Raw genomic sequence first — 57,671 nt, 5'->3', positions numbered from 1 at the left:
ATTAATCATGAACTAGGAATTCAACCAACGGGTTTTGCAGTAGTTACCCAAGCGATGGCTAATATGGGAAAGGCTAAACCAGCTACAAAATTAGTGTTCTTAGAAGATACTGTTGCAACGCTTGGCGGTTTACTAGCAATGATTGCGGTAATCATTGCTTACTTTACACCATTTCATCAAGCTGAAGGTATTGCTTCCGTGATCATCGGTCTTTTAATGTTCATAGTAGTTGGAAAGGTATTTCTTGATAATGCTGCTGGTGTAATTGGAGAATCCGACGAAGAAATGGAAGACAAAATCGGCGAAATGGTAATGAACGATCCAGACGTAAAAGATATTCAAGCTCTAACAGTTGTAAAGGAAGGCGAAGATTTACATGTTGAATTGGAAATTGAACTTGACCCTAGTTTAACAGTTGCACAAGCCGATGACATAAAAGACAGATTAGAAGAAAAAATTATGCAAGAAAATGGGGTAACTGACGTAATTATTGAATTAGATGAGGACGACGGGATTCAGAATTGGGCTGAAGAACATAAGAAGTCAGATTTAATTGAGAAATAGAATACGTTGAAAGGGGCAATTTACTTTTTAGCTGGATAGTCAATATGATTATCCAGTTTTTTTTATTTTAAATCATCATATTATAAAGAAATTATCTCAATATCCTGAAATAGAAGTTCAGTTTTGTTGAATAAAAAGAGGATTTTTAGCCTCTATATAGAATCAATTACTAAATTTTTAATTTAGTTGGGGTGAGACGATGATTTATAGTAAAACAGATAGAATGATCGAGACAGAAAGATTACGTTTACGCTTATTTAAAAAATCAGATGCAAAAGAAATAGCATTGATGTGCAATAATTACAATGTTTATAAGAGTACATTAAGTCTACCAAATCCATACACTATAGAATGTGCTTTATCTTGGATCGAAAGCCACGAGGAAAATTTTAAAGAAAACAGTAAGTATGAATTCGCAATTACAGACAAAGTGACTGGACAATTATACGGAGCAATCGGTATTTCAAATCAAAAGCAATTTAAGCATGGTGAAATGGGCTATTGGATTGCCGAGGCAAATTGGGGAAACGGATATGCATCCGAAGCAGCTAAAGCAGTCATTGAATTTGTCTTTAAGGAAAAAGATTTTCATAGAGTTTATGCACGTCATTTCGCATCAAATCCAGCATCCGGAAAAGTAATGAAAAATTGTAGAATGCTCTACGAAGGTACAATGAAAGATCATATAGTTAAGAATGGAAGATTCGAAGATATTGTTCTTTATGGCATTATTAATTCGAGGAAATAAGTTGTTTAGTAAAAAAGCTTGTTTAACTACCTTGCGAACGAGCTCTTTGTTGATAAATAAATTCTGGGAACGGAAAAGTATAAATCTAGGAGTTAATTCAGAAATCACTGCCTTACTATTAGCTAATGATACAGAGCCTCAAGGAATTGAGGCTATTCATGGTAGAGTGGATTTTTTATAACTAGTGGGGATTTCGCAACAAAAATTGGAAGTGTTGAAAGGAGAGCGTACGAAAGCAGAACTTCTTTTAGAAAATATGAAGAAGAATAATCTTTATTTGATTACTGATATGAAGAGAACGAAATCATATTTGTAGAGTTTTTAGAGGGAAAAGAGCTTGGTTATTTTAAATCCTTTTTATATGAAATGATATGAAATTAGCTTTCTATTTGATTATTTAATTCTGTCACTTCATCATTTACTTCTAACTCTTTTTTTTCTTCTTCTGTACTTATATTTTTAGGTATACCACGTTTGAATCTCTTCGTCTTAGTTTCCTGAGTAAATCTGCCTTTGTATGCTCCTCTTATTCCGTATAGCTTTGACTCTATATCTAAGACATCTTTATCATCTACCAAAAAAGCGACCATATTCTGTCCAGCTTTAGAATTGGGAACTCCATCTATAGATACTTGAAGTTTTTCTTGTAATTCGGAATTAGATATATTATCGAACTTTTTATCTAGATCGAAATCTTTTTTTGAAATTATTCCTCCATACTCTAAAATCGATATTGTTTTACCTTTTAGCTTTTTGTCTCCCGATATAACATGTTTGATTTTAAAAGTTAATTTAGTATATGGTCTTAAAATTCCTTCATTATTTTTTTTAACATACGGTTCTGTAGCTTTGACAGTACCTTTTACGACTAAATCGGAATCTTTCATCAAGTCTTGAACTCTATCAAAGTTTCCAAAGAGTGATGCACTAGTAACTACAGTTTCTATTTTATTTTTAGACAGGTCATTGTTATTAACATTATTAATTATTGAATTAGCATTTTTATCATCTAAATCTTTTTTTAGCTCTTTATTATCCTCTAAGACGATTGAGGCATTATTTTGTTTATTTGGTTTCGGAAAAGTATAAAAGTAAAATAGGGAACAAATAGATAATGTAACTATAAAACTAAAAATAATTATATTTTTTTCAATGCAATGCCTCCTTATTTATACATAAAATTTATACCGTTAAATTGATCATTTAAAGGAATATTGGTAGTTGAATTGTTCCCATTTGGATTCATTAAATTACCATAAATATTTGTGTGGTTTAAACCGAATGCATGTCCTATCTCATGCGCATGAACCAATCTTTTTTGCCAATCTGTTAATTTACTATAAGTATCAGATTGTAAATCTATATATGCCCAGTACCAATCAGTTTTGGAGGCATCAACATTTTTCTTTCCATACATAAAATATGTGATACCAGCTACTCCTTCGTCCTTTGTATTAAATTTATATACATCAAGAACAGAAGATGATTTGGTTGTAGTTTCTCTAAAAGAAATAGGGGTTGTAATAGTACCATAAATCCATTTTTCCATTGCATCCCTAAATTTTTGTTTTTCTGAACCAATTGATTTATCTAGAAAATAATATTGTCTGTTTTGTCCATAATGACCTACACCATTAACCAGTTTGTGGCCGAAGGTATTATAGGCATACGACTTTTTGATCTGGATAGAGAAACTCGTAAAGAAGCAAACTAAAACAATTAAACTTGTAAAAATTTTTTTCATACTCTCTCTCTCCTTTAGCAACATATTTTGTAAATAAATATAGACGTAATTTCCTATATACCTATATTTTACTAACATGTAGCTTTATTTGAGAGATGAAGTATGTATAATTTGTGAATCATATCACATAATCATTTTTGATTTCTTTGATTAAGCGCTCTATTCATAGAGGATTTCACTTAAAAAGAAAAGAATTATATAATTTGTACGTATCTTTTGATTGATGTTTTATTACGAAGATGAGAGAGATATTACATTAAGATGTTAAAATACATGATTTAGTTAAAGGTATATTAAGGAAAAATTATCAAAAAGATAACAAGTAGTTTTCTAGTATAGTAGGGTTAGGGGAATTAGGACAATTCTATGTCTAGAAGCGAATTGTTTAATTCTAAACTACTAAAGCATAATACAGTACATAAAAAGATAAATCTTAGAATGAAAATAAATGGTTCTTTGAAAAACGTGAAATTATGTGATCGGAATGACGAGGAGGAATGATCATGTTTGAATTTGATGGTATAGAACAGTTTGCAAGGATAAAAGTTATTGGAGTTGGCGGCGGTGGGAACAATGCCGTTAACCGCATGATTGAAGACGGAGTAGAGGGTGTTGAATTTATTGCCTTTAACACAGACGCACAAGCATTAAAGCAATCAAAAGCGGAAATTACGATGCAAATCGGCGCAGCGTTGACGCGTGGTTTAGGAGCGGGTGCAAATCCTGAAATTGGAAGAAGAGCTGTAGAAGAGAGTAAGTCGCAAATAGAGGATGTATTAAAAGGTGCGGACATGGTTTTCGTTACAGCCGGAATGGGCGGCGGAACAGGTACAGGGGCAGCACCTGAAGTTGCGAAAATTGCTCGTAAGCTTGGCGCATTAACAATTGGAGTAGTAACGCGTCCATTCAAATTTGAAGGGAAAAAGCGTGCAACAAATGCTGAAGGTGGAATTAAAGAGCTTAGGGAAGCAGTTGATACATTAATCATTATTCCAAATGATCGATTATTAGAGCTTGTTGATAAAAAAACACCGATGCTAGAAGCATTCCGAGAAGCGGATAATGTACTTCGACAAGGTGTTCAAGGTATTTCTGACTTAATCGCAGTACCAGGATTAATCAATCTTGACTTTGCTGATGTAAAAACAGTTATGTCTCATAAAGGGACAGCCCTTATGGGAATTGGGATTGCAAAAGGTAAGGACCGTGCTACGATCGCTGCTCAGAAGGCATTAAATTCTCCTTTACTAGAAACTTCAATTAATGGAGCTCACGGTGTAATCATGAATATCACTGGTGGACGTAATTTAAGTCTATTTGAAGTACAAGAAGCTGCAGATATCGTTGCTTCTGCGTCCCATGAAGAATTAAATATGATTTTCGGTTCGGTAATCGATGAAAGCTTAAAAGATGAAATTATTGTAACTGTTATTGCTACGGGATTTGCGGATAAAGAAGATAAAATGGTAAGAACGCCTTCTAGACCAATAGAAGAAGCACCTAGCTTATACAATAGAGAGCAAAGATTCCAACAAGAACAAAGATATCGTGTAGATCAACCGCAAGATTATGGAAGATACACAGATCAGCAAGACTACGGTAGATACTCAGAACAACAAGATTATGGACAATACAATGAACAAAAAGACTTTAATCGTAATAATGAGCAACGAGAATATAATCGATTGAACGAACAACAAGACTACGGTCGATATTCTGAACCGCAAGATTTCAACCGTTATTCTGAACGTCAAGACAATAATCGTTATACGGAGCAACAAGACTATAATCGCTATAACGAGCAACAAGAATATGGCCGATACAAAGAGAAGGAAGACTCAACTTCATATATTCCGGCTTTCTTACGCAATCGAAAAAACAGATCTAGATAGATTAATAGATTGAGAAAAAGACATGAGTATAATGCTCATGTCTTTTTTATTTGAATGTTTTTAAGTTGAAGATCTGCATTTAAAATTGGAAAATCTTCAACTCAAACACCCGCAACAAATAAGTTGTGGGTGTTTTCTTTAATTCAGAATGAATTACATACATAGGTAGAAAGTAACGCTCAATAAAAAGGTGAAGTATGTATAATTACAAGATATGTTGATTTTTTTTAAGGAATTTTAATTTTTATAAAAAAATTAAAACTTTTTTAGCTCTCAGGAGTCTAATGTATAGAACAGCGAGATGGAGGGATTGAAATTGCAGGATTATAGTCTAGTGAAAAGGGCTATCAAAGGCGATAAAGAGGCATTTTTATCAATTATGCATGAGCATAAATTGTCATTATATAAAACTGCGCTTGCTTATTTGAAAAATAAAGATGAGGCGATTGAAGCAATTCAAGAAGTAACGTTCCGCGCCTATCAAAATATTAAAACATTGAGAGAACCAAGTTATGTAAAAACATGGCTTATTCGAATTATGATTAATTATTGTCAGGATTATATTAAGAAAAATAAAAGAGTAACTTTCGACGATGAATATATTATGCAGCAAGGAACGAACGAAGATTATCAATCTATTGAGATTGAAGAAGCAATGTCCAGGCTCGATGAAACACAGCGACAGCTATTACATTTAAAATATTTTCACGATGTAAAAATCAAAGATATTGCAATTATGTGGAATCGCCCAGAAGGTACAGTGAAGACCTGGTTAAATAAAGCATTGAGTTCATTACGTGGAATCCTTGAAGAGAAAGGAGAAAATGGCCGTGTTTGAAAAAGAAGAAAATGAACTAAAAGATTGGAAACAGAAATACGAAAACATTGATCTACCAATTGATGAAATTGATGAGGCAATACAAATTGGTTTTCAAAGAGGAAAAGATAGCAATAAAATACATAAACAGAAGCGAATGACTAAGATTTTGTATACTCTTGCTGCTTCGATATTTATATTTGGGATTCTCGCTGGTATTCGTGTATCTCCAACTTTTGCTGATTATATTACGAAAGTTCCAGGTATGGAGAAAATCGTTGAGATGATTCGTGAGAGAGATGATAAAGGATTACTAGCAGCTGTCGAAAATAAATATGCTCAAAAGATTAATGTATCTCAAGAAAAGAACGGTGTTAAAGTTACAATTGATTCAGTTATTGCTGATGAACAACAAATTGTGGTGTTTTATACGATTAACGATAAATCAAAAAAGCAAAATTTTGAAATAAATGTAGCGAACCTTATATCGGCAGATGGAAAAGAATTACCTGTAAACGGTGTATCGTTTGAAGGTCCTAATGAATATAAAGGCTCACATACTAGCACAGTTGAATGCGAATTTAATCAGCCTTATGAGCAAAAAGATTTTAAATTAGTTTTAAAAGTTAAGAGTGAAGAGGAAATAGAACAGTTTTCAATTCCATTTTCAATAAAAAAACTTAAAGAAAATAATCAGGTTTATGAACTAAATAAAACCGTCGCAATTAAAGGGCAAAAAATAAAAATAAAGAAAGTTACAATCTTTCCACTTCGAATAGCACTAAACGTTGAAATGGATCCAACAAATACTAAAGAAATATTAGACTTCCCAGACATTCGACTTGTCGACCAAAATGGTGAAGTGTGGTCTAGAAATGGAATGAGTGAAGGAGGAGCTAGTGATTCAGAAAAAACGTACTATCTTCAAAGTAATTATTTTAAAGATCCAAAAAAAATATATTTGGTCATAAATGGGCTTCAGGCTATTGATAAGGAAGATGAATATCTTGTAGTTGATACTGAGAAACAAAAAATACTGAAACAGCCAAAAGGTAATTATTTAACTGACTTTAAAAAAGAAGGAGAAGTATTAAAGTTCACTTTAATCCCCAAAAAAGAATTTAATAACTTATTGTTTGGTTCAATAATTGATGCAAATGGAAAAGAATTGCAAAGAAGTTCAGAATCTGGAGAATATCATGATGATGGTAGGCAAGTTTATAACATTACTGTTTCTCCAAAAAACTACACAAATCCATTAAAAATTAGGCTAGAATCTTATCCTTCATACATTGAAGGAGAAACTAAGATAAGAGTTAAATGAATTAAATAAGAAAAGAAAAAGCGTAATCCTTTCTATGAATATCTAGAAAGGATTACGTTGTTTAGATATTAAAAACTATTCACTTTATTACAAATGGGCTCAGAAGGATAATTGTGTTTAAACTTTTCAAAATCCCAAGTCGTAAGAAATTTTTTAGCTGACTGGTATCCATTTGTGAAAAGTGCTTCTTTTTCTTTTTTAGTTAAATAAAAATCAGTGCTTGAGATGTCACCTGTAGGGATTTTTATTGTTCGTTCGTTTACTTCTGCTGTTAGATGTCGTAGATCATGTGCTTGTCTCATCGTTATAAAGATAGATTTGTAAAAAGAGATAGGGGTATGGCCTTCTAGCGGTTTACCGATAATTTCATCATCTATTAAACGAAAACCAAATGTTGGCCAATCTTGATGGTCGTCAAAAATCCAAATTGGAAAATTACTTAGTATACCACCATCGACGAGTAAAATTGGGTAATTAAAGTAAGGAGTTTTTAATTTAATTGGTTGAAAGAAAAAGGGGATTGTACCACTCATTCTAACTGCTTGAGCGATTGTAATATCTTTCGTAGTTAAGCCATATTCAGGTAGATCATCAGGTAAAACTACCATTTTGCCATTACTAATATCAGAGATAATGATTTTTAGTTTTCCTTCTTCTAGATCATCGAAAAAGCGAATACCTTTTCTAGATAATAAAGAATCCAACCATTCTTCTTCAAAGTCATTTTTATATAATCCATTTTTAAATAAGACATTTAAAGCTAATCCTATTAAGGGTAAATAGTGTAACCATGTTTTTGTAATAAATTTCTTATAATTTAGACTTTCCATAATTACTTTTAATTCTTTTCCAGTATAACCACTTGCTAGAAGAGCAGCTACAATTGCGCCTGCAGAAGTGCCAGCTAAACGTGCCCATTCATATCCTGTTTCTTCTAAGGCACAAATAGCGCCAACATGTCCAATACCTCGAACTCCTCCGCCTTCAAAGATGCCATCTAATTTCATTTTGTTACACCTGCCTTTCAGAATTTTAAAAATATCTTAATATAATATATGGAAAGTTTTATTTAATGTGATAAATCATAGATTCGATGACAATTAACAATCATTTTATTTTTGGGGAAATAAACTGACAATCTTTGCAATGTAATTTAATATCTTAAGTGTTAGATGGATGCTTAATTTAGGTTGAAACATTCAAAAAGTTATAGAAATAAGTATTTGATGAATATTTTAAATTCAATATGAAATACTAACAGCAATCTGATAGTTTTTATATCAGAAAATATTAATTAAAGGGGCTACATATCATGGCAAACAGATCTTCAAATCAATACGTTTCATCAAATGCTGAATCTGCAATTGAGCAAATGAAATATGAAATTGCAACAGAATTTGGAGTACATTTAGGTCCAGATTCAACGTCTCGTGCAAATGGTTCAGTAGGTGGAGAGATTACAAAACGTTTAGTTCAAATGGCTGAACAAAGTCTCGGTGGCTATTCAAGATAATAGTATTAAATTAAGGAAGAGTTGATTAGGGGTAATTCATTGCTCATTGATTAACTCTTTTTTTATGTGATTTAATGAGTTAATTCTAAAGTTTTTTCCATAATTTGTTAATAACAAAAGAGTTTGACAGAATTATTAAAAAATCAATGAAATATTTTCTATTTTGTATTAATATTAAAAAAAATGAGTCGATATAAGTAGAGAGAAAATTAAAATAATTTGGTATTATTATACTAAACTCAATAATTATATTGAGCATATAAAAATAGAGAGAGAAATAAATGGGGAGTTGCAAGTATGAAATCAACTGGAATTATTAGAAAGCTAGATGATCTAGGTAGAATCGTTCTACCAAAAGAACTGAGAATTACAATGAATTTAGGGAATAACGCTCCATTTGAAATTCATTTTGAAGACGGGATGATTATTCTTACGAAGTATGATGAAACGTCAGGGCTAAGTGGTATCGTCAGAAGACTTGACGACTTAGGAAGAATTGTCCTACCAAAAGAATTAAGAAATATGTTAAACCTAAATAAATATGAACCCTTTGAGGTGTTCGTTGATGAAGATAAAATTATCCTTAAACAATTTGTTGCATCTAATGCTTGTATGGTAACTGGTGTTGTTGATGAAAATAATTTTTCGTTTGATAGCGGCAAGATTATAGTTAGTAAAAATGGTGCAGAAATACTTATTAAAGAATTACAAGAATTCATAGCTAAATAAAAAACGTTAAAAGTGCTCTTTATTCAAATATGAAGAGCACTTTTTTAATTGATTCTGTTTAGGCAGTAATATTCAAACTTAATTGTCGTTAGATTTCCTTTCTTCGTTCTCATCGATTTACTACAAATTTGTTAAAACCTTCTAAAATGCACCAAGATAATAAGACACTACATAAAATGATAATTTCCATTTGTCACATCTCCTTTTGTTCGATTTTTGTTCTGCTTTTCCATCGAGATTGTATGTTCTGTTTTGTTTGGATGTTTTTATTATACACGAACATCTATTCTATTAAAAGTAGTTTTTTTTGAAAATTTATGAATTTTATTTAAAAATATACAGCGTATAGGTCGTTTGTTCGCATCAGTGCTAATTTAGCGAGTAGAAAAGAACTTGAATTATCGATTTTAAAAAGCTATTAAATTCATTAAATGTTGTGAACTCTACTTAAAGTTAAAACTGGCTTACTTCAAAATCTATCAATCCCTCTTATGTCTCACATAAAATAATCTCAAATCCAAAAATAATTCGATGAAACATGGCTGCAACTTAAGATAAAACAAAAAAACCGCTAGAAAGTTTAACAATCTAGCGAGTTCTTATCTATTTTTTAAGACAATCATAGATACTGTTCAATATTTAAAATAGTGACCATTTTCAAGATCATCTAGTAAACTTGGATGAATTGGCTGCCAATCTAAAAGTTCTTGAGTTTGTACGCTTGATCTAGGGATGTCGACAGAAGCGATCGTACCTAGAAATCCAAAGTGCTCAATTGCTTTTTCTGGTGAAATGCTGACAACTGGTAGAATTAGTTTATTACCGATGACTGTTGCTATGTCACGAAATGGCACTGCTTCATCTGCCACTCCATCTAGAAGTGTACCAGCAGGAGCTTTTTCTAATGCAAGGCGGTACAGACGTGCGGCATCAAGTCGGTGAATAGCTGTCCAGTGATTTGATCCCTCATCGATATAGGCAGAAAAACCTTTTTCACGTGCTATATTGATTAAACTAGGAACAAAGCCCTTGTCACCAATACCATGTACGGAAGGAGCAAGTGACACGACTGAAGATCTTACACCTCTATTTCCTAGAGCAATCACTGCATTATCTGATGCCGTTCCGTTGAAGTGAGCAGTGGTCACAAATGGCTTTCCAGTTCCTTCTAATGCTTTTCCGATTGTCTCGATGACGCTTAAATCAGTTTTTAGCGAGTTAGCAAAATCTGAGAAATCATTATTAAACGCTAAATGGATTACACCGTCAGCAGCGACGGCACCACTATAAATGCTTTCAAGATCGTTAAGTTCACCTCCATGCACCTCAGCACCGGCTTCTTTTAGTTTCGCCGCACCATTTTCAGATCGAGTTAGCCCGACAATTTTATGACCTGCACTAATTAGTTCTTGTACAACAGCAGTACCGACGTATCCTGTTGCTCCAGTTACAAATATTTTCATAAGATAATCCTCCTTAAAATGTTGAGTTGTAGTATTGATTGAACAAATGTAGTATAAACTATAGAGTTGACTCTAAGGCAAGACGTTTAGGAGGAAATAAATTGAGGATTAATGAGTTAGCTAATAAAATGGATTTAACAGTCCACACTATTCGCTTTTATGAAAAGGAAGGCTTGTTGGATAGTCGTCACGTACAAAGAGAAAAAAATAACTATCGTAATTATTCAGACGAAGCGATTGAACGCCTGAAACTCATAAAAAAATTTCAAAATGTGGGCTGTTCTTTAATTGAATTAAAAGAAATCTTACAGGATAAGGATGAAAATACTCGTACTAATCAAGAAAGAATTGAATGGATTTCTCAAAAAATAGCTGAGGTCGAACAGATGCGAAATGAATATGATCAAATGCTTGTTACACTAAATATAATGCTTGAATATAGAAAGTCATTGGATAATAAGCCTAAATAGACTTAATATTTCTTGGCTAATTAGTTAAAATTATAAATTAAATATGGTCAATCTGATTAAAAATGAGTTGTATCGCTATTTTCCACAATAAAAAAATCGACCAAATAGTCGATTATGTATCTAAAGTATGTATTAGCTTATAAAGGATTAAAATAATAGAAAAATAATCCTCTTCTAAGTTAATAGTTTTAAAATAGTAACAAGTTAATTCTAAAGTATTATTGAACTTCTACATCATTTTTAAATTTCATTTGTATCCACCTTTCTTATCAAATGTTTTTAAATTAAAGTTATCTTTCCAACTAAGTAACTATGCATTTCCTGATACAAAAATACTGTATACTCTAATGTTTATGGGCCACATCTAAGGAATATTATCTATTAGCCCAACGTCATGGTCAACCGGGTTATTTTGCACCAATAAAATCAATGATTTCATTGTTCATAGACTTTAATCGACAAAATAATACAAAAAACTACATTGTTTTCACGCGTAATTTGGGCGGATTATGGCTTTGGCTTTTTAACAGAGAATTAAATTGAAAAAGTATGTTTCTGTCATAAATATGGTAGGATATGGTTATGCATTGTTAGAAGGAGAAAATGAATGGGCCTAATAGATAATCAAAAACATTTCTTTGAAAAATATAAAATAGATGAACAAGATTTTGAACATTATTGCTTGGATTGGTCTACATATACTGAAATATACAAAGAATACATATCAGAAATACCGAATCTTGAGACTGTGGCTACATTTATTTCAGAAATACTTCGTAAAAATCCTGAAATACATACAGTCAAATCGAGAATTAAATATCCTGACCATTTAATTGAGAAAATTATTCGAAAGACGATAAAAGGTAAGAAATCCGATCCTGCATATGAAATAAATGTTTCGAATTATAAATCTGAAATTACGGATTTGATTGGAATAAGAGCATTACATTTATATAAATATCAAGCAGCGGATATAGATAAAACAATTAGGCAAAATTGGAATTTACATGAAAAAGCGACCATTTATCACCGCTTGGGTGATATGACGAGTGAACAGCATATTGAAGAAGAAAAGTTCCAGTTTCTAGTTCACGATGCTGGATACCGCTCGTGGCATTACGTAATTAAATCTCAAATGACAAAAGTAAACTATTTAGCCGAAATTCAAGTAAGAACAATTTTTGAAGAAGGCTGGAGCGAAATTGATCATCAACTAAGGTATCCATATGACTTGGATAATGAAATATTAAATGAACAGCTATTAATCTTAAATAGGCTTTCGGGTGGAGCAGATGAATTAGTCAATTCAATCCTTCACACTAAGATGACAATTTATCAGCAAAACGAAGAAAAAGAATATCGTGATGAAAGAATTCAAGAATTATTAGATGAAATTTCTAGTTTGTCTGGGGATGGAAAATTAACCGAGGCGGATAAACTCTCATTAGAAGAAAAAGTTAAACAGTTAGAAGTTAAGAAGATTAAAGTAAATTATAGTAATCTGTTCAATAATCGCTCGGTTGAATATCATTTTAAACGAAGAATATTTCCTAGCGACTTTTAAAATAATCGTACCAGAGGCCATGGCTGAATGCTTTGGCTTTTTTTGTATTTTTTACCAAAAAAATTTCTAGCGTTAATAGTTGCCATTTCTTTTTTTCGAACATTAAATGTAATAACAGATCTAGTTTAGATTTAAAAAAATATGAGACTAGGTGGAAATATGGTTAAAAGGCCGATTTATAAGCAGGAATTTTTAAATACGTTTAATTATGCTGATAAGAATTTCGATATTGCTTCGCTTAAAAATCTGATTGAACAATCATTTGGAGAAAATAATGCATTAGACTTTAAAGAAACATTCGTTAGAGAGGATCAAATCGCTAAATTAATTATCGCAATGGCGAACTCTGGTGGAGGGTCAATCATTTTTGGCGTAAATGATGATAATCATCCAGTAGGAATTCTCAAAGAAGAGATAAAGGATCCAACTGATTTTCAAAGAAAATTAAATGGCTATTTACCTTCCATTTTAACTTATCACCTTCAACAAATTGATTACGACGAAAATGAAATGTACGGATACTTTAGTGGCAAAACCTTTTTCATTATTTACATCCCCGAACAAAATCGTTATATTCCTTTTATTGCAAAAAGAGGTTCAGATAAATTATTTACAGATAAAATCTATATTAGAAAAAATACTTCAAATGAAACTGCTACAAGTGATGACTTAGAAATAATTTTTAGAAAAAGGTTAATTGAGCAGTATGAGGACTTATCAAATATGAGTCTAAATGAGCATATGGAACAATTGAAGATTCTTTATCGAATCGCTGCAATTAGTGGAGAAACAAGAAAAAACGAAAAGAATAATAAAGAGGATTTTAGTGATTTTATTTCTAAAATGATTGAAAAAAAGAAGCGAAAGATTGAGATTGTGTTGGAGGTTAGTAATATTGAGTGATGGAGAATAAGAATAGAATACTAAAATTATAGGAATGAAGATGACAGGGAAGTATTAGTTTATCTTCATTCCTTTTTTACTATTCTATGAGCTTATTTTGAAACTATTTTCTACTAGTATTTTCTATGTAGTCATCTTTCCTTAAATACTTTTCTACCAGCTTTATTTCTTTATCCGTATTTAAATAGCGTATATAAGTTGAATCCTTTGTTTTTTTGTAAAAGCAATCAATTTGATCCGGTTTATTTAAATCATAAATTAGATTTATATATTTTCCATTTTTATAGACTACAATAGCAATTTCTGATCTCTTTATTTTTTCTGTATCATTTAATTCCCTTTTATTATGTTGATAAATGTTTTCAAGTTTAATAACATAATCGATCTGGGCATCATATTTCTTTTGATTATTACAAGCTTAGACATCAATAATGAGCTCAGAACTCTGTGAAAAATGAGCCGTGTTTTGTATTCCATTTCTACTTTTCTAAATCTCAACTATGTTTATATTTTATGATAGTCGAATTATTAGAGCATAATTTTTATGTTTGTTATATTTTTGTGAAAGAATTATGTTATAAAGGTACAACCGCGGTTTTAACTATTTTTATTTTTCACATTAAGTTCATAGTTTAATTAACTTCTGGAATATATTTCATTTTATGATTAAGTAAAAGAAGTCGCAAATTTGGAGGTAATGTGGCATTGACTTTATTTTTATTAATAGGTTTAATTTGCGTGGTCATAATTCTATTTAAGAAAGATCAACTATCAGTTATGATTGACGATAATCATAAACTGATCATAAAATTGAAAAATTCTAGTTGGTTTCAAAACTATTGGAAGGCAGGATTTTTCTTATTTGTTATGAATGCAGCATTGTTTTTCATTACACTTCTTATTCTCTTCATTTTAGGGTTTCACATAATTCCTTTTATGCATTTGCTAGTTATGGTTTTGGCTATTGTTGGAAGTTTTCTTTTATGGATGATCGTGAACAAAGTATATCAGGGTACAAATGGAAACCGTTTCAAAATGAGTATTATAGGAAGTAGTTTTTATGCAATATTGTCATTTTTGTTTATGTATTGGTTGGAAACTCTAAAACCTTCATATGAAGGTGAAGATTTGATTATGAGTTCAATAGGTTTATTGATTGGGATAATAGTTTCGGTAGTTGCATTTATTACGTGCTTAATAACTACGGGATTTGCTTTTAAAAGGAAGTTGTAATAGGTAGTCTAATTTCTAAATGCCAGGGAGAACCTTGGCTTTTTAATTTGTAGTAATATTTGCTAACGCTTTTTTTTAGATACTTACTTGTGGATTTGGTATTTTAGAGACTTTCTATTTTTCTTTGAAAATGGTCGTATGTATATCCTTTTTTAGTATTCTTAGTGATTTGTTATAGGTATATTTAACTAAATAAGAATTTGAAAAGTTAATTTCTATCAAATTTTTTTGAGAAAAAAATTGGGTTAATTACATTTGAAAATGATTAAAAATGTTAGAGTGTTTTAATGAAATGTTGATAAATCGGGACGCTAATAACCCAATTGACCAATAATTGAATATTCTTTATATTTTGATAATGTAGAGTGCTTTTTTGAGAGTGGTTTAAATATGAACATTAAAATCGATTTTAATAGATTCATATTAGAAGTCGCTTTTTTTATTTTATCAGAATAGGAGAGTGTAAGATGACAGGAAAGCCTAGGTTAAATAAGTATGTTACTGCGATGATGACAACAGCTCTTATTGCTGTTCCAACTTTTCAAGCGCTAGCTGCTGGGACAAGCAATGTGAGTTTAAATTCAGCAAATAGTAGTTCTGTTGAAACGAATGTTCAAGGGATTAACGCAAAAGCAAGTACGGGGAAACATGTGATTACGCTTATTACTGGTGATGTTGTAACTGTAACTGAGTTTGCGGATGGAAAAAGTGTAATTAGTGTTGAGCCAGCAGATAAAGCTAGTGGTGGTTCGCACATCATGACGGTTAACAAGGATACATATGTAATTCCTCAACAAGTAATGCCTTATTTAGCTTCTGGTGCATTGGATCGAAATTTATTCAATATTACTGAATTAATTGCGGAAGGTTTTGACGATGCTTCTCAAAAGACTTTACCTGTTATTGTACAATACTCAGAGTCAAAAGCTCGTTCTGCAGTGAAGCCAACATTAAAAGCTTCAAAGAAAACTCATGAACTTGAAAGTATTAATGGAGCAGCACTATCTGCTGATAAGAAGGATTCGAAAGAGTTCTGGCAAGATGTTAAGAAAAATATACCGTCTGCTAGCACTACGAAATCTACAAAATCATTAGTTACACCGGGAATTGAAAAAATTTGGTTAGATGGACGTGTTAAGGCTACTCTTGAGCAAAGTGTTCCACAAATTGGCGCACCAACTGCTTGGAATGCTGGATACAATGGAGCAGGTGTAAAAGTAGCAGTTCTTGACACAGGGATCGATGCTCAGCATCCTGATGTAGCAGGTCAAATAAAAGAAACGAAAAGTTTTGTTCCAGATGAAGATGTACGCGACTTTCATGCACACGGAACTCACGTTGCATCGACTGTACTAGGTACAGGTGCGGCATCAGGCGGAAAATATAAAGGTGTAGCTCCAGGAGCAAGCTTACTAGTAGGAAAAGTGTTAAGTAATGATGGCTATGGTCTTGATTCATGGATTATTGATGGAATGGAATGGGCTGCACATAATGCCAAAGTTGTAAGTATGAGTTTAGGTAGTGATCAGTCGAGTGATGGCACTGATCCGATGTCTCAAGCTGTTAATAATTTAAGTGCTGAGACAGGCTCACTGTTTGTTATTGCGGCTGGTAATACAGGTCGTGAAGGAATAGGGGCACCAGGAGCAGCGGATGCGGCACTTACGGTTGGAGCAGTTGATAAGTCTGATAATCTTGCTTATTTCTCATCACAAGGTCCACGTTTTGGAAGTGAAGGGTTAAAGCCTGATTTAACAGCACCGGGTGTAGACATAACTGCTGCACGTTCTCAGTATTCAAGTCAAGGTAGTGGATCTTATCTTACAATGAGTGGTACGTCAATGGCTACGCCACATGTGGCAGGGGCAGCTGCAATTCTTTCACAACGTCATCCTGATTGGTCGGGATCTCAATTGAAAGATGCTTTAATGAGTACAACTAAAAAACTAGATTATATTAAGCCGTTTGAAGGTGGTACTGGCCGACTTGATGTGGCAGCAGCAACTTTAGGTGATTTACGTGCGACAGGCTCTCTTGATTTTGGTTTCTATGCTTGGCCTCATGATAATGATGCATCAAAAGAGAAAACAATTACGTACACAAATGATAGCGATAAGCCAGTAACGTTAGATCTTTCAGCGAAGATTACCGATAGTAACGATGCAGATGCTCCTGCTGGCTTGTTTAAACTTTCAACAAATAAGGTAACTGTTCCAGCAAAAGGTAGTGCAAAAGTGACAGTAACACTTGATCCGAATGCTGGTGCTAGTGGTTCTCGTTACCAAGGTCAAATTTCTGCAAATGTTGATGGTAAAACAGTTGTGCATACACAAACGGCTATGATTAAAGAAGAGGAAAGATATCCACTTACTTTAAAAGCAATTGGTCGCGACGGGAACCCTACGTTAGCGTATATCAATCTACTTGGCCCTGATGGTGTACCAGATTTTATTGCGATTGATGGCACAACAGAATTACGTTTAAAACCAGGAACTTATTCTGCAATGTCGATGATGGATGTTGATACTGAAACAGACCATGCTGGCGTTGCTCTAGTAGGAAATCCAGAAATTAACTTGAATGGTCCTCAAACTGTTACTTTGGATGCACGTAAAGCGAATGAAATTACAGCAAACGTACCAAATAAAACAGAAGCAAGCTTTAGAAAAATGGAATATTACCGTGAAGTAGATGGTAATAGTGTTGGTGATATTTATGTGATGCCAGTTACAGTTGATAAGATGTATGCTGAGCCAACTAAGAAAGTTAAAAATGGAAAATTTGCATTTAACACTCGCTGGAGATTGATTGAACCTTACATGACAATTAATTTCAAAGGCAATGAATTAGACGATATTCCACAAGCTGGAAGTACGTTACTAGATGGAAAATACAACTTAGACGCTGTTTATGTAGGGAAAGGGGCGCAAGCAAACTATAAAGGACTAAATGTTAAAGGGAAAGCAGTTATCGTTGATCGAAGTGATGAAGTAACTGGTTCAGAGCGTTCTGCAGCAGCATATGCAGCAGGTGCAAAATTAGTTATTACAGTAAATGATGGGCCGAAAGAAATTAGTGAATATGTCGGTATTGAAAATGAAGATTACTCACTTTCAGATTCGCCGATTTCAGTTGTAGCAATTAGCCAAACAGAAGGTAAAAAACTGATTGAAGCTGCGAAATCTAAAAAAGCGAAAATAGACGTAAAAGGTACTCCTAATACGAAATACGTTTATGATCTTGTTGATAACCATGACAATGCAATTCCAAATGTTTTAACTTATTCGCCTAAAGCAAATGAACTTGCAAAAATTAATGCGAAATATAAATCAGATCGTCCGACAGCAGGCGGGGAATTCCGTTGGGATATTCCGTCATACAGAACAAATGGTGTTGGTTACCAATTTAAATTAGACTTACCATCAGTTCGAACAGAATGGGTTTCTGCTCAAAAAGGTACTTCTTGGTACCATCAAGCTAGCGTATTAGATGCTGCTTGGGAAGTACGTCAACCACTAGCAACATACAAACCAGGACAAACACTTGATGAAGAGTGGTTCTCACCAGTTGCTCGTCCTCGTTTAGGTGAAGGTTTCTGGAAGCCGTATCGTACAGGAAACAACTTAGTCATCAACATTCCTGCATGGGCTGATTCTGGAGTAGGAACTACAGGTTCAGAAACAAATTATCCAGGTTCACAAACTCTAAAATTTTATCAAGGTTCTAAACTGATTAAGGCAGCGGATGGACAAGCAATTTACGCATTTACTGAATTCCCAACTGCAAATACTCAGTATAAAGTAGTTAGTGATGCTTGGCGGGACCCAGCACGTTTCGATAAATCTGTTAAAACGCATACAGAGTGGACATTCTGGTCTAAGCAACAAGAAGAATATAAAACAGATCTTCCATTAATCTCATTAGATTATAATGTAGATACTGACATGAATGGAGATGCAAAATCAGGCCGTTGGATCGATTTAGACTTGAAAGCAATCCCTGTAGCAGGTGCACCTGGAAACGGTAAAATCAAAGGTGCAACGCTAGAAGTTTCATATGACGAAGGCAAGACTTGGGAAATTGTTGATCTAAATCGTGAAAAAGACGGATGGAAAGCAAGAATCGAAAATCGTAAAAAGGCAACATCTGTATCTTTAAGAGCTAGTGCATGGGATGATGCAGGCAATAGTATAAATCAAGATGTAATTAAGGCATTTGGTTTGAAATAAGTAGAATGTGAGAGGGCACCTTCCTATTTTAGGGGGGTGCTTTTCTTTTACGTTGAATAAAAAATACGAACACTATTTGAACAATATTGATATAGTTGTGAACTTCGTTGATATAACACTAAAGCTCGTTGATATAATACTACTCTTCGTTGATATATTGCTAATAGCCGTTGATAAATTACTTTGACGGAGTTTATTAATGGATAAAACCACAAATAGTATGTAAACATGGCATGAAAAACAGTCGATGTGGCTTAATTATCAATGAATGCTGCACAATTAACGAGTGAAACGTTTTAATTATGAACAAAGTGCCCCATCAAACCCTTATACCACCTCAATAAACGCAGAAATTCGAAATTAACACAATATTCCCCACATAAAAAAGGCACCCTCCAAGTAGAAGGCGCCCTGTAATAATTAAATACCTTGGTCAGCTTTTTCAGCATCCAATAATTCTTGCATAAATTTAAGATTATATGTATGGCTTTCTTTCAGTCTGCTGTGTCTTGTTAGTTTAATGAGATTTTGATAGTAAGCAATCTCTTCCTCTAGTGATGAAATGACATTTGTACGATATTCCTTTAATTCTGTTTCGTTCATTTTTCATTCCTCCTATAATAGGGATTTAATAATTTAAGTATATCCTTTTTGATAGGAACTATAAATAAATTATTTGTTAATTTTTATTAAACTTAAAAGTCGTTTCTTTCGTTGTATCGAAAAAGGAATCTAATATACGAATGTTTTCTGTATGAAGGGGATTCTTTTAAATAGTAAATAATATTTATTAAAGTCATAAAGTAAAATTTACTTGCCATATCATTCATATACATATGAGCGTGATGATCATCATAAAAGTAAGTAAATCATAGATTTGAAGGGAAATGTCAATTTATTGTGGTAAAGGAGATAACTTATGAGTTTACTAAATGGTTTAAAAATATTAGATTTTTCAACTTTACTACCTGGTCCTTATGCAACGATGATGCTAGCGGACCTTGGAGCTGAAGTATTGCGCGTCGAGTCACCAACTAGACCAGATTTAATACGAGATGGATACCCTCGTGATGGGAAAGATTCAGTTGCTCACGGTTACATAAACAGATCGAAACAGTCGATTGCTTTGGATTTAAAAAAGGAAGAATCAATTAATATCGTAAAAAAATTAATTGAAGAATATGATATCGTGATGGAACAATTTCGTCCTGGTGTAATGGAAAGATTAGGTTTAAGCTATGAAGAATTAAAGCTGATTAATCCTAAACTAATCTACTGTTCGATTACAGGATTTGGACAAACGGGTCCTTATCGAAATCGCGCAGGGCACGATAATAATTATTTATCGATTTCAGGAGTTGCAAGTTATTCTGGTCGTAAAAATACCGGACCATCACCAGCTGGGGTTCAAATTGCAGACGTTGCTGGAGGTTCATTACATGGTGTAATCGGGATTTTATCAGCTGTTATTTATCGTAACCGAACTGGTGAAGGACAATGGCTTGATATTAGTATGACAGACTGTAGCTTTGCATTAAACGCATTAGCGGGTCCAGATTACTTAATGGGAGGCATAAACCCAGAGGTAGAAAGTACAATGCTAAATGGTGGAACATTTTATGATTACTATGAAACAAAAGATGGACGCTATTTTTCTGTAGGAAGTATTGAACCACAATTTCGAAAACTACTTTGTGTAGGAATTGAAAGAGAGGACTTAATCGAACTTAGCTTTAGTTCAAAATCTGAAGATCAAAATGCGTTTAAAGAAGAAGTAAGAGCTGCCTTTCTCACAAAAACATTTAACGAATGGAAATCAATTTTTGAACTTTTAGATGCTTGTGTTGAACCAGTTCTTACACTTAAAGAAGCTAGTGAGCATCCTCAAATTGTTGAGCGAAATATGATCGTTGATGTTCCAAAGCCTAACGGTGGTTATCAAAAACAAATTGCAAGCCCAATTAAATCGAACGTATTTGTTCCTACCTATAGACATATTGGAGCAGGGCTTGGGGAGAATACAGAAGAGACGATTGGTAAATTAGTTTAATTTTTTTGTAGATGAAAAAGGAGATTCGAGGATTAATCGAGTTTCCTTTTTCAGTTTCTTGAATGGCTCGTAATAAATTAAAAATAGTTAATTTTACTATATTAATATTTTATTTGAAAAATTATCAGAAAAATTGTTGAATTCTGTGTTTTATGGTGGTAATATAGCTACAATACATTTTTTTAGAGAATGGAGGGCTTGGTTTAGGAATCATTTTTTTTTACCTATTTACCTAACGTTTGTTAGGTAAGTGTTGTAAGGTGTCACTTAACTCAATGCTAACAAGTGAATATTTTTTTACTCTATTACCTAACGTGTGTTAGGTAGATGTTGTTGGAATAACATTTAACACCATGCTGCGAAAAGAATATTTTTTTTACCCAATTACCTAACACTTGTTAGGTAGGTGATGTTAGCCGTGATTTAAAATTATTCTAGCAAAAGAAAAAGAGTTCATATTACTAAAAGGGCATTAGTTAAGTGTTATGAGAATGTTGTAAACTATAGATAATACAAAAATATGAGTGAAAGAAAGTATTCTTATTTTTTTAACTCATTACCTAACATACATTAGTTAGGTTTTATAGGGGGACTGTATTAACTATGACTACTAAACCAACAAAATCGACAAAAGAAAATATTAAAGAAGCAGCAACAAAGTTATTTGCTAAAAAAGGATATTCGGGTATGACAATTAGAGAAATTGCTAATGAAGTAGGGATTAAGCCACCTTCTGTTTATGCTTTTTTTGAAGGAAAGGATGATATTTTTCTAGCTGTCTATAAGGATGCGTTAAACGGGCATTTATCAATTGTTGAATCACAGTTTAAAAATAACCAATCTAAAAAAGTTCAGCTTTATTCAATTTTAAAATCAGCGATCGATTTTCAATATAAGGAGGATCTTAAAGCTAAAATTATCGTACGACTTATGACATCTCCACCAGAGATTATAAAGGAAGATATTATAAAAAGATTCGGTTCAATGGAATTAAATGAATATAAAATTCTTTCCGAAATTTTTAGACAAGGTATTGAAAATGGCGAAATAAAAGAGTGTGATAGTCATGCGTTAGCTTTGTCATTCCAATGCATAATGGACGGGCTGTTTTGGCAAATGCACCGACACAGTGAGGAAGAAATTTATGCAAGATTAGATATTACGTTTAATCAATTTTGGAATGGCATTGAAAAATAAAGATTAGTCTACAAATTGGTTAAAAAAATGGGGAGGTTTAGAGAAATGGCAAGTAAATCAACTATTGGAGATGATTATTCACTATCTAGGGTTCCGAAGTCGGCGAGATTACCGATGTGGGATATTATGCTTGTACGAGTTGGTGCTCTAGCAACATTATCACAGTTTATGTTAGGTGCTTCATTAGGATTTGGGATGACATTTTGGCAGGCGTTTTGGGCGACTATGTTCGGTAGCGTTTTGTTACAAATTGTTAGTTTCCTATTAGGATACGCTGGAGCACGTGAAGGTCTTTCTACTAGTCTATTATCTCGTTGGACTGGATTCGGAAGATATGGCTCCAGTATTATCGGCTTTGTCGTTTCGATTTGTTGTATCGGTTGGTTTGGAGTACAGAACTCTGTATTTGCGAATGGACTAGTCGAGGCAACTAACGGTAAATTGATACTTCCCGTTGCTGCTGCACTGACAGGAATAGCGGTAACTGCTTTAGTAATTTTTGGATTTAAATTATTAAGTCTAACAGCAAAAGTTGCAGTTCCAGCTTTTCTAATTGTAGTAGGATTTGGTGTTTATAATGTTCTTAGTGATCATTCGATTGTTAGTTTAATAGGAACTCCTCCTCCAGGTGGTGCACTATCAATTGGAGTTGGTGCAACAATGGTTGCCGGAGGATTTATGATCGGTGCTGTTATTACACCAGACTTTAGTCGATTTGCTAGAAGCGGTAAAGATGTTTTTTGGATGACGACGATTGGTACTTTAGTTGGAGAATTAGGCGTAAGTATGATTGCTGTATTAATGTCACACGCAGCAAAAACTAGTGATGTTGTTAGTATTATGCTTCAAACATCAGGTTGGATTGGCGCAGCAGTTGTTGTTTTCTCAACAGTAAAAATCAATAACTTGAACTTATATTCTTCTTCTCTAGGATTTACAAATATTATCGATACGATTTTTAAAGTGAAAGTAAATCGTGGAATTGTAACACTTGTAATTGGTTTAATCGGAACTTTATTATCTATTCTTGGTATTCTTGATCGATTCGTTGATTTTCTAGTTTTCCTTGGCGTCATGATTCCACCGATTGCAGGTATTATGGTCATTGATTACTTTGTTTTAAAAACTCATCGAAAAGCATTGGATGAAAGTAGGGAGAAAGGAACTTTACCGGCTGAGCCAGAGAGATTTAATCCAGTGACATTCATTGCATGGGTTGCAGGATTTGCTGCTGGCTATTTTGTTAAATTTGGTATTCCATCTATTAATTCACTAGTAGTAAGTGGCATCATTTATTACGTTGGTGTTTTAATTTTAAAAGCTATTAAAAATAAACGAGTTGTGGATGAAAAGATTACAGCTTAAAAATTCTGAATCTTGGAGGTATTCTGAAAATGAGAAAAATAGGTAAACAAGAAATTGAAGATATTGCAGTAGGTGCAGCCTTACTAGGTACAGGAGGAGGGGGAGACCCTTACATAGGTAAGTTAATGGCTCTTCAAGCAATTGAGGAGTATGGTGAAATTACTTTATTAGATGTGGATGAAGTGCCGGATGATGCGTTAGTTGTTCCGTCAGCTATGATGGGTGCGCCAACTGTCATGTTAGAAAAAGCACCAAGTGGAGAAGAGGCAATTGTCGCATTTCAAAATCTCGAATCTTATTTAGGAAAAAAAATATATGCAACGATGCCAATTGAAGCAGGTGGTCTGAACTCCATGCTACCTCTTGCACTAGCAGCAAGGTTAGGGATACCTGTCGTTGATGTAGATGGTATGGGAAGAGCATTCCCTGAATTACAAATGGTTACGTTTTACCTTGATGGAGTTTCAGCAACACCAATGGTTCTTGCTGATGAGAAAGGAAATACTTCGGTACTTTCAACAATCAACAATCTATGGACTGAGCGAATTGCCCGTGCAGCAACAATTGAAATGGGTGGATCTGTAATGACTGCCATTTACCCAATGACAGGCAAAAATTTAAAAGATAGTGGAATTCGAAACATTCTTCAGCTTGAAGAAAACTTAGGAAGAGCAATCAGACTTGCTAAACAAAACAACGCAGATCCAGTATCAGAAGCATTAAAATGTGCAAACGGCTTTGAATTGTTCCGAGGAAAAGTAACTGACATTAATAGAAAAACTGAAAGCGGATTTGCAAAAGGAATCGCTACATTCGAAGGCATTAATGATTATAAGGGGGAAACTTTAGAAGTTCGTTTCCAAAATGAGCACTTACTAGCACAAACAGAACAACGTCTACTTTGCGTAACGCCTGATTTAATTGCAGTTCTTGATGCAGAAACAGGTCTTCCAATTACAACTGAAGGCATTCGATACGGTGCAAGATGCGTAGTAGTCGGCATTCCTTGTAATCCAAAATGGAGAACGGAAAAAGGAATTGAAACCGTTGGACCAAAATACTTTGGCTACGATGTTGACTATATTCCAGTAGAAGAACTTGCTAAAAAAGGAGTGACATTATAATGAGCACATACAGAATTGGAATCGACGTTGGTGGAACACACACAGATGCAGTACTTTTAGATGAAAACAATCAAGTAGTGTCTGAAACAAAATCGCCTACAACAGAAGATGTAGCGACAGGTATTTATACAGCACTAAAGAAAATTATCGGCGATGCGAATGTACCAAGAGAACAAATTAAATATGCAATGCTAGGAACTACTCATTGTACAAACGCAATCGTAGAAAGAAAAAGACTAAATAAAATCGCGGCAATTCGTATCGGTGCTCCTGCAACTTTAGCCGTAAAACCGCTAATCGGTGTACCTGATGATCTACGCGCGGCGTTCGGAAAGCATATCTATTTAGTTCGTGGTGGACATGAATTCGATGGAAGAGAAATTGTCTCTTTAGATGAAGCACATTTGTATCAAATTGCGCATGAAATCGAAGGGAAAGTTGATTCTGTAGCCATTACTTCAGTATTTTCACCTGTATCGAAAGAACATGAAGAAAGAGCAAGTGAAATTATGAAGGAAGTTCTTGGAGAGAATGTAGCGCTTTCTTTATCATCAGAAATCGGTTCAGTAGGATTACTAGAACGAGAAAATGCTACAATTATCAATGCCGCAGTTGTAGATGTTGCAAAAACAGCGGCTGATGGTTTCATAAATGCATTAAAAAATGAAGGGATTGAAGCAAAAGTATTTTTCGGCCAAAACGATGGTACATTAATGTCCGTAGAATACGCAGTGAAATATCCAATCTTTACAATCGCATGTGGTCCAACGAACTCATTACGTGGTGCATCTTACCTAACTAAAAGCTCAGATGCAATCGTTGTAGACGTAGGTGGAACAACATCTGATGTGGGTGTGTTAATTCAATCTTTCCCACGTGAATCTTCACTTGCAGTAGAAATTGGTGGTGCACGCACTAACTTCCGTATGCCTGACCTAATTTCAATCGGACTTGGCGGCGGTACAATTATTCGCATTAAAGACAACGGAGAATTCACAGTTGGACCTGACAGTGTCGGCTATCGCCTTCCAGAAAAAAGCTTAATTTTCGGTGGGGACACATTAACTACAACAGACGTTGCTGTAGCACTTGGAAAAGTCGAACTTGGCGACGCATCAAAAGTAGCCCATTTAGATAAAGAAATATTAAATAAAGTATATGAGAAAATGGTAGAGCTAGTTGAAGAAGCTATCGACAAAATGAAAACAAGCGCTGAAGATGTGCCAGTTATTCTTGTTGGTGGAGGTAGCATATTACTTCCTGAAGACTTAAAAGGAGCTTCAGAAGTGATCCGCCCACAACATTCAGGTGTTGCCAACGCAATTGGAGCTGCTATTTCACAAGTAAGTGGTCAAGTTGAACGAATTTATAAATTAGTAGAATTAACGCGTGAACAAGCATTGGAAATGGCAAAAGATGAAGCAAAACAAGAAGCGATTAAAGCTGGGGCAGATCCTGATAATTTGGTAATCGTTGATATTGAGGACGTGCCACTTGCTTACTTGCCTGGTAATGCGACACGTGTAAGAGTGAAGGCTGCTGGGGATTTGGCGCAAGTTGAGGTTAATGAATTGGTTTGATATTGATTTTGAGGGCATCTTCTTTTAGGGGGTGCCTTTTTTGTATGGGTTGAATTATGGGATTGAGGGGGTGATGATATGCGGAAATGCGTACATTAAGTGATGTTTGTGCGTAAAGGGTAGAAGTTTGCTCATAAAGTACATCGCGCTTTATAAATGGGGTCAGACAAATGAAGTTTATGTTTAGTATTCTGAACACAGTGTGAACTTTATTGATAAAGTATTGTTTTTTGTTGATATAATAGCAATATTTGTTGATATATTGCTTTAGACCAATTTTAAGAGGCATCTACCTAAAAAAGGGATCGCGGAAACGCGAACATAAATTGAACAATATTGATAAAGTAGTGAACTCCGTTGATAAATGGATGTTTCTCGTTGATATATCGCTGAACTTCGTTGATAAATGGTTGATCCTCGTTGATATATCGCTGAACTTCGTTGATATAATGCTTGAACCATGTTCAAAATGAAGAGGCACGCTCCAAAAATAGGAGGTGCCTATGTGATGAAAATATAAGAAAGCTAGTTTTTCTATTGAAAATAGAGGACTAGCTTTTTTTTTGTTATTTTTAAATTTTATTTTAACGAACAACGTTCTTTACGAACACTGTTCGTTATGTTAAAGTGAATTTGCAAGAGAGAAATAAAGTAAACGAACTTAATTAGTAAAGAATTGGAATAGCAAATATTTAGAACTACAAATAAAGAACGAATTTAAATATAAGGAGTGGTAAGTATGTCATCTTTATCAAAAAAACAAAAACGCATCGCTATTATTGGAGGTGGCCCAGGTGGGTTAACACTTGCATTAATCCTACAGCGCTATGGTATTAATCCAGTTATTTATGAACGTGAGCAACTTAATATGAACACTCAAAGAGGGGGTTCACTTGATATTCATGAAGAATCAGGGCAAATGGCACTAAAAGAAGCGGGTCTTTATGAGAAGTTTCAGGAAATTGCTCGTTATGAAGGTGAGGACTTCCGCCTTTTAGATAAAGATGGGAAAATCTATATCGACGAGATAACAGAGCACTATGAAAAAGGTGGGCGACCTGAAATTGATCGCGGCGATCTTTGTGATCTGCTTTTAAACGCACTTGATAAAAGCTGTATTAAATATGGTTATAAATTGGAAAAGGCTGTTTCACTTGAAAATGGAATGACAGAGCTTCATTTTGAAAATGGATTTGTCGATACGGTTGACTTGCTTGTGGGTGCGGATGGGGCATTTTCACGAGTTCGTCCTTTATTAACGGATACGAATATTGAGTATACAGGTATAACATTCTTTGAACTTAATATACTTGATGCTGCTAAGAATCATCCGGAACTTTATGAATTCAATAGACGTGGTAAAGTATTTGCATTTGGTGATAATAAAGGTATTCTAGCCCAACTAAATGGGGACGGCCGAATTAAAGTATACGCAAGTCTGAAAGTAGAAAAAGACTGGTCAGAGAAAAATGGATATTCGATGGAGAAGCCTGTTGAGGCGAAAGCTAAATTATTAGATTTATTTAGTGACTGGGATGAGCAACTAAAGAACTATATTCGTGCTTCTGAAGACTCAGTTGTGCAAAGACGAATTTATATGTTACCAATAAATGTCAAGTGGAAACGTAATCCAGGTGTAACACTTATTGGTGATGCAGCTCATGTGATGTCACCTTTTGCAGGTGAAGGGGTCAACTTAGCAATGTTTGATGCAATGAACCTAGCTCTTGCGATTGTACATCAAAACGATCTTGCGGATGCAATTGAAGAATACGAAGAAAAAATGTATGCTTTTTCGTCTGAAAAGGCGCAGGAATCACTTGATAATTTGGAACTAAGTTTCTCTGATAATGCAGCTGTTAAGTTCTTTGATTTAATGAGTTCTTTCCATGAGGACCATGAAAATTAATGGTATATTTACTAATTAATACCGCCATGTTATAAAGTAATTATGGAAAATTCGAATCGAAAAATAATCAGTCGCCGAGATCGACCAGCTAAAGAGCCTTTAAGCAATGAACTCATTGTAAGAACTGCTTATGAACTTCTTAAAGAAGAAGGCGTTGCGGGGATGAGTATGCGCAAGATTGCAAAAGCACTGGATACTGGTCCATCTTCATTGTATGTATATGTTAAAAATCTACAAGAATTAAGTTCATTAGTATTAGACTATGGCCTTGGGCAACTTGTATTGCCAGAGCCAAATGAAGAATCATGGAAGGAAAATTTATTTGGAGCGCTGAATGCTTACTTCTCGTTACTATACGAAGAACCCGGACTTGCTGAACTTTCTTTTTCCTCAATTCCGGTTGGCACAAACTTTCTTAGATTGACAGAATATATTCTTTCAACATTACAGGATGGTGGTGTCAAATCTAGATCTGCAGCATGGGGAGTAGACCTACTTTTATTATACGTTTCTTCAGTAGCATATGAACGAACTACTAAGAAAAAGCACGGTGATATGCAAATAGCTAAAATGAAAGAAGCATTCCAAAATGCGGATCCAGTTCTTTTTCCAATCCTTTTTGGTCTAGGTGAAGAAATGTTCTCAGGAGATACGAAGTCAATGGAACGTTTCCACTGGGGAATTGAAGTTTTAATCCATGGAATTCAACATTTCAATAAATAGAAAAGTTAAAAAGTAAGCAGCCAATAGATAATGGTTGCTTATTTTTTTGCACATTAAGAAAGTGTAAATTGGCAACGGTGAGGATCAGTCGACGTAGATGCCAATTTTAGGTATAAGTATAAGTGCAACTACCCCTCTGTCTTCGCCAATCGGCGAGTTTTCTTTATTTTTTTAGAATGAAACGCTATCTTAAACGTATTACTTAGTAATGTTCTAAATTTAGGTGGTGACTAAAATATGGAGATTCGAACTAGTGCGAGAGTTTCACTTTCCAAAAAAGTAGCCGAAGATGCAATGGTAGTAAACAAAAAGTTAAATGTATTTGGAGTTTTTGATGGAGCAACGCCAATAAGTCCATTTAAAAATGCTGAAGGTATGAATGGAGCATATTTAGCTTCAAATTTATTTAGAAAGTATTTCGAAAATCATTTTCAATCTAAACTGACTCTTGCAGAAGGAATTATTCAAGCAAACAGAAGACTGATGGAAGAAATGATATTAAATAATATAGATATTACCCGCCCAGAAGAGTTGTGGACAACATGCGGTGCCGTTGTAAAAATCGATAAACAAAAAATATCATTTGCTCAACTTGGTGATTGTATGATTATAGCAGAGTACCATAATGGCCATATAAAAACTTTAACGAAAGATACTGTAAAGGGAATCAGTAGCAGGGCGAAAGTAAAACGTGAGAATGATCGAAAGAAAGGAATAATCTTACCAGAAGAATCGTATTTCAATTCGGTTAAAAATCAACTGATTTATAATCGAAGCATGGCTAATACGGTTAATGGTTATTCTGTTGCAAATGGAAAAGAAACAGTCAGAAGTTATATTCAATCGGGATATATAGATTCTAGGGATTTGAAGTCGATTTTATTAATCAGCGATGGATTATTTCATCCTAAGGTTGATTTGATACATGCATATAAAATAATCAATGCAATTGGGTTGGAGGAATATTCGGTGCAATTGGAAAAGGAAGAGTTGAAAAATAAGACACATTCGGATGATAAAACGGGGATCTTTATTCGGTTTTAGAAAATGTTCAAATATTTCACATTTAATTTATTAATAGGGTTAAGCAAATCATGATAATATTTTAATGAAGAAATTAAAGTTAAAAACATATATTTAGTTTATATAATAACAAAGTAAAAAAAGGATTGAAAAGTAGAAGTGAATTCTACTATTTCGATCCTTTTTTGTAATATAAATCAGCTCAAATTCATGGAATACTCTTAGCGAGATTTTGGAAAAATTAATGAGAATTTTTTTGAAAATAAAAAAGTCTCCGTCGAAAATGTGACTTTAAAAAAACAAGTTAATTCAAAAACCTCTGTAACGGAGCATTTCCGAACTATTTCACTAATAAAATGTTACAAATTGATGAACCAGTGATACAAAGGCTTTTTTTAAGATGAATATGTATTTTTTGAAGACTTATTTGAGCCTCGTTATTGTAAGGAAGAATTGTTCTTAAACTTGTACTTTAGGCAGTTGGATTTCACTCCAGTTAGTTACATCGCATTGGCCCATTGCATGATCGCCCACAGCCACCACGGTTCCGTCCGATTTAAGTCCAATTGAATGTGCGCAACCCGCTGCAATCGCGACAATATCGTGCCAGTCACTTACATTACATTGCCCATGCTTATCGAGACCTACAGCTACCACTGTACCATCAGATTTTAGTCCGATAGTATGATTACTACCAGCAGAAATCGCCACAATTTCACTCCAGTCACTGACATCGCATTGGCCATGTTTATTCAAACCAATAGCAACAACTGTGCCATCTGATTTAAGCCCGACTGTATGAAGATAACCTGCATCAGCCTCCACAATGTTTTGCCAGCCTTTAACATTACATTGGCCATACCGATTATTTCCTACGTTCGTTACTGTGCCATCCGACTTAAGCCCCACAGTATGCCAGTCCCCCGCTGAAATTGCCACAATATCCCGCCAGTCACTTACATTACATTGGCCATCATTATTTCGACCTACAGCCATCACCGTACCATCCGATTTAAGCCCGACAGATCGACGCCAACCCGCTGCAATCGCAACAATATCGCTCCAGTTACTTACATCGCATTGGTCATGCTTATTCCAACCTACTGCCACCACAGTTCCGTCCGATTTAAGTCCAATCGTATGAGCGTTACCTATATGACCATTACCTGCTGCAACTGCAATAATATCGTCCCAGTTGTTTACATCACATTGACCATATTTATTTTCCCCAACCGCCATGACAGTGCCATCTGAATTAAGTCCAACAGTATGACGATATCCAGTAGCTATAGTATCTTTTTTCGGTGTATTAATTTGCATGTTTACCTCCTTTATATTCGAGAAACTCTGTAATTAGTGTCAAGTATAAGTAACGGTTCAGCAGGATGTCAATTGAGATTATGATTTAATAGTTGGTTAAAAGACTAAAAAAATGGTTTAAACGAAGATTATATTAAAGTGGAATGGCATAGTTAATAAAAATAGAATCTTAGACTTAATTTCCATTTTGATGAAAGGAGTTTAGAATGTTTGAAATTACAACAACATACATTTTAAAATTAAAAGTTATGGATTAGATGTAATTCATTTGGAATTCAACCTCAGAGAGAGACGAATAACAGAATCAATAAAAAAATGTTTTAGTTGAAGATCACGAGTTGCTTACAGCTCTTTTTTTTATATTGAAGTAAATAGCAGATTAGTAACATAAATTAAAGGACTATTTGAATGTTAAGTTTAATGTATATATTAAACTTTTGATAAGAGGTGGTTTAAATGAACATAAGAAACGCAACTTTAACAGATGCAACTGGAATTGCGAAAGTCCACGTCGCAAGTTGGAAAACTACTTATAAAAACATTATGCCAGATGCTTTTTTACAGAAGTTATCTTACGACCAAAGAATTGATTCGTGGATCAAAAATATTACTAAAGAGAGACATTATGTGTTTGTTGCAGAAAATGGTAATGGAGAAATTATAGGATTTGCAGACTGTGGAAAAAGAGAAGAGAATCAAGTCGATGATTCAGGGGACTTAACATCAATTTATCTACTTGAAGAATATCAAGGAACAGGGATTGGCAAGCAACTAATGGAACAACTTTTTAATCAATTTGAAAAGTTAGGTTTTAATAGAGTGTTTGTTGAGGTATTAGAAGATAATAAAACTCGTTTTTTTTATGAGTATTATGGTGCTGAATTATTGAAATCTGAAAAGATAACAATTGCGGGTAAGGATTTAAATCTTCTGACTTATGAATGGAATAATATTAAAAAGGTATTAGCTAAATTTTAAACTTTGTTCTTATTGAACTTACTGATGAGATTCTTCAATAACGAAGGATCGTTTTTCTTATGTAGATAAATGGCAGATAAGTGGAATAATGAATTGTAATTTTCATGAGTCTTTTGATTGATTAATCCATTTTGGCTTAATGATACAATAAGAATAAATTTACAAATATGAATGAATTATAGATTATTAAGAATAATTTAAAGCAGGTGTTCCAAATGAGTAATGAAATTAAAAAACAGGATGTAATGAAGTTATTAGTAGGAGCGTGTCCTTCTTATAAAAAAAGATGGGAGGCATATCTAAAAGATAATTATGAACAAAACGAAGAGCAATTATTGTATTTAGATATATCTGATTTTGCACGACATGTAGCTGAATTACATAAAAAAGGACAATATGATGAATTCCCATCTTTATTTGAATTGGTTGAGCGATTGCATATCAATGGAGATGAAGTTGTTAAAGAAGCTGCTACCGTTGGATTACTTGAAGATATACAGCAGCACGCAGGGAATCATGATGGAATAAAAAAATTCCTACTTCCTGAATCATTAAAATGGTGGATTCATCTTGAAGACTTTTGGAGTGGTAAAACAGAGTATGTTGGCGGACCAAAAAAGTAATCTTATACAACTAACGCATGCGATTCTTCAATAACGAAGGATCGTTTTTCTTATTCAGCTAAATTGCAGTTTAGTTGTAAAAGAAATGGTATAGTTGTTAGCATTAAATTACCTAAATAACATTGTTTTTTGAAAGTGAGAAAAATAAATGAACTTACAACATTATCTCAAAGAAAAGTTTCCAACAGTGGAATTAATTCCTAGTATTTATTATCAATGGGACTCTGGTATTCACTTCTCACTTGGAGGTGATCTCTATCAATTTAAAGAAAAAGATAAGTTAAATCTTGATATGTTTAAACTGGTATATGAACAAACCTTAACAATATTTAATGAACTATTTGATCAAGATGATGAAGTGTTCCTTGTAACTAATCTGTATAAACACAAAACTAAAGAAAAACGAATCAAAAAATTGAAAGTCTATAAGCGTTTTCTAAAGAATAAAAATGATTTAAACAAAATTCATTTTAAATCATATCCATATCCGTTTGAAATGGACGATGCAGAAGAGTATGAGATGCAACAATTTTCATTAAATTGTAAACGAAAGGATCTCCGCGTTCATCAATTACTTAAGGCTGCTTGTAATGAAGATTTCCCATCATTACACCCAAGGTTTGGCGGATATTCAATAGGTTATCCAGATATTTTTTTCGTTAATGTCACTAAAGATATTATTTTCTTTATCTATGACGATAGAGGTTGTGAAGTTATTGCACGAGATGTAGATAGATTACGGTTGCTCTATAAGAAGTATTTTGATTGGGTTGAAGATATAGATAGAAAAAGGATAGAGAGTGGATTAGGAATTAAATGATTGAATAGGACTTAATTCCTTTTGCAACTAACTGATGCATTAGTTACATAACACGAGCTGCGTATATGTGGCTTTTTTATTCAAGTAAATGGCAGTTTAGTTTAATAAAAACAGGACTATTATCTTTAATATAGAATTAATAATATTAGTTAAAATATTTGTAAAATATTGGAATTACAATCGAAGTAAAAAGGAGAATAAATTATGATTAGAAAATTATCTATTATACTTATGGCTACAATGATGCTTACAGCCTGTTCCGATTCTAGCAAAACAACAAAACAACCAAATGAGCAATCAACTGAAGCGTCATCTTCTGTTACATCTAAGAAAGCAATAAAAAAAGTTTTTGAGAACCTATTTACTGGTCCAGATAAGAAGCTTATAGATTTAATGTGGAATCCTAAATATAAGACTGTTGTAAATAATAAAGAAGAAAACCCAACGTTCGATAAATATGTAGCAGAGGTATACGGACCATACATTGCAGATTCTTATCTCGATCCCTTCGTTTCAACAATTCTTAGTCAATATTCGAATTTTGCTTACGATGATGGCTATAAGTTAAGTCTTAAGAAGATTTCAATTAAGCAAAGTGATAAAGATTCAACTCGTTATACCTTCATAGCAGAGGTCGGCTATCAGAAAAATGAAGATGAAGAAAAATCTGTAAATGTAGAAGGCAAAGTCTACTTCTATTCAAAAGATAAAGGAAAAATCTCGGTAATCAAACTCATTAATGATAATGGCTTATTGGATAACTTAAGAACGAAAAATTGAATATTTTATCTCAATAAAAAAGAACTACCATTAGTAACTCATGTTGTTCAACTAACTGATGCGTTAGTTCAATAGGTTCTACTTCACTCTTCACTTTTATGTCCGTGTTATAATGGATATGATTTTTTAGACATTATAAAGGGGATTACATATGTTCATTTGGAATGTAAAAGGGCTCGTTCAAGCTTTAAAAGAAGAGAGTCTGTCCAGTAAGTCACAAAGATACCATAAAATAATAGGTATTTCTTTATTCGCAATAGTTTTACTAGCTTATCCGTTATTATTTTTAACTGAAACTTTTAACATCTTAGATATTATTGATATGATTAGTTTTCTGGTTATCAATCTAGTTGGAATTTATTTAGCATATAAAATAAATCAACGAGGAGATGGGAAGGAATTTGTCTTTCGTTATTTTAGTTTGTATCTTCCACTCACAATCCGATTTTTTGTCCTAGTTACGGTTATTATGATTGTCGGTTATTTAATTCTACCTTATATTGATCCTTCGATTTCTTTGAATGAGACCAACTGGTTCGATTTAGTTACTTCTGTTGGAACAGAAATATATTTCAATGTCTTAATGATTAAATATATAAAAATGTTAAATAAGTAATTAGTTTCTAAGTTGTATCTATCATTTCATCAATGATTAGCTTATGTAATTAACGCATGCATTAGTTGTACAACGTTCGACTGCTTCTGCAGTCTTTTTTTATTTGACTAAATGGCGGATTAGTTGAACAAGGAATAACACATAATTTGCTCATATGTTAGAATGAATTTTTATTGACCTTCACATAATTTAGGAGATTAAGATAGGGAATCCATTTAGTGAAAGAGTAAGAATATTATGTAATATCTCAACTATTCAATGAATGGTGGGGTGGAAGGTAAATGATTTAACTATTAGGAGGAAGTAAAAATGTTAGTAGACAAAATAATGAATTTCGAAAATAATTTTGCAGAAATACAATCTAATGTAATTGAAAAACCTTATGGTAAAATCTTTTATGATAAAAATAACCCTCTATCACATGATAGTAATCATGCATTAATAAATGAGGACAATGACTACGATTTAGCTATTATTGATATTGTGAATTTTTATAAATCAATAGCTATAACTCCACGAGTGTATACATTCACAAGAAATAATAGTACAGTTGGTCAATATTTAGAAAGTAAAGGATTTAATAAATCAATTGAGGAGATTTGTTTCTTCGTCCAAAAAAATAAAATAATAATAGATATTCCTAGAACAATTGATATTAAAAGGTTAAAACAAGTAGATGAAACAATATATGAATTACTCAACTCTGATAATGAAGAAGGTGAGTGGGGTTACAAATCTTTGATAAAGTCAATAGATAAAGAAAATTTTTATTTGTTTGGTGGATATGATGATAATAAATTAGTTTGTATAGCTTCATTGTACCAACAGAATGATATTTCTAGGGTAAATAATGTATTTACTAAAAAAGATAAAAGAGGAAATGGTTTTGGCAGCCAATTAATTAATTTTATAACTGATTTTAATGATAAGTCATTAAAATCAATAAGTTATTTATATGCTCACAATTCAACTGCAATAAAAATATATAAAAAAGCTGGGTATGAGGAAATGAATGCAATTACGCGCGGTTGTTACTGGTTAGACTAAATTGAAGTTTAAAGAATAATTATTTTTATTCAACTATATGGCAGTTTAGTTCAATAAGATTTACCGATAATATGATATACTTAATAATCATTATTAAAATACTTCCTATGGATTAACTTGGAGAAAAAAATGGAGAAAAAAATATATACAAATATATACTTATGGCTCGGGATCTTAGCTTTTGTCATGTGTATTCTCACATATATAACTAACCAAAAGGCATCTTCAATATATTTTATGGTTCTTTTAATTGTTGATGTTATAATGTTTTTTTATAAAAAAAAGAATCAATCGAAGTAATATTTACAAGAAATATTTAGTGTATTTAGGAACTACAGCATGCGATACTTCAATAGAAGATCGCTTTTTCTTAGTCAACAAAATGGCAGTTTAGTTGCATTAGGATGATTTAATTTCGTTAAAAAAGACGAAATTCCCCCAAGTTACAAAGCCCCAATTTTATAAAAGTATCATTAATCCAATAAAGGAGTAAAATATAATGGGCAAAAGAGTCTTGATTTCTGCAATTATTGCTGCAATTCTTTCCGTTATTATTCGTTCCATACTTCGTGCCAATGACATTAACAATTTACTAAGCGAAAATATAGCTGGTCTAGCATTAATATATTTGGTCATTTATTTATTGATTTTCTTTGTTTTTAAAAAGAAGTCTGAAAGATAAGACTTACGTATTGGTAAAATCTTATGCAACTAAATGATGCGTTAATTCTATAACGAAGTAGCTTTTATATTTTTCGTCTTTATGATTTGTACATTATTGCAAAAGGAATGTTTATAATTATGAAAAAAATAAAATCAATTCTTGTTTGGATAAAAAATTTTATAAAGGCATTTATTGATTCAATTCCATGGAATTTCTAAATAGTTCTTTTAAAGATAAGTGTTTATAACCTTATTGAACTAACGCATGCATTAGTTACATAACACGAGCTGCTTATATGCGGCTTTTTTTATTGAAGTAAATGGCAGTTTAGTTACATAAGAAATAAACATTTTTTAAGAATAATTGTATAATTTATTTGAGGTGAACTAATGGAATATGAATATAAAATAGTAGACATATTTAAAGATTCATTAAATAATATGTGTTATTTTGTGCCTTATAGTGACACTGATTATGGCATAGTGCAAATGGATGTTATTTTAGAACTAAAATCACCATATTCTGAACAAGAGCTAGAAGAATATGCCATTAAAGTCCTAAATTTATGTCATACAGCTGAACCTACTCAAAATTCGAAAACCCCATTACAAAAATTATTAAAAATAAAAAGTTATAAAACATCAACAGAAAATAAGAAGTGTATCTCTTTTATTTGGAGAAAAAAATCAGGTTATTTTATAGGTGTGATGGAAAGAGAAAAATGTGGAGGATACTCTCTTATAGAAGAAATTCCTTTAGGTAAAAAATTAAATACTGGAGTTTTATCAAAAGGAATTGAAACAGGGTTCGAAAGGGCAACTGTTTGAATTATAAGTGCTTATGCAACTAACGCATGCGTTAGTTGCATAAAGCACAGTTCGATAGTCATTATTAAAGCAGTATAAAGCTGATTAGAAACTCTAATCAGCTTTATATTTGTATTCTAAAGGAAATGACGAACAAAAGGAGGATCCCTAGTATGAAAATGTATACATTTCAAAAGCTCGCTTGGTGGGGTGCCTGTCGTCAACGTGGCTCTTACGTAGCTGATCCGTCTTTCATCCCCTATGAGTCGATGAGAATGCAGTATATCTGGATGCTCGAATCTTACAAGAAACGCATCCGTGATACGAGTGCAACAGCACTGATATGGGTATGGGAAGAAATTCCTGAAGGGTACCGCGACGGTGCAATGGACTGGGACATTGAAGAAGGGTATAAAGAAAATTATTTGTTTGTCTTCGAGCATAGCGAAATTGACGTGCTTTGGAGTTGTTTTGACGCTTGGTATGTACCACTGAACGAAGGTAGACTAACTACTGCGGAAGAAGAATCACACGAAGACATTCTCCCTGAACAATATGGATGGGAACGAGTATTTGATTTTGAGTGGTTAATAGAACATGAGTATAGCTTTGGGTCAACGAAGCAAGGCGTCATTGACGGCTTTACTGAAGACGAACTTCTTTCGGTCTATCGCTTTAACGAAACATCACGTTCCTGGGAGCTACTTCATGGAGAAGCCGTAAAACTCGATTGGGCTTAAAAAGTTATAAACCCTTATGCAACTAAAGCATGCTTTAGTTGCAGATCAAGAGTTGAATGTCAGTTTTTTTAGGAGGTTAACTTGTGAGAAAAACCTGTATTGTTCCTTGGACAAAAGAATGGGAAGAATCCTACCGTAAAGAAGCTGTTATACTCAAAGCTATTTTTAAAGATGAACTGGTTGATATTTACCATATAGGAAGTACATCCATACAATCAATAGGCTTCGCAAAACCAATAATAGATATTTTGATTGTTGTAAGAAATATTGAACTAATTGATTCATACAACAGAAAGATGATGTTGTTGGATTACGAACCAAGAGGTGAAAACGGAATACCTGGCAGAAGATATTTTCCAAAGGGAATGGAAAATAGAACTCATCATATACATATTTTCCAAGTTGGAAATGAGAATATTAAGTCTCATTTAGAGTTTAAAGAGTATTTGATTGAACATCCCATGGATGCCAAAAGTTATGGAGATTTAAAATGCAAATTAGCAAAAGAGTACCCTAATAACACTAAAGAATATCAATTAGGTAAAGAAAATTTCGTAATGAGTTAATAAGAAAGGCTAAACAATGGAGTTTAAAGCAAAATCCTTATTGAACTAACGCATGCTTTAGTTTAAGAGTATGATTAATTTAACTATTTCAAAAGTAGTCGAACAATATAATAAATGAAAAAAGGGGATTATCATTATTTTCAAAAATAAATGTAGTCATGAAATATATAGAGTAGAAGCAGATTTTGCTGATCCTATTTGGTGTGCTAAGTGTAATTGGAATTTTGATGTCGATGACCTTCCATTATCTGAAGAGTTAGACAGAGAATTAACATCATGGGTACTTGAATATCAAAATTCGGTAGATTTATTTAAGGCACCTTCACTTCCAAAGGATAAGCAAATTAAACATAATGAAACAGGAGCATTATTAGCAAAAAAAGTTCAAAATGAATTGGGTATTCCTGTAATTTTTAATCCTTTAACATAGAAGTTAGTAATAGATTCTAATTCAACTAACTCATGCATTAGTTGAAGATCAAGAGTTGCTTCGGTGACTCTTTTTTATTGCACAAAATGGCAGGATAGTTGAAGAAGGAAATTGAATATTATCAATAAAGGTGATGGTAATTGAAACTTCCTAATAGTGCTTAAATATAAAGAAAAATAATGATGAATAATACCCGAGGTGAATTAGAATGGAAAACAAGTATCCTGAAAATTACTTTGAACATTATATCGTTTGTTTTTCTGGTATTGATCAAATACCAGATGAAACTGGCTTTGAACGATTAGCAAATATGTATATAGATATTGAGGGTTTAGATACATTTACTGAACTAATAAAAGAAATAAAACTAATTTGTGCCAACAACGATTGGGCCTATTTTGAAAGTATAGCTAAAGATTTTGAAATCGAAGACTTAGATGCATCTAAAATAAAAGAAATGGCAGAAATAGCAATAAAAATTTTCAATAATTTTTGATTCTTCTTAAGCAACGAACGCATGCTTTAGTTGAACAACAAGATCGGCTGTTTAGTCGATTTTTTTTGTGAAACTAAATGGCAGTTTAGTTCAATAAGGAATGATATACTATTAGTAATATTTTTAAACATCAAGAGGAAGTAGAACGGAGCATATGTTTAATGGAAAAAAGAACGACTACTAAGAAATATCTACCTTATTTCTTTTCTTATTTACTTGTTTATCCCTGTAGCTTTCCTTTAGTGGTTATTATAGGTTTAGCAACAGCAAGTCTTAGCGAAAGTAAAGCAAATGTGGTTTCTTATATTGTTTGCGCTTTAGTAACAATTGTAGGCGCTATAATATTGAATTTATATTTTAAGAATTTCATGGAATTGAAGAAAAATAATAAACAAACTTGGTCAATATTTATAACTCATTTAATTTTAATTCCTTTAACAGTTATTATATATTACTGGGTTACATGGAACTTTTTTTAATTAATGAAAATAGCGTATGGGTGATTGAACTAACTGATGCATTAGTTGAAGATTACCAGGTGATTATCCTGCAAACTGTTCTCATAAATAATATAAAAACTAGAGGAATAATAATGAACGGTAAAATATATATACTTTTAAAAATTATAATTAATGGTTTATCTATTTTAGTATTTAGTATGATATCTAAATTATGGGGAATTAGTGAATTTATAGGAGTAATAATTGGAATTGTAGTTTGTTCATTAATTTGGGTAAGATATTTTGAAAAATATGATCCGTATAGTAATTAATACATAATACTTAAGCAACTAACGCATGCTTAAGTTGAATAACAAGATCGGCTGTTTAGTCGATTTTTTTTATGTCACTAAATGGCAGTTTAGTGGAATAAGGTTTGCAGTAAAAAATACTCTTTTTTCAATTATTGTTACAGTTAGTCAAGTGCTATAAAATTGTATTATTAGATTACTAGGAGAGACATTTTAAAATGAATATTTATGTTCTACTAATATGCACATTGATTTTACTATTATTGAGTGGAAATGCATTTTACGTTACTTTTAAAAAATACGAAGATGATGACGATTTTACTGGTGGCACAACTACATTAGAGTTTTATGAATTATTATTAGGTTTTCTAGAATTTATCGCAAAAAAATTATTTCCAGAAAGATTTCATATTATTATTTTTAAAATTTTTTCATTCATATTTGGACTATTTATGTTAGGGTTTACGATATTACTATGGGTACTTTTTACGCCAATCAAGTAACTTTTTTTAAAAATAATTTATATTCTTATTCAACTAAATGATGCATTAGTTGAACAACAAGATCGGCTGTTTAGTCGATTTTTTTATTGAACAAAATGGCAGTATAGTTCAATAAGGAAATAAATGTTAGTATCAATGTAGTAATGCTTATAGAGGTGTTTAAATTGCCAAATGAAATATTAACTATTGATGTAAGTTATGTTAAAACTAACAAGGATTTACATCTACTATTAAAAGAAAAATTAAGATTTCCAGATTTTTATGGTGAGAATTGGGATGCGTTTTGGGATGCAATTACAGGGTTTGTTGCACCATTACCTAAAAAAATAATATTTCTTGGATGGTCAGAATTAGAAATGAATTTACTGGAAGAATCAAAATTATTGAAAGAATGCCTTTTTGAATACAATGAGGAACATGAAGAATTTCCTAATTTTATATCTGAATTTATTTTTAAATAATTAAAATTCCTTATGCAACAAAAGCATGCATTAGTTGTACACTTTGGAACTATAATAATTACATTTATTCATGAAATAAAGGAAAAGAGAGAAAAATGCGATTTGGAAAAATATTACTTTTATTAGGATTAATACTATTCGTTCTAGCAATACCTATAGCAAACTTGTTAGGAGGAATGGCTACTGGTGGACCCGATGTTCCTTGGTGGAAATTTTGGGAAGCATTCTTTATTGCTGAAACAATACCCATTCTCATGATACTAATTGGAATAGTTATTTTGATTATTATAAGTTGGAGAAGAAGAAAAATTGAAGAAGATGATGGTTCTTATTGAACTAACTGATGCTTTAGTTATACAACATAAAACGCGATCGGCGATTTTGTCGGTCTTTTTTTTATTGAACAAAATGCCTGTTTAGTTGCTTAAGAATTTAGAGTGTATAATGGGATTATGCTAGAAAGTTCGCTTATTAAGAAGAACATGATTTTAATTATAAATACCACAACTGTATAAGGAGGACTTATGAATAAACTTAAAGAATTTTATTGGGATATTTTATATAGGTTGTTTAGGATACAGTCAAAAAATGCAGGCTGGACAACATTTGCCCCTTTGAGAATTGCACCTGAATATAGTGTTAACTTGGAAAAAGGTCAAGTTACAGGAGAAGTAAAATATAATGAAAAGATATACTTGACTGTTATTGTAGATGTTCCTAACGAAAGTACTGTGGTTAAAGGGAGTCTTAGACGTATTCATAAACATACAAGACCATTTAAAAAACATAATTACATAGAAATTATTAAAGATAATGCGGAATATTTTATTGAAAACAAAATAGCAAATCCAAAGGAAGACTATGATAAGCTATTGAATTAACTGATGCACTAGTTATATAAAATGGGAACTGAATGAATCAGTTTCCATTTTTAATTCTGATATAATATTAATAGGTTGGTAAATACATATTGATATCTTGGGGGAATTAATTTGGAAAAAGCTATTAGAAAAGGTCTCATTTATGGTTGTTTGTTTGGTATAGCAATTGCAATTTTATTTATTAAACATTATGAAATTAACACAACATTTCAAGGAAATGAGATTATTTATTTAAACAAATTTGATTACTTAATATTAATTTTAAAGCGTGGCATTGTTGGTTCATTTTTTGGAGCCTTTCTAGCTTTTATTATTTTTAAACTAAATGATTCATTAATACTGAGTAAAAAAATGAAATTTGCTGCCATTATATTTGGCATATGCGTAGTTGGACCAGTTATACAATATTTAGTTTCTTTAAGACTCAATGAATTATCGCTGTTTAACTAGAGCATTCGTAAGTTAGTGATTATCAGAAATGTTTAACCTTATTGAAGGGACTTAAAATGTAATAAATTACTTATTGAACTAAAGCATGTCATAGTTCAATAAGACTTCCTAATGTTGTCTAATTAGACAACTTTTTTAGTTCAAACATCAGCATTTTAAAAAGAGGCAACTAAAAATTGCCTCTTTTCAAATGTGCACAAAAAACCATTTTCAAGTAATTCCCAAGAACCGGTAACTAAACAACTAATTAATTCTTGAAAGCAAAGGATCAATATTCACTTTCCATGGAGAAAGAGGTGACGTTCTCACCAATGTAAAAGTAATATTGGTTCTAACCCGACCTTTATTTTTAATAAAGAGATTAAGTTCAACTGGTATTTCAGATGCAAGAGAGTATGTTTCTACTTCCCTTGTTTGTGGTGAAGTCCACTGTATCGCATCTATTTTTTCAATTTTCTTAAGTTCTTCTTTGAAATTTTTTTGATCACTTATGGCAATTTTTTTTATCAAACCTTTATCACCGTTTTTTATCGTAAATAATATTACATTTAGCATTTGGGAAGGTGAGAGGTTATTCATATATTCATCAAACTTCCCAGCAGCTTTAAGAACCATCAGATGATGAGATAAGTCTGATTTTCCTGTCTTATGTGTTGTGCTTCCCATAAAATGAATGCAAAAGTGACCAGGGAAACCGTTAGGAAGAGAACCTGCTCCATGTGGCATTCCGTGCATGGATGCAGGGATTAGGTTGTCATGAGCTAAAATTAATACAGCCCTCCTGCGCCAACTCCATTCCCCACCGTATATTTCCTTCATTATCCTAGTATCTTCCCTTGTTAATGGCTGGACATCTGCATGTCTACTACCAGCTCTTCGTTGTACATTAAAGCTCTTTCCACTTTCCACATCGATTACGGTGAACAATGAGTATTTTGGGATTATTTTGTTGACAGCTTCCCAATCTTGAATTTCTATATGGAAGCTAATTGGGCAATGGACTGTTTCGTCTGTCGTAGCGATCGTAGCGTATGTAAGTTCTGATGAGAAAAATAATGTAAGTGACAAAATGACAATAAAAAAAGCTTTTTTCACAGCTATAAGTCAACTCCGATGTCTAATAATTGAATACATCTATTTTGTCTAATTTTTTAGATAAAATAGCTATAAAAAAATTGGGAATATAAGGGATTATTCGTTTTGAAGAAGCTATTCATAACTAGATACTACTTCCTTTTACTAAAAGTGTTGACTAATCAACAACAAATCTATACAATAGGTGTTGATTAGTCAACAGTAAAATTGGTGGTGATTACAATCGAAACAGAAACAATGCATTTCATTATGCTAAACAGTAAGATTTTTAGAAATACCCAAATTTATTTAGATAAAGTTATTAAAAAATACGAACTTAGTAGTGGTTCATTTTTATATTTAATTTCTTTAGAAAAGAATGAGGGAATTAGCCAAAATAAACTGAGTGAAGAAATAGGTCACGATAAGGCAATGTCAGCAAGGACGATTAAAAAACTAATCGACCTAGGATATGTATATAAGGAACAACATGAAAGTAATAGTAGGGCTTATCGGTTGTATTTAACTGAAAAAGCTAAAGATATTTTGCCTGAGATTCATGAAAAAATTCAGGAAATGGTGACTTTATTTACTGAAGAATTAACTGAGGAAGAATTGCTTATTACGATGAGATCTTTAAAAAAGATATTTAATAGTACAAACAAATTTCGAGAGTAGAGATGAAGAAGCGGAGGAATTTAAAATGACTTATAAACATAATGGCTTAGAACTTCATAAAATTGGATTAGGTTGTGGAGGGATGATCAAAGACGATAATAAGTCTGAAAATATCGCTACAATCCATGAAGCACTTGATTTCGGAATTAATCACTTAAATACAGCAGATTTTTACGGTTTTGGAAAAAGTGAAACTGTGATTGGTGAAGCACTTAAAGGACAAAAAAGAGAGAATGCTTTTGTCTCTCTAAAGTTTGGTGTATTGGCTGAACCAAATGGAGCATTCTATGGATTAGATGTTAGACCATTATCGATCAAAAACTATTTAACGTATTCACTTAAAAGATTAAATTTAGACTATATTGACCTATATCAACCAGCACGAATTGATTTAGGTATTCCTGTAGAAGAAACGATCGGAGAAATTTCTGACTTGGTTAAAGCTGGCTATGTAAAAAATATTGGAATTACACAAGTTGATGCAGATACATTAAGAAGAGCAAATTCTGTTCATCCAATAAGCTTCATCGAGACCGAGTATTCGCTTTTCAATAGAAGTATGGAAAAAGAAATTTTACCAACAGCACGTGAGCTTGGCGTGGGTGTAGTAGCGTTTGGTGCGCTTGCTCATGGATTGCTTAGCGGTAATTTCTCAAACAACAATTCAAAATCATATATCCCTATGTTTGCTGAAGGAAATATAGACAAAAATATTGAACTTGTAGAACAATTACGCAAAATTGCTGATGAGAAAAACGTCACAATACCGCAGCTGGCACTTGCATGGTTATCATCAAAAGGTGATGACATTATCACATTAGTTGGTGCATCAAGACGCACTACTCTTAGAGATTCTATAAAGTCTGTAGACATTAAATTAAGTGCCGAAGAAATAGCAAGAATTGAAAAAGCAATACCTGAAGACCAAATCGCTGGAAGTAGCTTTCCAAAAATGGAATTTAAAAATGGGGTAAGATTTAACTCATAATATCAAGCACACCAAAAGTTTATTTTAGTAAACAATTGGTGTGCTTTTTTTGTTGTTCAGGCTTTTATTACATTAAAAGCAGCCGCAGCTTTTGGCCATCCTACATAAAACGCCAAATGTGTTACTAAAGAAATAATTTGTGTTTCATTCATTCCGTTCTTTTTCGCTAATTGGATATGAAATGGCAGTTGTTCAGTATTTCCAATACTAATTAGAGAAGCGAGTGTACAAAGACTTCTTTCTTTTAATGTTAATGTAGGATCACTCCATACTTTTCCAAATAAGATGTCTTCGCTATATTGAACAAATTCTGGAGCAATGTCTTTCAATTCCTTTAATGTTTTAGAGTCGATACGATCATTCAACACGATGTTCCACCATCTGTGCCTTTCCTTGTCCGAATGACCAATTTTCAATAGAAGTCTCATTTAATGTAATAAAAATATCAGTGGCAGGGATGTTTAAGTGATGATATAAAGCTTCTGAAATCGATTCGTATAAATTCCTTTTTTGAGTAATCGTTCTACCCGGGGCACATGTTATCGATAAATAAATCATCTTATCTGTTCTCTTTTTCTTATCTTCTAATAGATAAGAGGAATCATAAAAAAATTGATTTGGAGGATAAGGTAAGTACATGTGAAAATAATCGTCTATTGGAATGTTAAAATGTTCAATTAATGATTCATGAATGTTACTACTTGCCTTTTTAAGTTCCTCTTTATTTAATGAGCCTTCTGGATAATAAATTTGGACAAATGGCATATGTTCACTCCCTTTCAACTATAAGATTATTTTACGTCGAGAATATTCATTTGTATAATTGAAAATATATTAGAATATTATCAAAAAAGTTGATGAAGATGAGGTGAAAGAATGGAAGTAAAAGAGCTAATTTCTTTTAAAACAATTGCTGAAGAAGGGACATTTTCACAAGCAGCTAAAAAGTTAAACTATGCACAGTCAACGATTACAACTCAAATTAAAAAGCTAGAAAAGGAACTTGGATTTCTACTTTTTGAACGAGGGTGGGACGCTAGATTAACAAATGAAGGGGCTTTATTTTTAGAAGAAGTAGAATATTTGTTAATGCATTGGGAGTATTCAGTAAACCAAGCACAGCGGATCAGTAAAGAGGAGGTCGGGACAATACGAATTGGACTGATTGAATCGGTTGCGCAGGAAATCATTCCATCTATTTTAAGCTACTTAAATAAGGAGAAACCTTATATACAATGTGATTTTGTCGTGGGGAATACAACACTTTTATCACAAATGATCGATCAAAATAAGCTTGATTTTGCTATTTGTGGAAACAGCAAAAGTAGCTCGAATGTGAAATTCGAACCACTTAGCGTAGAAAAAATTCAATTTATTGTTAATAACCCAAAGCATCCACTTTTATGTAAAAAAATAATTGAAATACATGAAATCATCGATTACCCGATCGTCATTGGAGAGAAAAGTTGTTATTACACGCGAACTGTGAATGCATTTTTAACAGAAAATAATTTATCTTTTAAGAGGGTCTATAATTGTAGTGCTGTCCATCTTATTCCACAATTACTTTTCGAAGAAGCTATAGGCATTATCCCATTTGGTACTAGTTTGGGTCATGAGCATATTCCAATAGAGGTCAAAGAATTTGATCCAAAGATGCCAATTGGAATTTTGATTTCTTCTAAAAAAGGAGACTATTTGAGCGATACGAAACAACAAATTATGAAAATAATCGAATCATCATTTTTAGAATAATATTTGATTGGCAGTACATTAATTTCAATGTACTGCCTCTATATTAACTCACTATTTTTCCTCAAATTAGGAGGAACTTACAACGTTGAAATAAAGTGATAAACAGGTTTATTCTTTATTGATGCGATTGCTATTTAAAATGTGACTTACAAAAAAAGGTTGTCTAATTAGACAACCTTTAGTTGAAAAGTAATTTAGTATTTTCATTACTCACAGACTATTTTTAACAATTTCTATGAATTTTTCCACAAGTAAGCTATGCTTCTCAGCTTTTCTTGTCCAAATAGCGATTTTATTTTTAATATGTATATCCTGTACATATACTCTCGCCAAATGGCCATTATCTACATACTCGCTAACAGCTAGAGATGAAATAAAACTTGCGCCATATCCAGCCATTACAGAACGAATTGTTTCATTAATCCCACTAAATTGAAGGGAGATTTTTGGTAGACTTACTTGGTGAGTTTGACATAAAGAAAAAAGGTGATCTCTCATCGAACTTCCTTCTTCACGCATAATAAATGATTCTTTAACCATCTCCACTAATGAGATAGTTTTATTGGCAAACGGATGAGTAGGAGATACTACAAACCAAAGTTCATCTTCAAATAAATCTTCCCACGTTACTTCCTCTGGTCTTTCCGATACTCCACCACCATAAATTGCAATATCGGCTTTATAATGTATGAGTTGCTCAAATGCATCTTTCGTATTAGCGGTTGTAATAACAAAATTTACATCTTCATTTGCACTTTTAAACTTAGCTGCCCATTTAGGAATTAAAAAATTTGCAGGGAGATACGTAGCAACAATTTTAATTGTTCCTTTCTTGGCAAGACGATAATCCTCAATAAATGATTCAATATTCTCTTCAAGAGTAACAAGATTTTTTGCTTTTTCTGCTAATGCGATCCCGAATTCAGTTAATACAACTCCTCGACCCTGTTGCTTAAATAAAGGAACACCAATTTCATGTTCAAACTTTTTAATTTGGCTAGAAACTGCAGGTTGACTAATACACAACAATTTGGCTGCCTTTGTGAAACTACCTGTGAGTGCTACTTGGTAAAATAATTTTAATCCATGTATATTCATCATTTCACCTCTACCTATAACTTAATGTTATGGATAAATAAAAATTATATATTTTTATTATGATTTATTTTATTATACACTTTTGTTGGAAGAATTAGAAAATATAGAAAAGAGGTTACCATTATGATGAATGACGTTTGGAAAGATGTAGATGAATATTTTATTGATAAACTAATACGATCTGATGCAACACTTGAAGGGGTATTGAAAGCCAATAAAGAGGCTGGTATTCCAGAAATTGATGTCTCACCAACACAAGGTAAACTTCTATACTTATTAGCTAAAATTAAAGGAGCTAAAAACATATTAGAAATCGGTACCCTAGGTGGATATAGTAGTATATGGCTTGCACGCGCACTCCCTGAAACTGGTAAAGTATACACACTTGAAATTGAACCAGAGTATGCAAAAATAGCTAAAAAAAATATTGAGAATGCTGGTTGTACGAGCAAAGTCGAAGTCATAGTAGGAAAAGCATTAGAAACCTTGCCTAGCATTAAAGAAAAAGGAAAATCTTTTGACTTAATTTTTATTGACGCAGACAAACCAAATAATCCCCATTACATAAAATGGGCACTAGAATTAGCAAATAACGGGGCACTAATTATCAGCGATAATGTTGTTCGAAATGGTGAAGTTATTGACGAAAATAGTGAGGATGACCGGGTCCAAGGTGTACGTAAATTTATGGATATATTAGAAAAAGAACCCCGAATTGAATCTACGGCTATACAAACAGTTGGCACTAAAGGGTACGATGGTTTTGTGATCAGTATCGTAAAATAAAGTAAAAGGCTGTGTCACTATTTATTTTGACACAGCCTTTTACGATCTACTATGTAGACACTACTTTTAAATGCTGAAATAATGTCCTAGGAGAAGCAGTCGATTATTGTATAACTAAAGAACTAGAAACGCTTGAGCGCTCCTTGATTGAGCAACAAATCCTTATTTTAGTTACAATAAATCAAAATTTTTAGTAATTGTGATAGAGTTACTTAATTCCTTTATCAGTTTCTCAAAATCTTTCATTAATAGATTATCAATGTAAATAACATTTTCTTCCTCAGAATGCATTGCTAAGATGAATTTTTCACTAATAACATATGCTCTTTCTATTTCTTCAACTTTTATTTCTTTTCTTGAACTAAAGATACCTTGATGATGGATCGTGAGTATATTATTCTCTAAATTCAAATAATCAATAGAATTAAGTCTGATAAAAAATAAGGATTTTGGGATAAATAACAAACTAAAGATCATGAACGGTATTAAAGGTATTAATAATATAAAATATGTATGACTGAATACATCCCAAAATGCATATACAAAAAATATTAAGAGTAAGTAAAATATAAAAATAATCAATAGAATACTATATCCCACCAACTTTGCTTTTGAATGTTCTTTGTATTTTAGTTTCAAAATCTTTCCCTCTTTCTAAAACTTAAATTGAAATAGAATAATAGTAGTATATTCGCTAGATTCTTTATAAACTCCTTTCAGATAATCTACTATTTACCTCAATAAAAAAATCGACTTTTCAGCCGATTTTCTTGTTAAACTAAAGGACTGACTTTTCTTAAGCATGATGTGATTTAATCTGACTGTTCAATTGTTAATCTTCTATAGGATAAATATTCTAAAAAACTCTTGGCTGCAAGTGATAGTGATTTTTCCTCTCGCATATCTTCACCAATATTTCGAAAGGCAGGTAATTTGTTATGATTCTCTCACCTGTAATCCTTAAAGAACAATTATCTATCTAAAAGGTTATTTGTATTGGCATTGCTATAGTAGGTATGTTATTGATTGTTGGAAACGGTATAAGTGCATCTGGAAAAGGCGATCTACTTGGAATCTTTTTTGGATTAGTTGCATCGAGTTAATTTTACTTGCTGATGTTTCAATTTTTTTCAGTGAGTTAGGTAAAAAGACAATTTTAGCTTCTACTTAGAAGCAATTTGCAAAGTTTTGAAATGCCAACCTGGTGATATTATGGAATATGTAGAGGAGTAAATAAACATAGGAGAATAATTCCTATGTCTATTTACACGCTATTACGAAAAAGTTGATTCCTAAGGTACTAATCTCTCACTAAAATAGGATAATTTGCTTTTGAAACTTAGATTAAAGAATCGTTAAAATGAAATAAAACTAAATGTTTTAACTTTTAAGGGGGATTTAATAATGGATAAAGCTCAATTAGCGCAGGAAATATACAATATTGCCCATTTAACAGGTGAATTTACATTAAGGTCGGGATTAGTATCGAATGAGTATTTTGATAAATATTTGTTTGAATCGAATCCAAAACTTTTAAAAGAAATAGCGGAGCAACTAGCAAACTATATACCAGAAGGAACTGAGGTATTGGCAGGTTTAGAGATGGGTGGGATTCCGATTGCTACTGCTTTATCTCTAAAAACGGGAATTCCAGTAGTGTTTGTTCGAAAAGAAGCAAAAGCCTATGGAACTTGTAAACTTGCAGAAGGTGCTGATATAAAAGATAAGAAGGTTTGTATTGTAGAAGATGTAGTCACAACTGGAGGACAGATTAAACTTAGTGCTGAAGATTTAAAACAAGTTGGCGCAAATGTAACAGATGTTCTATGCGTAATTGATCGCCAACAAAATGGGAAAGAAAATTTATACGAAGCGGGATTAAGTCTTCATTCATTACTAACAATGGAAGACTTAGTCACTGTTTCAAATTAAATCTTATTTAGGAGGAAACACGATGAAACATTACTTAGAATTCACTGTAAATGTAAAGCCTGATGAAGCTGCTAAATTTATTTTGGAAGACTCAGATTTAACATCTAATTTGATTTTTCAGGATCGTAAAGTAGCTGGAGGGAAAGAAATTGTAATTCTAGTATTCGAGAAATTCTTTTTTAGAAACAATAGTACCGCATCATTAACAGTTACAATTGATGACTTTAGTAGTGTGACACATGTGAAATGTATTTCCTCAGGTAATGGAGAAGGATTATTTGATTTTGGTTGGGGAGCTGGAAAAAGTTTCATTAGACCAATTAGAGAAATATTAGAAGAGCATATTCTGGACATCATTGAAGATAATTAATTTTAAAGGACTGCTTAAATGCAGTCTTTTTACTATACCCACTATCATGCGAAAGATTATTTTTAATATATATTAGGCTGAAAATAACCCAACTCAGTATTAGAGGGTATTTGAATAGTATTGTAGAAGTCATCTTATTAGGAAAATCAAAATCTCATTTTTCGAGTAAGGAGTAGTAATATGCTTAAATCCAAAGTAGGAGTTTTAGTCTTTTCAGTCCTTATACTTTTCGCACTATACTTAATTATTAATCAGTCACATTAATTGAACGGAAATAATGAAGAAAATATTAAATTCAAAAACATGCCTAAACGAAAAGACAGTGGATTTGAATTTAATTATGAATACTTTGATAAAAATGGTAAGCAAATTTCAGAAGAAGGTTTAGAGGAATAATAAAATTGGAAAAAAATGTATCTATTTGTTTGAGGACAAGATAAACTACATTTACATACACAAGCATCTTTGATCGTTAGAAAAGAGGCGAATGTTCTTGGAACAATTAAAAAGAAGTTATAAAGTTTCAATTTTAATTTTAATCGCTATAAGTATTGGATTCTTAGCAACTTTTGTGGAGAATCATATACTACACACAATATTAGTAGCAGTAATTTCCTTTATCGGATTAGTAGTAGCAGGTCTGCTATATACTTCAATTGAAAAGGGAATTGATCAATTAAATAAATCAACTAATTAGTTTGCTTAAAAATCAAGACTTGTGTATGTAGGAAGAACATTATTGTTCTTCCTTTTGATGCGTATTTAATAAAATGAAAGAACGTAAGGAAGGTTTAAAGAAGTTGAAGAAAAGTCTTTTATTATTATCAATTATTAGTAGCATAATCGTTATCACTTTTGAATTTACACAGTGGCACATCGAGGACATTTTAACAGTATTTCTAATGCCTTTTGTTTTGTTAATTATATTTGGATTTTTTTTATTTGTTACAGTTATCAGTTTCATAGTCTTATTTAAAAATAAGAATTGGAAGCCGGTAGTAGTACAAATTATTACTATTTTATTATTAATTTTCGTACCTTTTAACCAAATTGTTTTAAATGCAGATTTTAAAAAGCATAAACCAGAAAGAGAAAAAGTAGTGAAGATGGTATCGAATGGATCTCTAAAGCCAAATGTTTCATATAACAAAACGCTAATCCACCTTCCAAAGAAGTATGCTCCGCTATCTAAAGGTGGTGGAGAAATCGTAGTTGAAGGTGATGGGAATAATATAAAAATCTTATTCTATACTTTTCGAGGCGTACTAGACAATTTCTCTGGATTTGTCTATTCTCCACATACGAAGCCGTCCTTAAATGATTTTGGCGGTGACTTTAAACAAATTGAAAAATTAGATAAAGATTGGTATTTTGTTGGTTCTTATTAAAAACGGAGGAGTAGCCGTATCATGAAATCTATTAAAGTATTTGTCATATTTTTTGCAATTATTATGATTGGAATAGGGATTTTTATTTATCAAAAGTCGAATTCATATCCAATATCAAAAACGAATGAAAATAAAGTAGAAAAAATAAGTTCTTCTTTACTGCTTGTAAAAGCTGATTTAAAACAGTTAAATAAATCAAATGAAAAAGAGAAATTGGCACAAAAAGCGATGGAAGATTTAGGGAAGTTAGATGAATTACTAGAGAATTTCAAATTTAAAAAGACCCCTGATAAAGGTCTGATATTATGGATTAATTATGCTTTTGCTTCTAAAGATGCCTATATAATGGATGTGATGAATGCAAGTAATGGTGACTCGAAGGGAAATGGAGAATTTGCTAAACAAACAATAGATTACTTAAATAAGGGTCTAAAAGAAATGAAAAATAAACATGAAAAAGCTTATAAATACTTCAATAGGAACGGTTACTTTAAAGGCCTTTACAATGAATAGAATGATCAATGAAACTAAAAAGTTTGTCTTGAATTCGTTAGGATAAGATAATAGTGTAATATTTTAATGTGTATCATAAACAACTGAAGAGGTGAGATGCATGGAGATTCATATTCGAAATGCTAAAACTGAAGATTACAATTCTTTATTATCTTTATTTAGACAAGTTCATGATTTGCATGTTTTGGAGAGACCTGACCTATACAAAGAGAACTCGACTCCAGTAGGGGAAGAGGATTTTCATCATCAACTGAAAGATGATCAACAACATATTTATGTGGCCACTTTAGGAGCGGAAATAGTAGGAGTGGCGGTATTAAAGGAAGAAGAAGTACATGAAAATTCATTTGTTAATGCGAGGAAGATTTTACTTGTAAATAGTTTATGTGTTGATGATGCGAAAAGGAAAATGGGAATCGGTAGGAAGCTTATGCAATTTGTAGTTGATTTCGCTAAGGAATTGAATGTGGATAGTATTGAGTTAGGAGTTTCTGAGAGTAATCAAAATGCAATCCGTTTTTATGAGTCAATTGGAATGGCGACGAAAAATAGGAAAATGGAGTTTCGATTAAATTAATAAAATAAAGAGAGCAATTCACAAGTTCTACTTTGAAGAGAAAACTAAAAATTAAGTTGTCAAAAGACAGACCAAATCGCAAATTATAGGTCTGTCTTTTTTATTGTTAAAATAAGGCTGTTGTTGAATTTTGATTAGATCTAGCAGTAAAACTAATGCCCTTCTAATTAACCTGCTATTTTTATAGTGAAAATGAATAATGAATATATAAGATTTTATTTAAAGTAGTAATAATATGCTAAACTAAAAAATTTAATATTAATGATATTATTTAATAAAGATGAATTGAGGAGGAGCAAGTTGACTAATCAAATAAATTATCAGTGGCGCGTTACTAAGTACAATCCTGATTTTAGAAATGAAAATGGTTCCTATTCCCTGACAGAAGAGTGGACTTGTCCTTCTGAAATTGGAAAAGTCATTTATGGGAAAGAATTTACATTAGATGAATATATTCAAGTTGAAGCTGCCTATGTTGAAACTATTATTAAATTCGTAGAAGAAAGTGGTATTAACTCATTGCGAATTTTAAAACTATCAAACTTGAATATTTCTGAAGAAGATAAGAAATCTACTTTATACGAAACAGAGTTTGACGAATTGATAGTTAATGAAGATATGGTGTTAAGTATTAATGAGATACGCCTGATTTGTAAAATGGTTCTACGAAATTTCTTAGGATGTGAGTTGTATTTAAAGGACAAATTTTTTGTACATTTTGGTTGGGATTATTATATGTATATTGGTTCGTATGTTGATTGTTTGGCTGCTACGCAATATGCTCAAAATAATAGACTGTTTGTAGAACGAATTCAACAATCACCTTATTTTTTCACTGAAGAAGAAACGACTAGGATGATTGAATGGAATGAAATTGATGATGAAATAATTGTGGGCGACGAAGAACTTACAGGTATTTCACTCGATGAGTATCGTAGAATTTTTAATTTATCGACTGAGCATCCTGTTATTGGTACTTTTGAAATTAAGCAAGAACAGATGGGATTTTTTCAAAAATATTTGAAACATCAAATGGATTTTAATAAGTATGAGTATCAATTCTGGGGTGGATATTGAGAATATTAAAAAAGAGGAAGCATATTCACTTCCTCTTTTACTGCATTTAGCAATTTAATATGAAGACGTTAAATTATAACGGCATCTCTTTTTTTTATCTTATTGTTGCTGAATATGTGGTTGCTCTTTTAAATGATCCGTCAATTGATTAATAACAAATGAAAATTCATCATATGATACACATTCTAATGGGAATTCTAGTGCTACTTTATTTTGTTTGTTGTAAATGACTACAACTTTTGAACGACGGTCTAGAAATCTTGCTTTCATGTCAGCGTTTTGAATTGCTATTTTTTTTATGTCTTCTAGTGAAATTTGAGAATAAGTATTTTTCTTAGTATAGCGTACAACATCACCAATGATTTCGATTTTATTTTTTAATTGTTTGATTTTATAAATATGATATGAAACGATTAAAACTGCGAAAATACTTACTAAAGTGAGATAGACCGGGTCCATTGTTGAAAATGCTCGGTAACCTCTAATTGCTAGTATAGCGTACAAAACGTAGATCCATATTCCTGTTTTTGGTTTCCCTTCATAGTAAACAATCGATGCATCTGCTTCTTTTTCAGAATCTCTTCTGTCCATAAATTGCCTTACATGCTCTTCAATTGATTTCTCACTAAACTGTCCATCTTCTAAATAAGTACCATCCCACATATGAATAGTGTCATCATCTTCCTCTAAAGCATAAGCACCTACCCAAGCTGGAATGACTTGATCATCATATGAAACGGAAGCTAAATAATAACGCACAGGTTGATCATATGTGTTTTCAATATCAAGCTCTTTGATTAAATCGATTTGTTCAGGTATGAAATCATGTTCTTGCACGATATGTAGGAATAAATGACTTTTAGCGAAATATTCTTGTTTTTTCTCTTTAATAGGGAATAAATGCTCTTTTCGAATTCTAAGTAACTCCCAATAGAAATATTCAGTCGACTCTATGTTTGTAGCGCAATCCATCATAAGTTCTTCAGTTACGTCAATGTCTCTTTGTAGAGCGGCAATAATCGCACTTGTTCGAATAAACGGGTCTGGAAATGACATCGCTTCTTTTATAACAGGAGTCATCTCGTCATTAAAATAGTACTCCATTAAAGAAAGATAGATTGACAGGATTGAACGAATTTGTAAGTAAGTTTCTTTCCAAGAACCATACACAAACTTAATATCATAATCATTTTGATATGCTACAAATTCTTCTTTTAGCTTTTGATAATCTGCTAATAATAATGGTGCAATGTATTTTACTTTGAAACGGTCTAAATAACCTTTATCTAAACAGAATGACAGCAGACGGTAAAAAGTAGTTTTATATTCCACTACTTCAAATAATTGAGTATGCTTGTCTAATAGTTTAATAACAATGCCAGGATTGTCGTACAACACATCTAATGGTAAAACAACTTGGTTTTGTTGAATATCTTGTTCGATTAACTCCAAGATTGCTACTTCATACTCTTCTCCATCAAAATCGGTTATGTATCGAATGACCTCTTCTTTAGCAGCCTTACTATATTCAGGGTAATATTTGATTAAACACTCAGTTAATTCAGGTAAATGGAAATCAGTGATGAAATTGATCAGATGATAACTTGGTTCATCCCACAATTGAATTGGCTTTGGAAATGGATAAGCAGCCTCTTTTGCTAACCATTCTAGAGTAAATAAATTAAATTGTAAGTTATCTACATCTGATAGTACGATTAAGTCATGAATTGCACCGGAACGAATCGCTGGATCAGTATGTTTTAAACCTTCTACGATGCGTTTCAGCTGTGATTTATAAGTAGACACGATATTCCTCCGATAGCTAGTTTACATTTTATTACAATATTTCTATTTTAGTAAAATTAGTGGGGGATAGCCACTGTTAAATAATAGAAAGACGGTGGATTTTGACATTTTTAAGTTTGGTACAAAAACGTTGATTTTACACAATGATGACAAAAATAAAGAGGCGTCCATTAGTCATATAAACCGACTAAAGAGGACAGCCTCTTCTTTATTTATGCAATCCAACTCCAGAAAGAGTAATTTTTGTGAAGGTTTTAGTAAAACGTTACAAATTTTTTACTTTTAAAAGGAACTTGTGAAGATTAAATCGTTTTTCAAAATTAATAATGAATAATGCATGTTAATAGAATCATAGTTGTTAAATTTTCATGGGGTTTCAATAGAAATAAACGCAGCCGTAGAAAAAATGTGAAATTGTTCACAAAAATGACAATGTGTTTTAGTAAAATTTACCTTTTAAAATGTTAAGATAATTTCGTAAACGTTTACTAAAAATACTAGGAGATGATATTTAAGTTAGAGACATGAATAAC

Annotated in this window: 60 protein-coding genes and 3 pseudogenes (1 of these 63 running past the window's edge); 51 read left to right on the top strand and 12 right to left on the bottom strand. The window is 32.4% G+C overall.

Annotated elements, in window-relative coordinates:
- Positions 1-564, top strand: the 3' portion of a protein-coding gene (locus tag ACFCYN_RS02520; RefSeq protein WP_172447519.1) for a cation diffusion facilitator family transporter. It extends 420 nt beyond the left edge of the window; 564 of the gene's 984 nt are visible here — the last part of the coding sequence; its start codon lies off the left edge, out of view; its stop codon occupies positions 562-564.
- A gap of 199 nt (positions 565-763) precedes the next feature.
- Entirely contained in the window at positions 764-1,312 is a 549-nt protein-coding gene (locus tag ACFCYN_RS02515) for a GNAT family N-acetyltransferase (RefSeq protein WP_375947318.1), read from the top strand.
- Positions 1,313-1,689: 377 nt separating this feature from the next.
- Here ACFCYN_RS02515 and ACFCYN_RS02510 read toward each other — a convergent pair whose 3' ends face one another.
- On the bottom strand, positions 1,690-2,199 hold the full coding sequence (locus ACFCYN_RS02510) for a hypothetical protein (RefSeq protein WP_375947316.1): 510 nt from the start codon (positions 2,197-2,199) through the stop codon (positions 1,690-1,692).
- A 278-nt stretch (positions 2,200-2,477) separates the two neighbouring features.
- Positions 2,478-3,056, bottom strand: a complete 579-nt coding sequence (locus tag ACFCYN_RS02505; protein WP_375947315.1) for a matrixin family metalloprotease — start codon at positions 3,054-3,056, stop codon at positions 2,478-2,480.
- A 503-nt stretch (positions 3,057-3,559) separates the two neighbouring features.
- Between ACFCYN_RS02505 and ftsZ the strand changes: the two are divergent.
- The 3 genes and pseudogenes from ftsZ to ACFCYN_RS02490 form a co-directional block, all read left to right on the top strand.
- A pseudogene (gene ftsZ / locus ACFCYN_RS02500) lies at positions 3,560-4,624 on the top strand (cell division protein FtsZ); the annotation flags it as partial.
- 640 nt (positions 4,625-5,264) lie between these two features.
- Positions 5,265-5,786, top strand: a complete 522-nt coding sequence (locus ACFCYN_RS02495) for a sigma-70 family RNA polymerase sigma factor (protein ID WP_216854028.1) — start codon at positions 5,265-5,267, stop codon at positions 5,784-5,786.
- A complete protein-coding gene (locus ACFCYN_RS02490; protein WP_375947313.1) occupies positions 5,779-7,089 on the top strand; it encodes a DUF4179 domain-containing protein in 1,311 nt (436 codons plus the stop codon). The genes ACFCYN_RS02495 and ACFCYN_RS02490 overlap by 8 nt, the downstream gene beginning before the upstream one ends.
- A 68-nt stretch (positions 7,090-7,157) precedes the next feature.
- Here ACFCYN_RS02490 and ACFCYN_RS02485 read toward each other — a convergent pair whose 3' ends face one another.
- On the bottom strand, positions 7,158-8,096 hold the full coding sequence (locus ACFCYN_RS02485) for a patatin-like phospholipase family protein (protein WP_172447525.1): 939 nt from the start codon (positions 8,094-8,096) through the stop codon (positions 7,158-7,160).
- Positions 8,097-8,401: 305 nt separating this feature from the next.
- On the opposite strand from ACFCYN_RS02485, the gene ACFCYN_RS02480 reads away from it, so the two are divergent.
- The gene (locus tag ACFCYN_RS02480; RefSeq protein WP_098120348.1) at positions 8,402-8,602 is read left to right on the top strand and encodes an alpha/beta-type small acid-soluble spore protein; all 201 of its coding nucleotides are present in this window, start codon (positions 8,402-8,404) and stop codon (positions 8,600-8,602) included.
- Between the two features lie 297 nt (positions 8,603-8,899).
- On the top strand, positions 8,900-9,331 hold the full coding sequence (locus ACFCYN_RS02475; protein WP_142317286.1) for an AbrB/MazE/SpoVT family DNA-binding domain-containing protein: 432 nt from the start codon (positions 8,900-8,902) through the stop codon (positions 9,329-9,331).
- 632 nt (positions 9,332-9,963) lie between these two features.
- On the opposite strand, the gene ACFCYN_RS02470 is transcribed toward ACFCYN_RS02475, so the two are convergent.
- Positions 9,964-10,794: an SDR family oxidoreductase gene (locus tag ACFCYN_RS02470; protein WP_375947310.1), complete on the bottom strand. Its 831-nt coding sequence runs from the start codon at positions 10,792-10,794 to the stop codon at positions 9,964-9,966.
- A 101-nt stretch (positions 10,795-10,895) separates the two neighbouring features.
- Here ACFCYN_RS02470 and ACFCYN_RS02465 point away from each other — a divergent pair, with 101 nt between their 5' ends.
- From ACFCYN_RS02465 to ACFCYN_RS02445, 5 genes are all read left to right on the top strand, one after another.
- Complete coding sequence (locus ACFCYN_RS02465) at positions 10,896-11,264, top strand: MerR family transcriptional regulator (RefSeq protein WP_172447527.1); 369 nt, start codon at positions 10,896-10,898, stop codon at positions 11,262-11,264.
- Between the two features lie 607 nt (positions 11,265-11,871).
- Complete coding sequence (locus tag ACFCYN_RS02460; protein WP_375947308.1) at positions 11,872-12,828, top strand: nucleotidyltransferase family protein; 957 nt, start codon at positions 11,872-11,874, stop codon at positions 12,826-12,828.
- Between the two features lie 159 nt (positions 12,829-12,987).
- Positions 12,988-13,731 (top strand): AlbA family DNA-binding domain-containing protein, encoded by a 744-nt coding sequence (locus ACFCYN_RS02455; protein WP_172447529.1) that lies wholly within the window; start codon positions 12,988-12,990, stop codon positions 13,729-13,731.
- A 699-nt stretch (positions 13,732-14,430) separates the two neighbouring features.
- Positions 14,431-14,964, top strand: a complete 534-nt coding sequence (locus tag ACFCYN_RS02450; RefSeq protein WP_172447530.1) for a hypothetical protein — start codon at positions 14,431-14,433, stop codon at positions 14,962-14,964.
- Between the two features lie 467 nt (positions 14,965-15,431).
- Positions 15,432-19,193 (top strand): S8 family serine peptidase, encoded by a 3,762-nt coding sequence (locus ACFCYN_RS02445; protein ID WP_375947306.1) that lies wholly within the window; start codon positions 15,432-15,434, stop codon positions 19,191-19,193.
- Between the two features lie 420 nt (positions 19,194-19,613).
- Here ACFCYN_RS02445 and ACFCYN_RS02440 read toward each other — a convergent pair whose 3' ends face one another.
- A complete protein-coding gene (locus ACFCYN_RS02440) occupies positions 19,614-19,796 on the bottom strand; it encodes a hypothetical protein (RefSeq protein ID WP_172447531.1) in 183 nt (60 codons plus the stop codon).
- Positions 19,797-20,112: 316 nt separating this feature from the next.
- On the opposite strand from ACFCYN_RS02440, the gene ACFCYN_RS02435 reads away from it, so the two are divergent.
- The 8 genes from ACFCYN_RS02435 (at position 20,113) to ACFCYN_RS02400 (ending at position 30,185) form a co-directional block, all read left to right on the top strand.
- Positions 20,113-21,243, top strand: coding sequence for a CaiB/BaiF CoA transferase family protein (locus ACFCYN_RS02435; RefSeq protein WP_375947304.1), 1,131 nt, complete (start codon positions 20,113-20,115; stop codon positions 21,241-21,243).
- 603 nt (positions 21,244-21,846) lie between these two features.
- Positions 21,847-22,440, top strand: a complete 594-nt coding sequence (locus tag ACFCYN_RS02430; RefSeq protein WP_375947302.1) for a TetR/AcrR family transcriptional regulator — start codon at positions 21,847-21,849, stop codon at positions 22,438-22,440.
- Positions 22,441-22,485: 45 nt separating this feature from the next.
- Positions 22,486-23,805 (top strand): purine-cytosine permease family protein, encoded by a 1,320-nt coding sequence (locus ACFCYN_RS02425; protein ID WP_375947300.1) that lies wholly within the window; start codon positions 22,486-22,488, stop codon positions 23,803-23,805.
- A gap of 29 nt (positions 23,806-23,834) precedes the next feature.
- Entirely contained in the window at positions 23,835-24,929 is a 1,095-nt protein-coding gene (locus ACFCYN_RS02420; RefSeq protein WP_375947298.1) for an S-methyl thiohydantoin desulfurase family protein, read from the top strand.
- A complete protein-coding gene (locus ACFCYN_RS02415) occupies positions 24,929-26,509 on the top strand; it encodes a hydantoinase/oxoprolinase family protein (RefSeq protein WP_172447536.1) in 1,581 nt (526 codons plus the stop codon). Before ACFCYN_RS02420 ends, ACFCYN_RS02415 begins: the two co-directional genes overlap by 1 nt.
- A gap of 739 nt (positions 26,510-27,248) precedes the next feature.
- Positions 27,249-28,418 (top strand): FAD-dependent oxidoreductase, encoded by a 1,170-nt coding sequence (locus tag ACFCYN_RS02410; protein ID WP_375947296.1) that lies wholly within the window; start codon positions 27,249-27,251, stop codon positions 28,416-28,418.
- Positions 28,419-28,460: 42 nt separating this feature from the next.
- The gene (locus ACFCYN_RS02405) at positions 28,461-29,141 is read left to right on the top strand and encodes a TetR/AcrR family transcriptional regulator (protein WP_172447538.1); all 681 of its coding nucleotides are present in this window, start codon (positions 28,461-28,463) and stop codon (positions 29,139-29,141) included.
- A 237-nt stretch (positions 29,142-29,378) separates the two neighbouring features.
- On the top strand, positions 29,379-30,185 hold the full coding sequence (locus ACFCYN_RS02400) for a protein phosphatase 2C domain-containing protein (RefSeq protein ID WP_375947293.1): 807 nt from the start codon (positions 29,379-29,381) through the stop codon (positions 30,183-30,185).
- 438 nt (positions 30,186-30,623) lie between these two features.
- Here the strand turns inward: ACFCYN_RS02400 and ACFCYN_RS02395 are convergent, their stop codons facing one another.
- Entirely contained in the window at positions 30,624-31,484 is an 861-nt protein-coding gene (locus ACFCYN_RS02395; protein WP_375947291.1) for an RCC1 domain-containing protein, read from the bottom strand.
- 456 nt (positions 31,485-31,940) lie between these two features.
- On the opposite strand from ACFCYN_RS02395, the gene ACFCYN_RS02390 reads away from it, so the two are divergent.
- The 17 genes from ACFCYN_RS02390 (at position 31,941) to ACFCYN_RS02310 (ending at position 43,096) form a co-directional block, all read left to right on the top strand.
- A complete protein-coding gene (locus tag ACFCYN_RS02390; protein WP_375947289.1) occupies positions 31,941-32,462 on the top strand; it encodes a GNAT family N-acetyltransferase in 522 nt (173 codons plus the stop codon).
- A 215-nt stretch (positions 32,463-32,677) separates the two neighbouring features.
- Positions 32,678-33,085: a DUF7674 family protein gene (locus tag ACFCYN_RS02385; protein WP_375947287.1), complete on the top strand. Its 408-nt coding sequence runs from the start codon at positions 32,678-32,680 to the stop codon at positions 33,083-33,085.
- A gap of 148 nt (positions 33,086-33,233) precedes the next feature.
- Positions 33,234-33,905, top strand: a complete 672-nt coding sequence (locus ACFCYN_RS02380) for a DUF3885 domain-containing protein (protein WP_375947285.1) — start codon at positions 33,234-33,236, stop codon at positions 33,903-33,905.
- A gap of 204 nt (positions 33,906-34,109) precedes the next feature.
- Positions 34,110-34,685, top strand: coding sequence for a hypothetical protein (locus tag ACFCYN_RS02375; protein WP_375947283.1), 576 nt, complete (start codon positions 34,110-34,112; stop codon positions 34,683-34,685).
- A gap of 151 nt (positions 34,686-34,836) precedes the next feature.
- Positions 34,837-35,301, top strand: coding sequence for a hypothetical protein (locus tag ACFCYN_RS02370; protein WP_375947281.1), 465 nt, complete (start codon positions 34,837-34,839; stop codon positions 35,299-35,301).
- Positions 35,302-35,610: 309 nt separating this feature from the next.
- Complete coding sequence (locus ACFCYN_RS02365; protein ID WP_375947279.1) at positions 35,611-36,348, top strand: GNAT family N-acetyltransferase; 738 nt, start codon at positions 35,611-35,613, stop codon at positions 36,346-36,348.
- 499 nt (positions 36,349-36,847) lie between these two features.
- Positions 36,848-37,030: a hypothetical protein gene (locus ACFCYN_RS02360; RefSeq protein WP_375947277.1), complete on the top strand. Its 183-nt coding sequence runs from the start codon at positions 36,848-36,850 to the stop codon at positions 37,028-37,030.
- A gap of 371 nt (positions 37,031-37,401) precedes the next feature.
- Positions 37,402-37,839: a hypothetical protein gene (locus ACFCYN_RS02355; protein ID WP_375947275.1), complete on the top strand. Its 438-nt coding sequence runs from the start codon at positions 37,402-37,404 to the stop codon at positions 37,837-37,839.
- A gap of 152 nt (positions 37,840-37,991) precedes the next feature.
- The gene (locus tag ACFCYN_RS02350) at positions 37,992-38,558 is read left to right on the top strand and encodes a hypothetical protein (protein WP_375947273.1); all 567 of its coding nucleotides are present in this window, start codon (positions 37,992-37,994) and stop codon (positions 38,556-38,558) included.
- Between the two features lie 83 nt (positions 38,559-38,641).
- Entirely contained in the window at positions 38,642-39,124 is a 483-nt protein-coding gene (locus ACFCYN_RS02345; protein WP_375947271.1) for a GrpB family protein, read from the top strand.
- Positions 39,125-39,762: 638 nt separating this feature from the next.
- Entirely contained in the window at positions 39,763-40,050 is a 288-nt protein-coding gene (locus ACFCYN_RS02340; RefSeq protein WP_375947270.1) for a hypothetical protein, read from the top strand.
- Positions 40,051-40,211: 161 nt separating this feature from the next.
- Positions 40,212-40,529, top strand: a complete 318-nt coding sequence (locus tag ACFCYN_RS02335; RefSeq protein ID WP_375947268.1) for a hypothetical protein — start codon at positions 40,212-40,214, stop codon at positions 40,527-40,529.
- Between the two features lie 490 nt (positions 40,530-41,019).
- On the top strand, positions 41,020-41,304 hold the full coding sequence (locus ACFCYN_RS02330) for a hypothetical protein (protein ID WP_375947266.1): 285 nt from the start codon (positions 41,020-41,022) through the stop codon (positions 41,302-41,304).
- 164 nt (positions 41,305-41,468) lie between these two features.
- Entirely contained in the window at positions 41,469-41,765 is a 297-nt protein-coding gene (locus ACFCYN_RS02325; protein ID WP_375947264.1) for a barstar family protein, read from the top strand.
- 95 nt (positions 41,766-41,860) lie between these two features.
- Positions 41,861-42,100 (top strand): hypothetical protein, encoded by a 240-nt coding sequence (locus ACFCYN_RS02320; protein ID WP_375947262.1) that lies wholly within the window; start codon positions 41,861-41,863, stop codon positions 42,098-42,100.
- A gap of 189 nt (positions 42,101-42,289) precedes the next feature.
- Complete coding sequence (locus ACFCYN_RS02315; protein WP_375947260.1) at positions 42,290-42,646, top strand: hypothetical protein; 357 nt, start codon at positions 42,290-42,292, stop codon at positions 42,644-42,646.
- Positions 42,647-42,757: 111 nt separating this feature from the next.
- Entirely contained in the window at positions 42,758-43,096 is a 339-nt protein-coding gene (locus ACFCYN_RS02310) for a hypothetical protein (RefSeq protein ID WP_375947258.1), read from the top strand.
- A 243-nt stretch (positions 43,097-43,339) separates the two neighbouring features.
- On the opposite strand, the gene ACFCYN_RS02305 is transcribed toward ACFCYN_RS02310, so the two are convergent.
- Positions 43,340-44,191 (bottom strand): hypothetical protein, encoded by an 852-nt coding sequence (locus tag ACFCYN_RS02305; protein WP_375947256.1) that lies wholly within the window; start codon positions 44,189-44,191, stop codon positions 43,340-43,342.
- A 210-nt stretch (positions 44,192-44,401) separates the two neighbouring features.
- Here ACFCYN_RS02305 and ACFCYN_RS02300 point away from each other — a divergent pair, with 210 nt between their 5' ends.
- Together ACFCYN_RS02300 and ACFCYN_RS02295 are read left to right on the top strand one after the other, a co-directional pair.
- The gene (locus ACFCYN_RS02300; protein WP_375947254.1) at positions 44,402-44,848 is read left to right on the top strand and encodes a MarR family winged helix-turn-helix transcriptional regulator; all 447 of its coding nucleotides are present in this window, start codon (positions 44,402-44,404) and stop codon (positions 44,846-44,848) included.
- Positions 44,849-44,873: 25 nt separating this feature from the next.
- Positions 44,874-45,836, top strand: coding sequence for an aldo/keto reductase (locus tag ACFCYN_RS02295; protein WP_375947252.1), 963 nt, complete (start codon positions 44,874-44,876; stop codon positions 45,834-45,836).
- 56 nt (positions 45,837-45,892) lie between these two features.
- Here the strand turns inward: ACFCYN_RS02295 and ACFCYN_RS02290 are convergent, their stop codons facing one another.
- Together ACFCYN_RS02290 and ACFCYN_RS02285 are read right to left on the bottom strand one after the other, a co-directional pair.
- The gene (locus ACFCYN_RS02290) at positions 45,893-46,201 is read right to left on the bottom strand and encodes a carboxymuconolactone decarboxylase family protein (RefSeq protein ID WP_172443656.1); all 309 of its coding nucleotides are present in this window, start codon (positions 46,199-46,201) and stop codon (positions 45,893-45,895) included.
- Complete coding sequence (locus tag ACFCYN_RS02285; RefSeq protein WP_375947251.1) at positions 46,194-46,601, bottom strand: tautomerase family protein; 408 nt, start codon at positions 46,599-46,601, stop codon at positions 46,194-46,196. Before ACFCYN_RS02285 ends, ACFCYN_RS02290 begins: the two co-directional genes overlap by 8 nt.
- Positions 46,602-46,712: 111 nt before the next feature.
- Here ACFCYN_RS02285 and ACFCYN_RS02280 point away from each other — a divergent pair, with 111 nt between their 5' ends.
- On the top strand, positions 46,713-47,591 hold the full coding sequence (locus ACFCYN_RS02280; RefSeq protein WP_375947249.1) for a LysR family transcriptional regulator: 879 nt from the start codon (positions 46,713-46,715) through the stop codon (positions 47,589-47,591).
- A gap of 210 nt (positions 47,592-47,801) precedes the next feature.
- On the opposite strand, the gene ACFCYN_RS02275 is transcribed toward ACFCYN_RS02280, so the two are convergent.
- Positions 47,802-48,689, bottom strand: a complete 888-nt coding sequence (locus tag ACFCYN_RS02275; RefSeq protein ID WP_375947513.1) for a LysR family transcriptional regulator — start codon at positions 48,687-48,689, stop codon at positions 47,802-47,804.
- A 123-nt stretch (positions 48,690-48,812) separates the two neighbouring features.
- On the opposite strand from ACFCYN_RS02275, the gene ACFCYN_RS02270 reads away from it, so the two are divergent.
- Positions 48,813-49,475, top strand: coding sequence for an O-methyltransferase (locus tag ACFCYN_RS02270; protein ID WP_375947247.1), 663 nt, complete (start codon positions 48,813-48,815; stop codon positions 49,473-49,475).
- 171 nt (positions 49,476-49,646) lie between these two features.
- On the opposite strand, the gene ACFCYN_RS02265 is transcribed toward ACFCYN_RS02270, so the two are convergent.
- Positions 49,647-50,114, bottom strand: a complete 468-nt coding sequence (locus ACFCYN_RS02265) for a hypothetical protein (RefSeq protein ID WP_375947245.1) — start codon at positions 50,112-50,114, stop codon at positions 49,647-49,649.
- 293 nt (positions 50,115-50,407) lie between these two features.
- Here ACFCYN_RS02265 and ACFCYN_RS02260 point away from each other — a divergent pair.
- The 10 genes and pseudogenes from ACFCYN_RS02260 to ACFCYN_RS02215 form a co-directional block, all read left to right on the top strand.
- Positions 50,408-50,575, top strand: a pseudogene (locus tag ACFCYN_RS02260) (DMT family transporter); the annotation flags it as partial.
- A gap of 70 nt (positions 50,576-50,645) precedes the next feature.
- Positions 50,646-50,708, top strand: a pseudogene (locus ACFCYN_RS02255) (helix-turn-helix domain-containing protein); the annotation flags it as partial.
- A gap of 171 nt (positions 50,709-50,879) precedes the next feature.
- Positions 50,880-51,407, top strand: coding sequence for an orotate phosphoribosyltransferase (gene pyrE, locus ACFCYN_RS02250; RefSeq protein WP_375947243.1), 528 nt, complete (start codon positions 50,880-50,882; stop codon positions 51,405-51,407).
- Between the two features lie 22 nt (positions 51,408-51,429).
- On the top strand, positions 51,430-51,777 hold the full coding sequence (locus ACFCYN_RS02245; RefSeq protein WP_375947241.1) for a DUF6054 family protein: 348 nt from the start codon (positions 51,430-51,432) through the stop codon (positions 51,775-51,777).
- Between the two features lie 264 nt (positions 51,778-52,041).
- The gene (locus ACFCYN_RS02240) at positions 52,042-52,173 is read left to right on the top strand and encodes a hypothetical protein (protein ID WP_375947239.1); all 132 of its coding nucleotides are present in this window, start codon (positions 52,042-52,044) and stop codon (positions 52,171-52,173) included.
- Positions 52,174-52,270: 97 nt separating this feature from the next.
- A complete protein-coding gene (locus ACFCYN_RS02235) occupies positions 52,271-52,474 on the top strand; it encodes a hypothetical protein (RefSeq protein WP_098169790.1) in 204 nt (67 codons plus the stop codon).
- A gap of 73 nt (positions 52,475-52,547) precedes the next feature.
- Positions 52,548-53,165, top strand: coding sequence for a hypothetical protein (locus tag ACFCYN_RS02230; RefSeq protein ID WP_375947237.1), 618 nt, complete (start codon positions 52,548-52,550; stop codon positions 53,163-53,165).
- Between the two features lie 21 nt (positions 53,166-53,186).
- Positions 53,187-53,678: a hypothetical protein gene (locus ACFCYN_RS02225; protein ID WP_375947235.1), complete on the top strand. Its 492-nt coding sequence runs from the start codon at positions 53,187-53,189 to the stop codon at positions 53,676-53,678.
- A gap of 100 nt (positions 53,679-53,778) precedes the next feature.
- Positions 53,779-54,255, top strand: a complete 477-nt coding sequence (locus ACFCYN_RS02220; RefSeq protein WP_375947233.1) for a GNAT family N-acetyltransferase — start codon at positions 53,779-53,781, stop codon at positions 54,253-54,255.
- A gap of 300 nt (positions 54,256-54,555) precedes the next feature.
- Positions 54,556-55,332 carry a DUF7683 domain-containing protein gene (locus ACFCYN_RS02215; protein ID WP_375947231.1) on the top strand — a complete coding sequence of 259 codons (777 nt, stop codon included), beginning with the start codon at positions 54,556-54,558 and terminating at the stop codon, positions 55,330-55,332.
- Between the two features lie 99 nt (positions 55,333-55,431).
- On the opposite strand, the gene ACFCYN_RS02210 is transcribed toward ACFCYN_RS02215, so the two are convergent.
- The gene (locus ACFCYN_RS02210; RefSeq protein WP_375947229.1) at positions 55,432-57,138 is read right to left on the bottom strand and encodes a hypothetical protein; all 1,707 of its coding nucleotides are present in this window, start codon (positions 57,136-57,138) and stop codon (positions 55,432-55,434) included.
- Positions 57,139-57,671: the final 533 nt, after the last annotated feature.

The sequence above is a fragment of the Gottfriedia sp. NPDC056225 genome, assembly GCF_042267765.1.
Classification (GTDB): Bacteria; Bacillota; Bacilli; order Bacillales; family Bacillaceae_G; genus Gottfriedia.
Note: the sequence above shows the minus strand (reverse complement) of the source record. Positions and strands in the feature narration are given on the sequence as shown.

Coding starts and splice junctions, on each gene's coding strand:
- ACFCYN_RS02225 (WP_375947235.1), top strand. CDS start 53,187: ATGAAATCTATTAAAGTATTTGTCATATTTTTTGCAATTATTATGATT.
- ACFCYN_RS02340 (WP_375947270.1), top strand. CDS start 39,763: ATGGAAAACAAGTATCCTGAAAATTACTTTGAACATTATATCGTTTGT.
- ACFCYN_RS02375 (WP_375947283.1), top strand. CDS start 34,110: ATGATTAGAAAATTATCTATTATACTTATGGCTACAATGATGCTTACA.
- ACFCYN_RS02285 (WP_375947251.1), bottom strand. CDS start 46,601: ATGCCATTTGTCCAAATTTATTATCCAGAAGGCTCATTAAATAAAGAG.
- ACFCYN_RS02385 (WP_375947287.1), top strand. CDS start 32,678: ATGAGTAATGAAATTAAAAAACAGGATGTAATGAAGTTATTAGTAGGA.
- ACFCYN_RS02280 (WP_375947249.1), top strand. CDS start 46,713: ATGGAAGTAAAAGAGCTAATTTCTTTTAAAACAATTGCTGAAGAAGGG.
- ACFCYN_RS02365 (WP_375947279.1), top strand. CDS start 35,611: ATGTTAGTAGACAAAATAATGAATTTCGAAAATAATTTTGCAGAAATA.
- ACFCYN_RS02440 (WP_172447531.1), bottom strand. CDS start 19,796: ATGAACGAAACAGAATTAAAGGAATATCGTACAAATGTCATTTCATCA.
- ACFCYN_RS02295 (WP_375947252.1), top strand. CDS start 44,874: ATGACTTATAAACATAATGGCTTAGAACTTCATAAAATTGGATTAGGT.
- ACFCYN_RS02515 (WP_375947318.1), top strand. CDS start 764: ATGATTTATAGTAAAACAGATAGAATGATCGAGACAGAAAGATTACGT.
- ACFCYN_RS02400 (WP_375947293.1), top strand. CDS start 29,379: ATGGAGATTCGAACTAGTGCGAGAGTTTCACTTTCCAAAAAAGTAGCC.
- ACFCYN_RS02380 (WP_375947285.1), top strand. CDS start 33,234: ATGAACTTACAACATTATCTCAAAGAAAAGTTTCCAACAGTGGAATTA.
- ACFCYN_RS02445 (WP_375947306.1), top strand. CDS start 15,432: ATGACAGGAAAGCCTAGGTTAAATAAGTATGTTACTGCGATGATGACA.
- ACFCYN_RS02455 (WP_172447529.1), top strand. CDS start 12,988: ATGGTTAAAAGGCCGATTTATAAGCAGGAATTTTTAAATACGTTTAAT.
- ACFCYN_RS02470 (WP_375947310.1), bottom strand. CDS start 10,794: ATGAAAATATTTGTAACTGGAGCAACAGGATACGTCGGTACTGCTGTT.
- ACFCYN_RS02415 (WP_172447536.1), top strand. CDS start 24,929: ATGAGCACATACAGAATTGGAATCGACGTTGGTGGAACACACACAGAT.
- ACFCYN_RS02430 (WP_375947302.1), top strand. CDS start 21,847: ATGACTACTAAACCAACAAAATCGACAAAAGAAAATATTAAAGAAGCA.
- ACFCYN_RS02475 (WP_142317286.1), top strand. CDS start 8,900: ATGAAATCAACTGGAATTATTAGAAAGCTAGATGATCTAGGTAGAATC.
- ACFCYN_RS02425 (WP_375947300.1), top strand. CDS start 22,486: ATGGCAAGTAAATCAACTATTGGAGATGATTATTCACTATCTAGGGTT.
- ACFCYN_RS02480 (WP_098120348.1), top strand. CDS start 8,402: ATGGCAAACAGATCTTCAAATCAATACGTTTCATCAAATGCTGAATCT.
- ACFCYN_RS02355 (WP_375947275.1), top strand. CDS start 37,402: ATGGAATATGAATATAAAATAGTAGACATATTTAAAGATTCATTAAAT.
- ACFCYN_RS02275 (WP_375947513.1), bottom strand. CDS start 48,689: ATGAATATACATGGATTAAAATTATTTTACCAAGTAGCACTCACAGGT.
- ACFCYN_RS02245 (WP_375947241.1), top strand. CDS start 51,430: ATGAAACATTACTTAGAATTCACTGTAAATGTAAAGCCTGATGAAGCT.
- ACFCYN_RS02435 (WP_375947304.1), top strand. CDS start 20,113: ATGAGTTTACTAAATGGTTTAAAAATATTAGATTTTTCAACTTTACTA.
- ACFCYN_RS02270 (WP_375947247.1), top strand. CDS start 48,813: ATGATGAATGACGTTTGGAAAGATGTAGATGAATATTTTATTGATAAA.
- ACFCYN_RS02370 (WP_375947281.1), top strand. CDS start 34,837: ATGTTCATTTGGAATGTAAAAGGGCTCGTTCAAGCTTTAAAAGAAGAG.
- ACFCYN_RS02220 (WP_375947233.1), top strand. CDS start 53,779: ATGGAGATTCATATTCGAAATGCTAAAACTGAAGATTACAATTCTTTA.
- ACFCYN_RS02505 (WP_375947315.1), bottom strand. CDS start 3,056: ATGAAAAAAATTTTTACAAGTTTAATTGTTTTAGTTTGCTTCTTTACG.
- ACFCYN_RS02360 (WP_375947277.1), top strand. CDS start 36,848: ATGGGCAAAAGAGTCTTGATTTCTGCAATTATTGCTGCAATTCTTTCC.
- ACFCYN_RS02420 (WP_375947298.1), top strand. CDS start 23,835: ATGAGAAAAATAGGTAAACAAGAAATTGAAGATATTGCAGTAGGTGCA.
- ACFCYN_RS02315 (WP_375947260.1), top strand. CDS start 42,290: ATGAATAAACTTAAAGAATTTTATTGGGATATTTTATATAGGTTGTTT.
- ACFCYN_RS02405 (WP_172447538.1), top strand. CDS start 28,461: ATGGAAAATTCGAATCGAAAAATAATCAGTCGCCGAGATCGACCAGCT.
- ACFCYN_RS02485 (WP_172447525.1), bottom strand. CDS start 8,096: ATGAAATTAGATGGCATCTTTGAAGGCGGAGGAGTTCGAGGTATTGGA.
- ACFCYN_RS02320 (WP_375947262.1), top strand. CDS start 41,861: ATGCGATTTGGAAAAATATTACTTTTATTAGGATTAATACTATTCGTT.
- ACFCYN_RS02395 (WP_375947291.1), bottom strand. CDS start 31,484: ATGCAAATTAATACACCGAAAAAAGATACTATAGCTACTGGATATCGT.
- ACFCYN_RS02335 (WP_375947268.1), top strand. CDS start 40,212: ATGGAAAAAAGAACGACTACTAAGAAATATCTACCTTATTTCTTTTCT.
- pyrE (WP_375947243.1), top strand. CDS start 50,880: ATGGATAAAGCTCAATTAGCGCAGGAAATATACAATATTGCCCATTTA.
- ACFCYN_RS02460 (WP_375947308.1), top strand. CDS start 11,872: ATGGGCCTAATAGATAATCAAAAACATTTCTTTGAAAAATATAAAATA.
- ACFCYN_RS02230 (WP_375947237.1), top strand. CDS start 52,548: ATGAAAGAACGTAAGGAAGGTTTAAAGAAGTTGAAGAAAAGTCTTTTA.
- ACFCYN_RS02510 (WP_375947316.1), bottom strand. CDS start 2,199: ATGAAAGATTCCGATTTAGTCGTAAAAGGTACTGTCAAAGCTACAGAA.
- ACFCYN_RS02330 (WP_375947266.1), top strand. CDS start 41,020: ATGAATATTTATGTTCTACTAATATGCACATTGATTTTACTATTATTG.
- ACFCYN_RS02410 (WP_375947296.1), top strand. CDS start 27,249: ATGTCATCTTTATCAAAAAAACAAAAACGCATCGCTATTATTGGAGGT.
- ACFCYN_RS02350 (WP_375947273.1), top strand. CDS start 37,992: ATGAAAATGTATACATTTCAAAAGCTCGCTTGGTGGGGTGCCTGTCGT.
- ACFCYN_RS02390 (WP_375947289.1), top strand. CDS start 31,941: ATGAACATAAGAAACGCAACTTTAACAGATGCAACTGGAATTGCGAAA.